The following is a 56,469-nucleotide window of genomic DNA, read 5'->3' on the forward strand; positions in this document are numbered from 1 at the left end:
CTGCTGCTGGGCTTCGCCGCCGCGGGCAGCGCCGCGGCGGCGAAGCCCAGCAGCAGCGCGGCCGCAAGCGGCGCTGCCGCAAGCCGCTTCCGGCCGGCGGACCTCGGCCGGGGCGCGGCATCCATGCCTCCCTCCTCGCTCTCCCGTAGATGAAGAGCGAACCACAGCAGCAGCAGCAGCCATGCATAGCCGTACGACCAATCGAAGTCGATGGCGGAGTGGGCCAGCAGCAGGGCGGCCGGGGCCCAGGCGACCGAAGCCCTGCTTCGCATCTTGAAGACCAGCCAAAACAGCATGCCGACAAGCAGAAGGAATCCGAGCAGGCCGGTGTCGATCAGTATCTCCAGGTAGCCGCTATGGACCTCGTTGCCGATGTAAGGAACGCTTTTGTATTGGGAGGCGAGCATCCGCCAGCTCTCGCCGCCCGCTCCGATCCATGGCCGGTCGTGGAACATGCGGAGCGCGTCCGCGTAATAGAGCCATCTCGCCGAGGCGGTCTCGTAATGGCCATCCAGCCTCGCTCCCCCCGCCTCTCCTCTCGCCAGCAGTAGGTAAGCGGCCGCGCAGCCGATCAGAAGGAGGATCGCCCCCCATAACGGCGAAGCCAGAGAGAAACGCTTGCCCGGCAGAACGAGCCTGACCCTTCCGCTGGAGTCGAAGGATTGCCCATACCGATCCGCTTCGCGCCTTAGGCCAAGCAGGAGCGCGGCGCCGACGATCGCAGCCGCGGCCAGCAACCAGGCTCCGTTCCCCGGATCGCCTGCCCGCATCGTATCGAAAGCCCATCTCGCCGCGAGTGAAGCGAACGCCAGCGACACCCCGGCCGTCCCCAAGCGATGTCCGAGATTTCTTCGTCCCCCGAGGACCAGAGATAATAACGCGGCGCCAAGGAGCGCCAACAGGGCGCCTCTGGATTCGGTCAGCAACAGCGAGGCGAGCGCCGGAACGAGCAGCAGCGACGCAAAGCCTGAAGCCCAACGGCTTCTCGACGAGAGAAGCTGCCATTCAATCGCAACCATAAAAGCCGCGATAGCCCCGAACGTATTCGGATACTGCAGCAAGCCGGCCAAGCGCGCTCCCGTCGCCGCCAGCTCCGCTTGGTCGGAGCGGAAGACGAGGCCCTCCGTCTCGATCCAGCCGAACCAGCCGAACCAGGATCCTAGAAGGAGCAAGGTCCCTGCCGCTTGCAGGGCGGCCCACCCCGCCTTCCTATTCCGGGCATTGGACAAATAAAGCGACAGCAAGACAAACCAAGCCCCGTAAGCCGTCCACCGAAGGAAGGAATCCATCGTGCCCTTGACGCTGACGGGGTCCAGCAGCAGGTGAATCCCGTAAACTCCCGCGATCGCGAACGGCATCAATGCCCATCCCGGAATCACGGCCCTTCCGCGGCGCCAGCCGACGATTCCTCCCGCCAGGCCTGAGATCGCCCCCAAAGCGATCAGAACGATCTCCGCTCCGTAAAAATCCTCATCGAAAAACAAGCCCTCGCGAATCGCCCCGTAACCCAGAAGCGCGGCGACGGCAGCCGCGCCTCCCCAGGCAATCGCCGTATTCCGATTTATCCTCTTTATTGACGCCACTCTCTTCCCACGCCCCTTGCCGACTTGCCCTCTATTCCTAACAGACGATTCATTTCCGCATTTGGGTGAGCAGTTTCGCCATCATCAAGAAATAAATCGAGACGAGCAGAGAGACGCCTCCCCATAATAAATATCGGAATAAGATCCAGAATACGTTTTCCGAGCGCAAACAGACTGCGGCGAAGATAAGCGGCAAAATCCCTGCCAGATAGGCAAACAGGAGAGACAGCGCGATCCTATTCAATATTTTCGATAGCTCTATCCTTTTCACGGCATCACCCGAAGAGTCGTTGTAGCAGCAGTATCGGACGCTAATGCGGCTTCTAAACTCCGGCGAAAGGACGCCGACCCTCTTATCAAAATAGGCCTCCTCGCCCGAAGAACGAGAAGACCCTGCTTTTGGCCGTAGGCTCACTTCGAATGAAAGCTGCGCTTGCGCGACTCTTCCGATCGGGATTGGATGTTCTGCTCGACCTGATGGCGAAGCACGAAGGCGCGCAGCGGCCGGAGCATCTCCGTATCGAGCACCTTCATTCGGAAGCCGTAATGGATTTCGTCCAGCCGGCGTTCCCGGTGCACGACCTCCAGGTCGCAAGCGAACGTGAAGCCGAGATGAATGACCGCGCCGATTCGGGCAACCTTGGACATCTCCTCGTAGGGAGGCATGACAATGCCCACCCCGCCTATGCTGATATCGCGCAGCCGGGCTTCCAGAGGCGTGCTTAGGAGCTTGACCTCTCCGTCGTTCCGCACGAGCCGAAGGACTTGAACCGCTCCCTTCGCTTCAACGCGATAAAACTCTCTTTTCTCCTGGAATCTCTGACTGATAATGGGGGGTTGAATGACCGCGATGGCTCCGTCGTACTTGGCGAAGACGATCGATTGGAAGGATTGAATTCCCGCAGGCGAGTATACGGTTAGCTTGACGTTCTCGCCGAGCTCGAACAGCTCGAACTCGCTCAATTCGATCTCGAACAACTCTCCTTCCGCCCGAGTCATGATGCCCGTCGATACGAAGTTCGCCTTCTCGACGACCGTTCGGCATTGCAGCAGCATTTTCAGAGAGATCATGTCCTTGTCCGGCCCTACGTACGCGCTGCGATATGACGCGTCTTCTTGACTCATCCCGACTTCCACCTTTCTTCAGTCACCCTGCCTTCTCTTGACCGAGAAAAGCCAAAAAAAAGGCAGCATCCTCTCGGAAGCAGCCACGGAAACCGTCCTTATAGCCTCTAAAAGGGATAGAAGCGAATCTTCGGCGGCCAGGCTGTCATTGTTCTTGCGAACGTTAGACCCTTTAGCTTTGCGTCCTTGCCTTTCGACAAGTTTGCCTTTAACGTTATCCTATCCGGCGACTTTGCATGGGTGCAACGGCGTCCTCCGACGCCAAAACCGAAATAGCCAAGTTCCTTTAAATATAGCATCTTTGATGAATATTAGGTAGAAGGTTGGCGAAAAATGCTCCTTTGAGCTTATGCGTTCATTCGGATCGGCGGGAGAGCTTCATCTCGCTTGCTTCGATTCTTATCCTCGTACATCTTCCAGTCGGCGTTATCGACCAGCTGCTTCAACGTCACGCCGTCATCCGGGAATACGGAGGAGCCGATGGATACCGTCACTCTCTTATTCTCGGACTGGGACAAGCTCTCGAGCTTGGCCTCGATCTGCTCGTACAGGCTGCTCGCAGCCCCTCTCTCTACGTAAGGGCTGAGCAGAAGGAATTCGTCCCCGCCCCACCTTCCGACGATCTCTCCCCGGTCGGCCCGTTCCTTCAGCGCCTCGACGATTCGGGTCAGCACATGATCGCCCGTCAGATGGCCGTATGTATCGTTAATGAGCTTGAAATCGTTGACATCGATTAGCGTGACCGTCATCTTCTTGCTTCTGCGAAGAGCCTGCTCGGACAATCGCAGGAAGCACTCTTCGATAAAGCGCCGGTTATAGGCGCAAGTCAGGCTGTCCCGAACCGAGCGCTCCTTCATCCGGTCGTACTTCCGTCCCAGATGCCATCCTAGCGGCACTAGCGTCAGAAGGAATCCGATCCCCGAGGAGGCGACGAAGAGCTCGCGTCCGGTCCAGCCCGTTCCGGCGGCAGCCAGCAAGGCGACCGAGACGCTGACGAGAACCCCAAGGCCTATTCCTGCGAATCGTCCCGAACGTTCCATTCTCTCGCCCCTCCTGCATGCAATCGTTTACCGAAAGAATTATAGCAATATCGAATTCAAGAAGCTACCACGACACGATTTCGCCCTTGGTTCTTGGCTTGGTAGAGTGCCGCGTCGACTTGAGCGAACATCGACCGCAAATACTCCTTCACGTCATCGACCGGCTTCTGAAAAGCTTCTTCCGTAATCGTCCCCATGCTGATCGTGATTCCGACCGTCTCCTTGCCGACGGCGATCTCGCTGGCCGCCACCGCCTGAATGATCCGATCGGCCAGCAGCTCCGCCTGCTCCCGGTTCGTGTGAGGCAGATAAATCGTGAATTCCTCGCCGCCGTACCGGGCAAGAATGTCCGTTCTTCTAAGACTGTTCCGGACGGTCTCCGCCGTCTTGCAGATCACTTCGTCCCCGACGACATGCCCGTAACGATCGTTGAACGTCTTGAAATGATCGATGTCGAAAAGAAAGATCGAGAAGGGAGTCCCGTATCGATAGTTGAGCATTACCTCGTGCTCGAGCTGCTGCATCAGGAACCGGCGGTTATAGCATCCGGTCAGCCCGTCCGTAATGGCCATCTGTTCGAGCTTCTGGTTGACGCGGAACAGCTCCTCCTGAATCAGGATCAGCTCCAGGTTCCTCTCGTGGAGAGCCTCGTTCTTGCGGTTCATCTCTTCCACGTGCTTGCGCTGCTCGGTCACGTCCTGGAAGGTGATCACCTTCGCCAATACGGATTTCGTCTCGTCGAGTACGGGCGAAATCTGAATGGACACGTACCGCCCGTCCCTCCAGGAAATCTCCGTCTGCTGCCGGGACCCCGGATAGTTCCGGTACCGGTACAGGAACTCCCGAACCTCCTCCCGATGCTCGATGGAAGACAGGAACTTGTCCATCTCGAAGTCGTCTCCCTTGGCTACCAAGGCGAACGGCTCGGCGCCGCGATTCACCTCGATCACCTTGTTGCTGTCGTCGACGACGATGATCCCCATGCTCATGTGATCGATGATATCCTTCTGGGCGGTGCTCAGAACGTCGAACATGCCGTACCGGGAGATCGCGACGACGAAGCAGAAATCGGAGAGCAGAATTCCGATGGACATCAGGCCCGGCACGATCGGAAGATAATCCCTCAGCATGACGTTGACCAGTACGTCCAGCACGGCGAAGCCGGTCAGGACGAACATGCCGAGCAGCGTCGTCGTCATCTGCTTCCGGCGTTTGGACGAGCTGTCGTTCTTCATGGTGTAATACATGCTGATTAAGGTAACGAATAAATACCCGAATTGAGTAAAAGCCAGTAGCCAGAACATCGGGCCGTATTGGCGATCGCCCAGATGATCCCCCTCCGAGGTGAAGAACAGCCCGTTCGGGTTCCAGAGTACGGCTGCGACGCTGATGATGGAAGGCAAGAGGACGGCCGCCAGCCGGGAAGACTTAAGCCATGAGGTACGTTGGGTCAGGAACAGGACAAAAAACAGCCAGCCCGGTCCGATCAGCCCGATAGACACGAAGGAGAGCTTCAGAAATATCAGTTGAATGTCAGGCCTTACGGCGATGGAGACCGCGTACTGCCCGAGCGGCCACACCATCATGATAGAATGAAAAGCCAAATACACTTTATGAGTTCGAGTGATTTGGCTTATGGCAACGACGATGATGAGCAAGAAGAGAAGGCAAAGAAAAATGAACAAGTCTGGCCGAATCAGTCCCAAGGCATTCACCTTTTCTCCAATTCTATTCCCGGAAATTTATGGGACTTAATTCCTCTATTCTATCATAGAATGGATTTTTTCGACAATAAACTTTTACAAAATAATCATCCCGGACTTATCCTGCGTTCATATTGCCGGCAGAGTCCGCGAAGGCGTTGTCCGCGCGGGTTCGCCGCGCCAGCACGGTTTCTCCGAGCCGATAGAAAACGATTGCAACGAGGCCGACGAACGCCATCGCGACGAACATGACCGTGCCGTTGTACCTACTCAGCAGTAGGCCTCCGAGCCAGGGACCGATGAAGTGACCGATGCTGCTGAACGATTGGGCTCCGTAATAGGCGCCTCTCATTCGCTCCGGGGCTATCTTGTCCGTGAGAAGCGCGCTGGCCGGGAAGGTCAGAATCTCCCCGAAGGTAAAGACGATCATCGAGACGATAAAGCCGAGCCAGCTCTCCGACAAGCCGAAGCCGACATTGCCGAGCGAGTACATGACCGTGCCGACCGCGATGGCGGTCATGGCGGGGCGCTTCTCGGCCCAACGGCTGAACGGCACCTGCAGCACGACGACGACGATCGCGTTCACGCTCATCATGACGGCGAAGAGGGAAACCCCGTCCGCGAACTTGTCGCCCACGTATTGGGACAAGGAAGCGGTCATCTGGGAGTAGCTGATCGCGGTGACGATCGCGCCGAGCAAATAATACCGCAGCACGGTGTCTCCTTTGACCGCCTGCCAAACGGACAGGAAGGTCATCTCCGTTTTCTTCTCCCCTTCGATGCGGCGGATGCCGAACTTGTTGAGCAGCATATAGAGCGAGAACGCGTAGATGAAGTAAACGATTCCCGTGATGTAGAAGGGAAGCGAGCTGTCGCTCGTCGCGAAGAGCGCGCCAAGCAGCGGACCGACCGCAACGCCGACATTGATCGCCAGGTAGCGGAGGGAGAACACCCGCATCCTCTTCTCCTTTTCGGTCAAATCCGCCATCAAAGCCTGCGATACCGGTTCGTAGAAGGAACGGCACAGTCCGTTGAGCAGGCTAAGCAGCAAGAAGAGCACCACTTGCTGAGCCGCGGCGAACCCGACGAATACGACCCCCCAGCCGATCAAAGCGCCCAGCATGATTTTGCGGCGGCCGAACAGGTCGGACAGCGTTCCGCCGACGAAGCCGCCGAACGTTCCGGCCAGCGAGCCCGCTCCTACGATAAAGCCGATCATGACGGCGTCCAGATCGGTATTCTTGGCCAAGTGGATAGCAAGGAAGGGCAGGCTCATCGAAGAAGCAAGCCTGGCCAGGATGGTTCCGAGCAACAGCGAATGGACGATCGGATGGTACGAGCTGCGGAAATGAAGAAACTGTTTGTACAAGTTGTTTAGCTTCATGGACCTTCCTCATTTGCAATCATAATTCGTTCCATCATACGGAACTCTGTTTCATTTTAGGTATACCTACACTCCTAATAATAGCGAATATTTGTTCGGCTGGCTATAACAAAAATCCCTCTTCCGCGTTCGGAAGAGAGATTTTAGAAATCCTTTATATTAGGAACGGGACAGGACCTTCGCCAGATCGCCCTGCGCGTTCTTCTCCATGTACGGAGAGATGGCCAGGAACGCCCGGAGCTCCTCGTATTCCTTAATCGTCTCGGGCCGCGCGGGCTGTCCGGTCCTGAAGGCTCGGATCAGCAGGTTTTTGGGCGTGTTCTCAAGATCGATGAACTCCAGCATCTGAACTTTATAGCCGGCCAGCTCGAGAAGCTGCGCCCGGACCGCGTCGGTGACAAGCGCCGAGAATCTCTCCTTCAGGATTCCGTGCTTAAGCAGAGGCTTCAGGAGAGGCTGCTTGATCTGCCCGAACAGCTCGTGCTGGCAGCAAGGAACGGACAGGATGACCTCCGACTCCCACTCTATCGCCTGAAGCAATGCCGCATCGGTAGCCGTGTCGCACGCATGCAGCGTAACGACCATGTCGACCTTGTCCGAATCCTTGTATTCGGAGATATCCCCGACCGCGAACGTCAGCCGATCCCATCCGAGCTTACCGGCGAGCCTTGCGCACGTCTCGATCACGTCCGCTTTCAGATCGAGGCCGAAGATGCGAACGTCGCGCTTCTCTTTATTCGCAAGCAGGTGATAGAGCGCGAACGTCAAATAGGATTTGCCGCAGCCGAAGTCGACGATCCGCAGCTCCCGGCCTTTCGGCAGCTGGTCAAGAGTATCCGATACCATCTCCAGGAAGCGGTTGATCTGCCGGTACTTATCGTACTTCCCCTTGACGACGCGGCCGTCGGGCGTCATGACGCCGAGCTCGACCAGGAAGGGCACCGGCTCTCCTTCCGGCAGGGCGTAGGACTTGATCTTGTTATGGGAAGGAGCCGCCGCAGCCGCATTCTTGGAAGTCGGCGCGCCGCGAATCAGGGCGGGCTTGCCCTTCTTGCTGATAAGCACCTGGACGTCCGCCTCGGCCGTCTTGAACAGCGCCTGCCGGAACTCGCTCTCCAGCAGCCGCGACATCTCCCGCGCGGCTTCCTCCGGCGCGAGATTGCTGTGAAGGGCCTTGTTGCCGACCAGCCGTTCGAACTGGTAGCGGAGCCCGTCCTTAAGCTTTACGGGTCGCACCGCGATTTTGCGGGCGGCCTCCTCGTTCTTGTGACGAGGCTGGCTGAACGTGGCCTGCAGGAGCCGCTCTTCCGCCATCGTCTCTTGGATGAAGGATTCCAGCTCCGCTTGCCTGCCCCGCTCTTGTTTATCCTGCAAATCTTGATTCATGATACCGACTCTCCCGCCAGCAATCTCCATTGCGCCATGCCTTCCCGAAGCTCCTCTCTCGAGAGTCCCCCAGCCTCCAGCTCGCTATCGTCCAGCAGATCCAGCCGCTCGTAGAAAGCGATGCCTTCTTCGAAGCTAGCGCCTCCCGTGTCATGCAGCTCATAGAGCAGGTCCTCGGCATCCGCCAGCTTCTTCCCGCTCTCGTACCACTGCCATAAAGAGCGCTTCGTTTCGGCCGTCCGCTCATAAGGCTCCGTTCGGTCGATCAGCTTGGCCGCTCTATTTTCCAACTCGAAACCCGTTATCGGCCCGTTCATCTTGAGCACGTAGAGAATCAGCCGAAGCGCCTTCTCGTACCTTGGAAGGGTGTCGTGAAGCCGCCCCTGCTCCTCGAGAATTTCGCCTTCCTCCTGCAGGAAAATAGCGATCATCGCGACGGACTCCATGTTCGGCTGGCCCCCCACGCTCAGCATCTGCAGCAGATCCTCGTCGGAGAGGCCCAGAGCAAGCTTCGTTCTCATTCGCAGCTCCTTGTTCAGGAACTCGTCGATCAGCGCGAGGGCCTCGTCGTTCTTCTTCTGCTCCTTGAGCCCCATGAGCTGGCCCATCATCTGAGTCATCTGGGAGATCATTCTCATCAAGTAGTCGCGGCTATACATCCCGGCTCTTATCCTTCGCTTCCATGGAACGGTCGACGAACTCGACGATGGTTTGGGCAAAAGCGAGCGGCTTCTCCAGCATGCCCATATGCCCGGCTTGCGCGAGCGTCAGCGGGGTGATGTGCGGGCCGTTCGCCGGGAATCGCTTCTCCGGCGCGATGACGGCGTCCGCTTCTCCGGCGAGCAGCAGCACCGGAACCTGCGCTTCCTTCAGCACATGCAGCCGATCCGGACGGTCCTTCATGCCGAGCGCGCCGCCGATGGCGCCCTGCGGCGAAGTGCGATAGCCGATCTCGCGGGCGAAGGCTAGCTTCTCCGGCATCGTCGTCCGATGGTCGGGCGCGAACAGCTTCGGAATCAGGTCGTCGATATGGCCCTTGATCCCTTCCTCCGCTACCCGCTTCGCTACCTTCTCCCGTCCGGCCTTGCCCGCCTCGTCGTCCGGATACGTCGTGGAGTGCAGCAGCCCGAAGCCGAGAAGGCGCTCCGGATGCTTCTCCGCGAACGCCAGCGCCGCATAGCCGCCCATCGAATGCCCGAACACGAAGGCGCGTTCGATCTTCAGCTCGTCCAGCAGGTCGACGACATCCTGGGCGAGACGCTCCATCGGGTAGGCGCCTTCCGTCGCTCCCGACTCCCCGTGGCCCCGGCAATCCGGAGCGATGACGCGGAAGCGCCAGCTCAGCATGGGAACCGCTTCGTCGAAATAATGCCGGTCTCCGCAATATCCGTGAAGCAGCACGACGGGAATTCCTTGTCCCTCGTCGCTGTAGGCAATCTTGAGTCGATCCGCGCTCATAATGGATGGCATAAAGTCACGTCCCTTCCGATTGGTTACTTCCCAATTCGTTATTTCTATTGTACCGAATCGTCTTCCACGAATTCAAATAAACTTCCTTGCCCCAGGCGCGCGCCGCCGCGTTGGCGATTTCTTCCGCCATGACCAGCACCCGATGAAGGGAGGTCGTCTGCAGCGTCCAATACGGCTTCGGGCCGATGGCGCCCACGACCGCCGCGATGCTATAAGACCCGACGGGAGGAAAATTTCGCCCGACCGACTTGGCCGGCTGAAGCGGTCCTTCGGTCAGCAGGTAGCGTCCGATGCTCTCCGGCCTGCCGAGGCAGGCGTCGACGGCAATGATCGGTTCTCCCGGCGCAAGGGAGTCGATCGCGCGCGGAAGCCGGTCGGCATCGCACGGGTCCTCGAGCGTGCCGGTCACCCGGCCGAAGCCTCTCTCCCGGAGCATCGTGCCGACCCAAGGCCCCAGGCTGTCGCCCGTCGACCGGTCGGTGCCGATGCAGAGGAAACGGATCTCGTCCGCGCGGTGGAGGGACGCCGCTCCGGCTAGAAAGCTCTCGAGAGTCGCGAGCTCCTCGGTCTTCCGGGGCTCCGAGTAATAGGAATTGGGCATGAAGCTATTGGCTCCTTCAACAATTGTGCTGGCAGTGAAACGCAGTAACGATGGATGATCCAAAAAAGGCGATTCGACGATCTAAGTAAGCCCCGTTCGCGTGGACATGCGGCTCATAGGATATAATCGGGAGAATGCGACGAGCCCCTCCTTTGAAGGAACAGGAGGAATGGATCCATGGGTTGCCGCATCGGCAAAATTTTTATCCTCAACAACGAAGGTACCGTCATTATCGGCAACGTTCAAACGGTGAGCGGCGGCGGCTCCGGCGGAACGAACGCGGGCAACGGCCAAAATGGCGGCAACGGCGCAAACGGCGGCAATGGCGCGAATGGCGGTACCATTGCGAACGGCGGCAATAACGCAAAAGGCGGCAGCGGTGCCGGCGGCAATGGCGCGAATAGCGGCGGCGGCGCAAAAAGCAGCAAACGTGCGAATGGCGGCAGCGGCGCGAATGGCGGTACCGGGACGGCGGGCGGCAACGGCCCGGCCGGCGGAAGCGTCGGCGCCGTGCCGACGCGTTCGTCTTCCAAGGGACGCTCGATCTCGGGTACCGGACGCCGAACCGACCGGAATCGATAGGCCGTCCCCCGTTCTCTTCGTCGCGGCGTTTTCCTTAAAGATAGCAAAAGAAGCCGCCGTCCGCCAACCCGAGTCTCGCTCTGCGTGACCTCAAGACGGCGTTCGCCCGGCGACCGAGGCGGTCCCGCGTGTTCATCGGGCGGCGGTTATGATACAATGGGCATCAACAAGCGCTATAGCGAGAGGAAGATGACCCATGGATTTATCCCAACCGACCCAAGCGAACGTCGAGTTCATGATAGAAGCGATTAAGCTGAAGCTTCGCATGGCTTCCGGAGCCGCGATGCAAGCCTCGCACTTCCAAGTCGACAAGTACGAGGATATCAAAGACATTTACGACATGGTGAACTCCAAGGACAAGTTCAGCATCAGCGAAGTGGAAGCTCTCGTCTCCGAGCTGGGCAAGCTCCGGGGATAACGTTTGGCCGGCATACGCTGAAATCGAACGTGATTTTTCATGTTCATTTTCCTTGATTCGGCGAAAGTAACGTATTGAACGTGATTTTTCATGTTTAATGGGCTTCGATTCTGCGGAAATGACGAAACGAACATGATTTTTCATGTTTATCTCCTCATTTCCGCGCTTCCGGCGAAATTAAACGTGATTTTTCATGTTTATTGACCTCACGTTTTTACCGCCGCCCCGCCCCCGACACAAAAGGCAGCTGCCCCGCGTTTTCCCGCGCGGGAGCAACTGCCTTTTTTTTGCGATCGGCTTGCCGTTCGATTTCGCTTAGCCGCCGAAGCCGACGGCCTGCAGGAAGCGGCCGAAAGCGGCTTGGCCCGCCTCGCTGTCCTTGTACACGCCCGCGTCCGCGAGAACGGCGCGGAACTTGTCGCCGACCGCCGAGCGGAGAACCTCCTGCGCGGCGCTCTCTTCAAGAGCGGTGCCGTGCGCGGCGGCCAGCTCGGCGATCCACGGAGCGTGCTTCGCCAGCGGATGGTCCGCCTTCGCCAGCTCGCCGGCGTCGTAAGGCGCCGCTCCGGTCAGGATCGCGGCGATCTGCGCGAGCTCGTCCTGCAGGCGGCCCGGCAGAACGGCGAGGCCCATCACCTCGATCAAGCCGATGTTCTCTTTCTTGATGTGATGCAGCTCCTTATGCGGATGGAAGATGCCGTCCGGATGCTCCTCGCTCGTGCGGTTGTTGCGCAGCACGAGGTCCATCTCGTACTCGCCCGCGTCCGTCATGCGGGCGATCGGCGTGATCGTGTTGTGAGGCGTCTCGCCCGTGAAGGCGTTCACCTCCGCCGACGGATCGCTGTACCCGCGCCAGGCGTCCAGAATGGAGCCGCTGACGCGAAGCAGCGCGGCGCGATCGTTCGAGCGCAGGCGCACGACCGACATCGGCCAGCGAACGACCGCCGCTTTGACGGCTCCCTCGACGTTATGCGTCCGCCAGCGATCGATGCCAGCCTTCTCCATCGGGAAAACATGGCGGCCGCCTTGGAAGTGGTCGTGGTTCAGGATCGATCCGCCGACGATCGGCAGGTCCGCGTTCGAGCCGATGAAATAATGCGGGAAGCTCTCCACGAAGTCGAGCAGGCGCGCGAACGTCGCCGCCGAGATCTTCATCGGAACGTGCTCGCCGCACAGAATGATGCTGTGCTCGTTGTAGTAAACGTAAGGGGAGTACTGGAAGAACCATTGCGCCCCTTGCAGCTCGACCGGAAGAATGCGGATGTTCTGACGGGCCGGATGGTCCACGCGTCCCGCGTAGCCGACATTCTCCCTGCAGAGCAGGCACTTCGGATAATTCGCCTGGGGAAGCGTCTTGAGCAGCGCGATCTCCTTCGGATCCTTCTCCGGCTTGGACAGGTTGATCGTAATCTCCAGCTCTCCGTACTCGGTCGCATGAAGCCAGTAGCCGTTCTTGCGGATGCGGTCCATGCGGATGTAGTTGGAGTCGATGTTCAGCTTATAGAACCAATCCGTCGCCGCCTTGACGCCTTTCTCTCCCGCGATCCGCCGGAATTCCGCGTTCGTCTCCGACGGACGCGGCATCAGCATTCCCATGATGCGGGCGTCGAACAGGTCGCGGTACGTCGTCGTATTGTCCGGAATCAGGCCAAGCCCGAAAGCGGCGTCGAGCAGCGGCTCCAGGATCGGCATCGGGCCGTCCGGCAGCCCGGAGGAAGCCTCCGAGGCGCCGAGGTCCGCCGGCTCCGCCAGCTTAAACAGATCGAGCAGCGAGTTGACCGCGTACTCCTCGTCGAGCGGCTCGATCATGCCCTTCGCCAGAGCGAAGTCGACCAGTCGCCGAATTCCCGCATAGATGTTCTCCGGAGACGAAGCCGCCCCCGCCGATGTTGCTGCGTTCATGATGCAATGCCTCCGTCCTATTTCTCGTAGCCGTTCGGATGGCTGCTATGCCAAGACCAAGCGCTTGCGATGATGTCCTTCAACTGAGCCCTGCGAGGATTCCAGTCCAGCTCTTTGCGGGCGCGTTCCGGCGAAGCGACGAGCACGGCGGGGTCGCCGGCGCGGCGCGGCTCGACGCGAACCGGGATCGGATGGCCCGTTACTTCGCGGGACAGGTCGATCACTTGCTTGACCGAGAAGCCGGATCCGCTTCCGAGGTTATAGATCGCGCTGTCGCCGCCCTTGCGCAGGCGTTCCAGGGCAAGCACGTGGGCGTCCGCCAGGTCGCTGACGTGGATGTAGTCGCGCAGGCAAGTGCCGTCCTCGGTCGGGTAATCGTCGCCGAACACCGAGATGAACTCGCGCTGGCCGAGAGCCACTTGCAGCACCAGAGGGATGAGATGCGTCTCCGGGCTGTGGTCCTCGCCGATCTTGCCGCTCTCGTGGGCGCCCGCCGCGTTGAAGTAGCGAAGCGACGTATACTTCACCCCGTGCGCGTGATCGAACCAACGGATCATTTTCTCCATCGCGAGCTTCGTTTCCCCGTAGGCGTTCGTCGGAAGAGTGCGGTCGTACTCGTCGATCGGCACCTTCTCCGGTTCGCCGTAAGTCGCCGCGGTGGAGGAGAAAATTATGCGCTTCACGTTCGCCTTCTTCATAGCTTCCAACAGGCAGAGCGTTCCGTATACGTTATTGTGGTAGTATTTGCCCGGGTTCTGCATGCTCTCGCCGACGAGCGAATTCGCCGCGAAATGGATGACCCCGTCGATCTCGTTCTCCGCGAACACCTTATCCAGGAACGCTTCGTCCCGCAGATCCCCTTCGTAGAACTTGCCGCCGAGCAGCGCGTCCTTGTGCCCCTGGTACAAATTGTCGATGACGACGACCTCTTCGCCCTTCTCCAGAAGGGCCGCTACCGCGTGGGATCCGACATAGCCGGCTCCTCCCGTTACCAATACCGCCATGTTACGCTTCCTCCTTCCATTCTTTGACGCCGTCTCCGATGTCGCATACGTAGAAGTCCGCCGTAAGGCCCGTTGCGCCCTTGTACTTCTCGCCGACCTCGGAGACGAAGCGTTCCACCGAATCCCGGTGCACCAGCGACACCGTGCAGCCGCCGAAGCCCGCGCCCGTCATGCGGGAACCGAGCACGCCCGGAACCGCGCGAGCCGCGTCCACCATCGCGTCCAGCTCCGCGCCCGTTACCTCGTACAGGTCGCGCAGCGAATCGTGCGAGCCGTTCATGAGCTGCCCGAAGGCCGCCAGATCGTTAGCCGTCAGAGCCGTGATCGAGCGCTTGACGCGGTCGATCTCTTCCACCACGTGCCGGGCGCGACGGCGTACCGTCTCGTCCTTGACGAGGCCCGCGTTCGCTTCGAATTGCTCGAGGGTAAGCTGGCCGAGCAGCGTCAGGTCCGGGAAAGCCGCCTTGAGATCCCGAACCGCTTCCTCGCACTGGGCGCGGCGCTCGTTGTACTTCGAATCGACCAGCCCGCGGCGCTTGTTCGTGTTGCCGATGACAAGCTTGTAGTCGCCGGATCGGAAAGGAACGAGCTCGTACTCGAGCGTGTCGCAATCCAGGTGGATCGCATGGTCCTTCTTGCCGTTCGCGACCGCGAATTGATCCATGATGCCGCTCTTGACGCCGACGAACTCGTTCTCCACGTGCTGCGACCAGCGCGCGATCTCGACCGTGTCGATCTTCCGGCCTTCCAGCGTCAGCAGGGCGAACATCGTCACGACTTCGATCGAAGCCGAGGACGAAAGGCCGGCTCCGTTCGGAATTTCTCCGTGGAACAGAAGATCGTAGCCACCGGAGAGCTTGATTCCCCGCTGCTCCAGCTCCCAAACGACACCCTTCGGGTAGTTCGTCCAGTCGTCTTCCTCCTTGTAGCTCAGGCCGTCGACCGGAACGGTCCTCGTCAGATCGAAGTTCGTGGAAGCGAAGCCGAGCTGGCGATCGTTTCTCGGACGGATCAGCAGCGTCGTCCCGAAGGTCAAGGCCGCCGGGAACACCGCTCCTCCGTTATAGTCGGTATGCTCGCCGATCAGGTTGACGCGTCCCGGCGCCTGGAAGACGCGCAGGCCTTCCTCCCCGCCGCCGAAGCGGGCCAAAAATTGCTGGGTCAATTGCGGAATATGCGGCATGGTATCGGATACTCTCCTTATGGAAGCTTGATTTGGTAACTCTAGTATAGCGGATAGAGAGATTTTCGGAAAATGGCTTGATGTGTTGTTCATATGGACAAAAGTGACTTTCTGTAACCGAAGACCCCATGCGTCATGGTACAATGGAATCATCCTGTTCGACCTTATCCCGTTCGCAAAGGAGTCCGTACCCCATGAGCCCATCCCATACCTATCAAGTCGTCTCCCATCCGTTCGCGGCCGGCCCGGATCGGCAAGGCGAGCCGCTGTCCGTCCTGTTCGCCGGCGAGAGCCAGACCAAGCCGGAGCATAAAGTCGGGCCCAAAGTCGTGGATTATTTTTTGCTGCACCACGTCCTGTCCGGACGGGGCACGTTCGTCAGCGGCGATCTCCGGGCCGAGCTGAGGGCGGGGCAGAGCTTCCTTATCCATCCGGGCCATCTGGTCAGCTACGAATCGGACCCCGCGGATCCCTGGCGATACCTGTGGATCGCGTTCGCCGGGCCGCTCGCCGACGAGCTCGCGAGGAATGCCGGCCTGTCCGTCGAATCGCCGATCGCGGATACGGGAAGCAATCCTCTGCCCGCCGCGTGCTTCGAGGCGATCTTCGAGACGTTCCGGCTGAAAGCGCGGTCCGCTTCGCTCAAAGCGGCCGGCCAGCTGCACCTGCTGCTCGCCGAGCTTAGGGAGGCCGCGACGGAAGAGCAGCCGGCGCCGCTTCGGCCGGAATCCCATAGCGAAGAGCTCGTCCGGCAGGTCGCGAGCTACCTCGCCACCCAATACGCCGAGCCGGTGACCATCGAATCGATGTCCGAGTCCCTCGGCTACAACCGCGCCTATTTGTCCCGCATTTTCAAGCAGCATACCGGCCTTACGCCGATCTCTTTTCTGACCCGGACCCGCATCGACCACGGCCGCAGGCTCCTTCGCGAGCGTCCGGAGCTGACCGTCGAGCAGATCGCCTCCTCCGTCGGCTATCCGGATGCCCTCTACTTCTCGAAGCAGTTCCGCAAGCGCTGCGGCCAAACTCCTTCCGAGTACCGCGCTTCCGTTATCAAGCCGTAATTCCGATTTCGGGTCGCAACTGGCATGAAGCTCCCTCTTCGCTTAATAAACTAATTCAGATAAGCCTTTTTTTTGCGAAGAAGGAGAGGTCATGCGAAGTGGGACTTGCCCAGTGGAAAATCGAATCCGTGACGATCGAGAGGAAGGCCGACGAGGTATACGAATATGCGTCCAACCCGGCGAACTTCGCCGAATGGGCCGCCTCGTTCTGCCGGTCGGTCAAGAGAATCGGAGAGGAATGGCGCATCGAGACGCCGGAGGGCGAAATGACGCTTCGGTTCGCGGAGCCGAACCCTTACGGCATCATGGATCACTACGTGCGGAGCGAAGGCGGACCGGAGCGGCCGAATCACGCCAGGGTCGTCGCTTCCGGCTCGGGCAGCCGGGTGATCTTCACGGTGTTCCAGGCCAAGGATCCCTTGGATCGCGAATACGCGGTGAACGGCCGCAACGTGAAGGAGGATCTGCAGAGGCTGAAGAGGGTGCTGGAGGGGGAGTAGGGCATCCCCGCTCCGGCGTTTTTTCGCCGGGGTCCGATCCTGTGGTAGAATACGAAATACGATGTAAAACATGGGCTGCCGCACAGCGCGGAGCCGCATAAGGACGACAACGATGAATTGGACTTTAATGCACGATGCGCTCGCTCCTCTCGAATTGCGCAGCTGCCTGATCAGCCGTCGGGGCGAGCTTGTCTTCGAGAGCTATCGGAATGCGGATTCGGCCTCGGCCATAGCCGATATCCACTCCGTCACCAAAAGCTTCCTGTCCGCGCTCGTCTGCATCGCGATGGATCGCGGCTTGCTGCCGGCGCCCGGGACGCTTGCTTCGGAATTTTTTCCGAGGCTGGCCGCGGACGAGGATCCCCGCAAGCGGGAGATCACGCTGGAGCACTTGCTGACGATGTCGGCCGGCTTCGAATGGACCGAGTTCGGAGGCCGCAACTCGTTCCCCCGCATGACGAGATCGCCCCATTGGGCGAATTTCGTGCTGGAGCTTCCTTTAATGGACAAGCCGGGGGCGCGCATGACCTACAACTCCGGCATCTCGCAGCTGCTGTCCTCGCTGCTTGCCGAAGCGTCCGGGACGACGACGGCCCGCTTCGCGGAGGATCGCTTGTTCGGCCCTCTCGGAATCGAGTCGTACCGATGGGAGACCGATCCCCAAGGCGTTCACACGGGCGGCTTCGGGCTTCATCTTCGGCCTGCGGACCTGCTTAAGCTCGGGCAGCTTTACTTGCGGCACGGACGCTGGGCAGACCGGCAATTGGTTTCGCGCGGGCTTGCCGAGCGGTCCGTGCGCCCCGCCCTTCGCTCGAGGGATCACCGGCAGGGCTGGTACGGCTGGCATTGGTGGAGCGATCGGTATGCGGAAGGAGATTCGGGGACGGCCGTCGCGGGCGGCTCCGGTTCCGGTTCCGGTTCCGGCTCCGGTTCCGGCTCCGGCTCCGCTTTTACCTCCGCCCCCGCCATGGATTACTTCTTCGCCCGCGGCTACGGCGGCCAGTTCATCTACGTCGTTCCGAACCGGGACGTTGTCGTCGTGCTGACGAACGACAATCGGAAGAAAGAGCGGATGGCCATCGACGTGTTTCGGGAGCATATCGCCCCTTGGCTGCTGGTTCTGCCGGAATAAGGCGGGCCGGGAATGCGCTTGTTCCGGTCCCTACCCCTTCCTCTCCAAGATCCGGAAACTCCCCGTCCCGAAGGCTAGCAGCTCTCCCGCTTCGTCGTGGACGCGGGCGATCGTGTGAACGGTCTTCCTCGTTCGGGTCACGATCTCCGCCGTCGCGATAACCCGCCCTTCGCGGGCGGGAGCGATGTAATGCAGGTTCAGGTTGGTCGTGACCGAGTTTTCATAAGGATTTTCGCGCATGACGGCAAGCCCCATCGCGCAATCGATCAGCGTGGCGTGCACTCCTCCGTGAACGATGCCGAGCATATTCAAGTGTTTGGGCTCGATCGTTAGCGAGATGACGGCCGCCTTCTCCTCCAGCCTCTCGAACTCGCACCCCAGCAGCCCCCAGAACGTCGATTTTCCGAGCTCCTCCCATTCCTTTAGTTTCTCGGCCAGTTCCTCCCGATCGTCCTTCTCCATCTCGCACCTCCTCTATACGCGCAAGGCTCATATGCAAAACGCTTAAAAAAAACCACTATCCCCATCAGTCAGAATTCGGGGGTCTCCGGCAGTTCTGAGGAGAGGGGATAATGGGTTTCGGGAGCAAAAAAGAGAGAGTACCTTCTTCACGCCCGCCAAAATTCGACATAAACATACATTTATCGACAATCGCTCATTTTCTTCCGCACCAATCTCGCTAAGCGCTGCCGCTTCCTCCTTTTGCCCGTTCGTTCTCCTCCTCCACCAGAACGCGCCGAAGCACCTTGCCGGCCATCGTTTTCGGAAGCGCTTCCCTAAATTCGAACAGCTTCGGGATTTTATAGGCGGCCAGCTTATCCTTGCACCAGAACCTGAGCTCCTCGGGACTCAGCTTCGCTCCCTCTCGCAGAACGATATACGCCTTGACCGTCTCCCCGCGATAAGGGTCCACCACCCCGGCGACCGCCGCCTCCGCGATCAGAGGATGCTCGTAGAGGACGTCCTCGACCTCTCGGGGATAGATGTTGTAGCCGCCGGCGATGATCAGGTCCTTGCGCCTGTCGAGAATGTAGCAGAACCCGTCGTCGTCCATCGTGCCCAAGTCCCCCGTCAGCAGCCAGCCGTCCCTCAGCACCTTCTCCGTCTCGCCCGGTTTCTGCCAATACCCCTGCATGACCTGCGGCCCCCGGACCGCCAGCTCCCCGATATCGCCCGGCCTCACGTCCTCCAGCGTGTCGGGACGAACGATGCGGGCCTCCGTGTCCGGAATCGGGATTCCGATCGAGCCGTTCTTGCGCCGTTCCCAGATGTTGTTCACGTGGGTGACCGGCGACGCTTCCGTCAAGCCATAGCCTTCGATCAGCTTGCCCCCGGTCAAAGCTTCGAACTTCTCCTGCACCTGGAGAGGCAGAGGAGCGGCTCCGCTGATGCAGATCCGGATGGAGGAGAGCCAGTGTTGCTTGCCCTCCGCATGGTTGATAATCGCGATATACATCGTAGGCGCTCCCGGGAAGATGCTCGGCTTCTTCTTCCGGATCGTGCTCAGCACCTGCTTGATCTCGAAGCGCGGAACCAGGATGAGCGTCCCCGCCGTATAGATCCCCAGATGCAGCAAGGTGGTCAGCCCGAACACGTGAAAAAAAGGAAGGGCGCACATGTACCGCTCCATGCCCTCCTGAGCCTTGTAAAACCAGAGTCGGCTCTGGATCGTGTTGGCGACGAGATTGCGATGGGTCAGCATGACACCCTTGGCGAGCCCCGTCGTGCCGCCCGTGTATTGGAGCAGGGCGAGATCCGCCGCGGGATCGATCCGGGGTTCGATGGGCGCCTCCAAAGCCCCGTCGAGAAGCCTGCGGAAGCTTAGGATCCGATCGTCGTAGGCAATCCGAAGGGAAGTCCCCTCCTTCTTCTGTTTGATGCGGAACAGAACGTTGAGCGGAAAAGGAAGATAATCGCGGATGGAGGTGACGATGATTCGGTTAAGCGGCACGTCTTCGGAGACCTGCTCCACTCTCTTCAGCAGCTGGTCGAGAGTGACGATGACGGCGGCGCCCGAATCTCTCAGCTGGTGCTCAAGCTCGCGCTTCGAGTACATCGGGTTCGTCATGACGACGATCGCTCCGGTCATGAGCGTTCCGTAGTAGGCGATAACCATCTGCGGGCAATTCGGCAGCATGAGCGCGACCCGGTCGCGTTTGGCCACGCCGAGCCCGAGGAGCGCGTTGGCGAAGCGCCGGGCGGCGGCGAGCACCGCCCGGTAGGTCATGCGCTTGCCCATGAAGTCGAGCGCGATCGTCTTCGGATAGCGCTCGGCGGCATCGATCAGGAACCGGGTGATCGGAATATTCGGGTAATCGAAGCTGGACGGAACCTCTGCAGGATATTGGGACAACCAAGCCTTGTTCGACATTGCCTACACCTCTCTTGCGTGAAGTGGTGATGGCGAATCGCTTGCGGACCCTGCTTTTTCTAAACGATATATTTCTCTCCGGCGATAATCGGGGCGGCGATTCCCCGTTTCAGCTTCGTCAGGTTGACCGGCGCGACGCGAGTCAGCTTCTTCAGGACGGACAGCTGCGTGCGCAGGACATCCCCTTCCGCCAGGCTGGCCAGCGCCTCCTTCGCCCAGCCTTCGACGAGGGCGAACTGCTCGTGGACGAACGCGGTCGTCATCGCGACCGCCCGGCTCGCCTTCTCTTCGCCGGCGGAGGAGAGCAGCTTGCGGGCGCGGAGCAGGGCGCTCTCCATCGCGTAGACGGAGATCATCATGTCCGCGAGCCCCGCCAGCAGCTCCTGCTCCTGCTCGAGCTTCGTCTGGTAGCGCTGCACGGCTCCCGCGCCGACCATCAGGAAGATCTTCTTCGCCATGGACAGCAGATGCTCCTCCTGTTCCAGCGTGTCTTCGAACGAACGCGCCGGCATCGGCTCCATCAGCTCCGCCTGCAGCGCCGTCGCTTTCTCCAGGAGCGGCAGCTCGCCCTTCAACCCGCGCTTGATGAGCGTGCCCGGGATGAGCAGCCGGTTGATCTCGTTCGTCCCTTCGAAAATCCGGTTGATCCGGGAATCCCGATAAATCCGTTCGACGGCGTATTCCTGGATATAGCCGTAGCCGCCATGGATCTGGACCCCCTCGTCGGCGACGAAGTCGAGCGCCTCCGAGCCGAACACCTTGTTGATGGAGCATTCGATCTGATACTCGGCGATCGCCTTGGCCGAGGCCAGCCCGCTGCCCTCCCCGCCCGGATTCAGCCCGGCGAGCCCTTCGTCGAACAAGCCGGCCGTGCGGTAAACCATGCTCTCCAGCGCATAGGTCCGGATGGCCATGTCGGCCAGCTTCTTGCCGATCAGCGGGAACGAGGAGATCGGACGGCCGAACTGCTGGCGCTCGTTCGCGTACCTCGCGGACAGCGCGATCGTCTCCTTGCACGCGCCGAGCGTGCCGGCCGCCAGCTTGAAGCGTCCGATGTTCAGGATGTTGAAGGCGATCAGGTGGCCCCGGCCGACCTCCCACAGCAGGTTCTCCGCCGGCACCTTGACGTCTTCAAGGATGAGAGGGCACGTCGAGGACCCCTTGATGCCCATCTTCTTCTCTTCGGGGCCGACGCTGACTCCGGGCATGCCGCGCTCGACGATGAAGGTGCTGAACTGCTCCCCGTTCACCTTCGCGTAGACGATGAAGACGTCCGCGAAGCCCGCGTTCGTGATGAACTGCTTCGAGCCGTTCAGCACGTAATGACGGCCGTCCCCGGACGGCATCGCCGTCGTCTTCGCCCCCTGCGCGTCCGAGCCGGACGAAGGCTCCGTCAAGCAATACGCCGCCAGCTTCCGGCCGTTCGCGAGATCCGGCAAATACTTCCGCTTCTGCTCCGGCGTGCCGAAGTAGACGATCGGCAGCGTGCCGATGCCGACGTGGGCGCCGACCGACAGCGCGAAGGAGGACGCCTTCGCCAGCCGTTCGTTGATCAAGGTCGAGCTCACCTTGTCGAGCCCGAGCCCGCCGTATACCTCGGGCACGTCCGCGCCGAGAAGCCCGAGCTCCCCGGCCGCGCGCAGCTTCCGGACCGTCAGCTCGTAGCTCAGCTTCTCGATCGCCTCGTCATGGGGCGCGATCTCCTTCTCGACGAAGTCCTCCGTCGTCTCCGCTATCATCCTCTGCTCTTCGGTGAAATCCTCCGGGGTGACGATCCGGGAGAAGTCCGGACCGCCTGCCCCTTCCAGGATAAAGCTTCCCCCGGGAACCTTGCCTTGCGTCGCTTGACTCATCGCCGCTCTCTCCTTATCAATATATTCGGATGAGGCCGTCTTTTTCCGATGTTAATGCCTTGGCTTCCGTCAATCCGCGTGAACCTCGAATACCCCCGCGGCTCCCATTCCGCCGCCGATGCACATCGATACGACGCCGATGCCGCCGCCTCTCCTTCTCAGCTCGTGGATCAGGGTGGCCGAGATTTTGGTCCCGCTGCATCCGAGCGGATGCCCGAGCGCGATCGCTCCTCCGTTGACGTTGACCTTCTCCTCGTCCAGCCCCAGCTCGCGGATGATCGCGATGCATTGGGAGGCGAACGCTTCGTTGAGCTCGATCAGCTTCACGTCTTCGAGGCCGATGCCAGCCATGCGGAGCGCTTTCGGGATGGCCTTGATCGGGCCTATGCCCATGATCTCCGGCTCCACGCCGGCCAGCGCGAACGAACGGAACGTCGCGAGCGGCTTCAGGCCGAGCGCCTCCGCCCGCTCGCGGCTCATGACGACCGCGGCGGCCGCCCCGTCGCTCATCTGCGAGGAATTGCCCGCCGTGACGGAGCCGCCCGCCTTGAACGAAGGCTTCAGCTTCGCCAGCGCCTCCAGCGACGTGTCGGCCCTAACGCCTTCGTCGCGGTCGAAGACGAATCTCCGCGTCACGAACCCGCCTTGGCCGTTCTCTTCCGTCCACCGCGCCTCGACGGGGATGATCTCCTCGCGGAAGCGGCCTTCCGCGACCGCCCGGGCCGCCTTCTCGTGCGAGCGCAGCGCGAAGCGGTCCTGTTCCTCGCGCGAAACGCCGTATCGCGACGCCACGTTCTCCGCCGTATGCCCCATGCCGATGTACACCTCCGGCATCGTCTCCACGATGGCCGGGTTCGGCGACATCTTGAAGCCGGCCATCGGCACGTGGCTCATGCTTTCGACGCCTCCGGCGACGATCGCGTCCGCGTGTCCGAGCATGACGCGCTCCGCGGCGAAAGCGATGGACTGCAGGCCGGACGCGCAGAAGCGATTGATCGTCAATGCCGGAACGGTGTTCGGGAATCCGGCATACAGCGACATGATCCGGGCGAAATTCAGCCCTTGCTCTCCCTCCGGCATAGCGCAGCCGATGATGACGTCGTCCACGTCCTCCTTGCGCAGGCCGGGCATCCTCTCCATGACGCCCTCCAGCGCCGCCTTGCCCAAGTCGTCCGCCCGGGTCTGGGCCAGGCTGCCCTTCTTCGCCTTGCCGACCGGCGTGCGGCCGATCGCAACGATTACGGCTTCTCTCATGTTCCGGTTCCTCCTCTCCCGCAAAATTAGTTGCGAAGCGCCTTGCCCTTCGTCAGCATGTGCTGCATGCGCTGCTGCGTCAGCGGCTCCCCGCACAGGCTCAGGAAAGCCTCCCGCTCCAGATCGAGCATGTATTGCTCGCTCACGAGCGTTCCCGCCGGCAGATCTCCTCCCGCGAGCACGTGCGCCAGCTTCTTCGCGATCTTCAGATCGTGATCGCTGATATAGCCGCTCTCGCGCATCCCGATCGCCCCGAGCGTCAGCACCGCCTTGCCCTCCGCCCCGGCGACCGCCAGCTTCCGCTCCGGCACGGGCTCGTAGCCGCCCTGGACCATCCTCAGCACCGCCTGCTTGGCCTCGTAGATCCGATGATCCGGATTCGCGGCCACGCGGTCCGTCTCCCTCAAATAGCCTAGCTTCTTGGCATCGTGACCGCTCGTCGACACCTTCGCCATCCCGATCGTCTCGAACGAGCGGATGACGTAAGGTTGAACGTCCGAGCCCGGCAGCGAAGCGGCGGACTCGCTGGCGCGCAGCGCGAACTCCTTGCAGCCGCCTCCCGCCGGGATCAAGCCGACCCCGACCTCGACGAGGCCGTAATACGTCTCCGGCGAGGCGACGACCAGGTCGGCGGGCAGGCATGCCTCCACTCCTCCGCCGAGCGTCATCCGATGCGGGGCGGCGACGACCGGCTTCTCCAGCCGCTTCAGCTTCAGCATCGCGTTCTGGAATTGCCGGATGATGCCGTCGATCTCCTCCCATTCCTGCTCCTGCGCTTCCATCAGCAGCAGCATCAGGTTCGCCCCGACGCAGAAGTTTCTCCCCTCGTTCGCGATGACGAGCCCTTCGTAGTTCCGCCTCACCTCATCCACGCTCTGCGAGATCATGGTCAGAATATCCGCCCCGATCGCGTTGTTCGGCGAGTGGAACTCGAGGCAGGCGACGCCGTCTCCCAGATCGATCAGGCTCGCTCCTCCGTTGCCCTTGATCGTCCGCCCCTGCTCCTTTAAGCCCTTCAGCGAGACGATCTCGGCTCGCTGCTCTTCCTTGCGCCAGCGTCCCTCGTGCGCGTAGCTGCGAACGCCTTGCTCCTGCGAGTAGAAGGACGTATGCCCTTCCGCGATCCAAGCGGCGACCCATTCGGGAAGCGACTCCCCTTCGGCGGCCATCCTCTTCGCGGACGGAACGAGACCGATCGCGTCCCACGTCTCGAACGGGCCGAGCTCCCAGTTGAACCCCCACCTCATCGCCTTGTCGATCTCCTCGATCGAATCGGCGATCTCGTAGGCCTTCGACGCGGAATACAGCAGCGTCCGCTTCAGCACGTTCCACGCCAGCTCGGAGTAGCGATCGCCTCCGCCGAGCAGCGCCTGTATCTTCGCTCTCGTCCCCTTGGCCTGCTTCGACGCCTCGAGCGAGCCGGCGGACGGCTTGCGCTGCGGCCGATACTCCATCGTCGCCGGGTCCAGGGCCAGGATCTCGTTCTTGCCATCCGCTCCTTTCCTCTTACAATAGAAGCCCGCCCCCGACTTCTCCCCGAGCCTTCCGCCCTTCACCAGCTCGCGGACGGCCTCGGGCGTCTCGAACAGCGCCTGCTCCGCCGGGTCCGCGACGTTGTTCCTTACGTTGTCCACGACATGCTCGAACGTGTCGAGGCCGACCAGGTCGAGCGTGCGCATCGAGGCGCTCTTCGGCCGTCCCATCGCCGGGCCCGTCGCCGCGTCGATCTCCTCGACCGTATACCCTTTCTCCGCCATCTCCCGCAGAACGGCAAGCATGCCGTACGTGCCTATCCGGTTCGCGATGAAGTTCGGGGTGTCCTTCGCCAGCACGACCCCTTTGCCCAGCTTCGTCTCGCAGAACGCCTTCATACGCTTAACAAGCTCGGGATCCGTGTCGTGTCCCGGAATGATCTCGATCAGCTTCATGTAGCGGGGAGGGTTAAAAAAGTGCGTGCCCATGAAGTGGCCGCGGAACCCTTCGCTTCTCTCCTTCGCCATCTCGTTGATCGAAATGCCCGACGTGTTCGAGCTGACGACGATGCCCGGCCGCCAGTATGGCTCGATACGGCCGAACAGCTGCCGCTTCGCCTCGAGCTTCTCGACGATCACCTCGATCACCCAGTCCGCCTCGGCGATTCTCGGTAGATCGTCCTCGAGGTTGCCCGGCGTAATCCGCTGGGCGAACTCTTCCGCGTAGAGCGGCGCGGGGTTCGTTTTCTTCATCTTGGCGATGGCCGCGTTCGCCAAGCGGTTCCTCACCGAGGGATGCTCCAGCGTCAGCCCGAGCTTCGCCTCCTCTTCCGTAAGCTGAGCAGGCGCGACGTCCAGCAGCAGGCATGGGATGCCCGAGTTGGCCAGATGGGCCGCGATTCCGGACCCCATAACGCCGGAGCCGATCACCGCCGCGCGTCGAATCGTTGGTTGCGTCATATGGAGCGAACCTCCTCGTCAGATGGTTGAGCTGCCCCTAGCCGGCTTCCGAAAACGGACAGCTCCAGCAATTCCGCCACATCCAGCGTCTTCACCCGATCTTGGACCTCCTTCATTCGCGTTCCGTCTTCCATCATCGCGAGACAGTACGGGCAGCCGCTGCTGATGACCGTCGGCGACGTCTCCAGCGCCTGCTCCGTCCGGGCGAGGTTAACGCGCTTGCCGCCCGTCTCCTCCATCCACATCCGTCCGCCTCCCGCCCCGCAGCACATCCCGTTCTCGCGGTTTCTCGCCATCTCCGCGAGCCTTACCCCCGGAATCGCTCCCAGCACGTTCCGGGGAGCCTCGTACTCGCCGTTATAGCGTCCTAGGTAGCAGGAGTCGTGATAGACGACCCGCTCCTTCAGAACGTGCAGAGGACGCAAACGCCCTTCCTTCAACAGCCTGTCGAGCAACTGCGTGTGATGAAGCACCTCCACTCCCTCCAGCCCGAAGTCCGGATATTCGTTCTTCAGCGCGTTGAACGTGTGCGGGCAGGCGGTCACGATCTTCTTGACGCCGTGCCGCCGGAATAGCTCGACGTTCTCCGCCGCCAGCTGCTGGAACAGCAGCTCGTTGCCCATCCTCCTCGCCGTGTCCCCGGAGCTCTTCTCCTCGTTGCCGAGGATCGCGAAGCGAACTCCGGCTTCAGCCAGCAGCCGGACGAAGGCGCGGGAGACGCGCCGGCTGCGCGGATCGTAGGACCCCATCGACCCGACGAAGAACAAGTACTCGAAGTCGGGAAGCTCCCGCACGGTCGGAACGCGCAGCCCTTCGACCTCGCCGGTCCACTCCGCGCGGTTACCGCGGCTGAGCCCCCACGGGTTGCCCTGCCGCTCTATGTTCTGGAGCGCCCGCTGCCCTTCCTGCGGCAGGCTTCCCTGCATCAGGACGAGATGGCGCCGCAGGTCGACGATCTTATCCACGTGCTCGTTGCCGACCGGGCATTGGTCCTCGCAGTTGCGGCACGTCGTGCACGCCCAGATCTCGTCTTCCGTCATGACGTCGCCGATGAGCTCCAGCTCCGCTGCGGATCGCCCGGCCTCTACGGCCCACGTCGACTTCTGCCAGGCCAGCGTCGGCCGGATGTCCGTCGCGCTCCCTTCCTCCCCGCGCCAATCGACTTCGGATGAGGAGGAAGCATTCATCGCATGAGCTCGCGCGCCCTGCCGTCCCCCCGTTCCGCCTGCCGTCCCTCCGAACGCGAATTCGGGCACCCAGGGGGATTTGCCGCTGATGACCGCCCCTTTTTCCTGAAGATGGTCCCTGAGCTTGGTAATGAGGTGCATCGGCGACAGCGCCTTGCCCGTCCCGGAGGCGGGGCAGACGTTCGTGCAGCGGCCGCATTCGACGCAGGCGTAGAAATCGAGCATCTGCTTGCGGGTGAAGTCCTCTACCTTGCCGACCCCGAACGATTCGGCGTTCTCGTCCTCCAGATCGAGCTTGCTTAACCTTCCGACCGGCTCCCGGCGGCGAAACCACAGGTTGACCGGGGCGGACAGAATGTGAAAATGCTTCGATTGGGGAACGTACACGAGAAAAGACAGAAGCACGAGAAGATGCGCCCACCAGAAGACGTAAAACCAGGCTCGGGCGGCCGTATTCGGCATTCCCGCGAAGAGAGCAGCTACAAGCGACGACAGAGGGGCCAGCCAGGATGCTTCCGCCCCCGCCCAGAGACGTTCGAAGCCCAGGGAGAACAGGACCGTCAGCATCAGCAGCAGGATGAAGAACAGCACCGCGCTCGGCTTCCAGCCCCTCTTGAGCCTCGGGAGCTTCTCTCCGTAACGCCGGTAGGCCGCGTAGCCCATCGCCGCCAGCACGAGAAAGACGGTCAATTCCTGCAGCAGGCCGAAACATTCGTAGGCGGGGAACGGAAGATGCCCCCCGTCCGTCAGCCCTTTGACGATCAAATCCAACGCGCCGAATTGAAGCAAAATAAAGCCGTAAAACACGACAATATGCATGAGGCCGCTTCTAGGGTCTTTGAGGAGCTTTTTCTGTCCGAACAGCTGCGAGAGGAACTCCTTGGTCCGCCCGGATCCGCCTCCGCGGAATTCGGTCGGGCGGCCGAGCCGCACGTAGAGGTAACGATGGTAGACCGCTCGATAGAACAAATAGAAGGCATAGCCGGTTATCGCCAGGAACAGCACGAGGTTCGCCAGTTGCCATGCCATGCGGATCCTTCCTTTCCTTTTCCGACGTGGAAGAAGCTAAACGGCGATGGGCGGAGCGATGGATGGAATGCGGGATGCGAATAAGCGGCGAGATTTGGAGGGGCGGCTGGGGCGTTTGGTTTGATAGCGGTTACAAATAAGCTGTCGCAACCAGTTTATGAACGATAACCCCCTTGACTTTCATTCGATTTTTCCCTACGATGAAGAAAAAATGAATGAGTATTCATTCAGTTTCTGATTCGAATTTTAGCACCGGGGTGCCTCGATGACAAGTAAAAAGAAAGAAAAATTCAGCCTGATTCTCGACGCCGCCCAGAAAGTCATCGCCGAGAGCGGGTTCCACGGCGCCCAAGTGTCCCGGATCGCCAAGGAAGCCGGGGTCGCGGACGGAACGATCTATCTGTACTTCAAGAACAAGGAGGACATTCTCGTCTCCCTGTTCCGTAGCCGGCTCGGCGAGCTCGTCGAGCTGTTCAACGCGAGAGCTTTGGAGGCGGCTACCTCCTCGGAGGCTCTGCGCCATATTTGCGAGATTCATTTTACGCAGCTGGAGCGGAATGCCGAGCTCGCCTACGTGACGCAGATCGAGCTGAGGCAGAGCTCGCTGGAGCTGCGCAAAGCGATCGGCCAGGCGGTGAAGCCCTATATCGAGCTGATCGAGCATATGGTTAGAAGAGGGATGGAGACGGGCGAATTCCGGGCCGATCTGGATCCGAAGCTGACCCGCCTGCTCCTGTTCGGAGCGATGGACGAAGTCGTCACCTCCTGGCTGATCTCGGGCCGCAAATATTCCTTGACCGCGCTTGTCGAGCCGACCGTGGCGTTCTTCCTGCGGGGCTTGCGGTAAGGGCGTGAACGTAAAACCCTTGTAAAGGAGCTGGCGTCATGAACATTTATGTCCTCCTGAAGCAGACGTTCGACACCGAGGAGAAAATCGTGCTGAGAGAGGGTCGGGTGTCCGAGGACGGCGTAAAGTTCGTCATCAACCCGTACGACGAATACGCCGTGGAAGAGGCGCTGCTGCTGAAGGAAGCCTTCGGCGGGACGGTGACCGTCGTCTCCGTCGGACCGGCCCGCGCCGCGGAAGCGTTAAGAACGGCCTTGGCGATGGGGGCCGACGAGGCCGTCCTCGTGGACAGCGAGGGGCGCGAATACGACGAGGCCGGCGTGGCCTTGCTGCTCGAAGCCTATCTGCGGGAACAGCCGGCCGATCTGATTCTCGCCGGCAACTTCTCGACCGATACCGGCGGCGGACAGGTCGCGCTGCGGCTCGCCGAGCGGCTGGGCATTCCCCACGCTTCCTCGATCATCAACCTGGAGGTAAGCGGCGGGAAAGCGACCGTCGTTCGCGACGCCGAAGGAGACGCCGAGACGCTGGAGCTCGCCCTTCCCGCGCTGTTCACCGCGCAGCAGGGGCTGAACGAGCCTCGGTACCCCTCGCTCCCCGGCATCATGCGCGCGAAGAAGAAGCCGCTGAAGCAGCTGGCCGCCGCCGAGCTGGGCCTGACCGAGGAGCGGCTGGCTCCTCTCTCGGTTCGCGCGAAGCTGGCGCTGCCCGCCGCTCGCCAAGCGGGCCGCAGACTCTCGGGAACGCCGTCCGAGCAGGCGGCCGCCCTCGCGCAGCTTCTCCGCGGCGAAGCTAAAGTTCTCTAGGAATCCATATCGATACAAGGAGGCCGTCCCATGGGTCAATCCGTTCTTGTCGTCGCCGAGGTACGCAACGGGAAGCCGAGACAGGTATCATTGGAAGCGCTTCACATCGCTCGCCGGGCGCGTCTGCCCGACGACCGCATCTCCGTCCTTCTCGTCGGGCATCGTTTAGAGGAAGCGGCGGAGCTGCTCCTTCCTTATGTCGATGGGGCCGTCTATCGGATCGATCATCCCCGTCTCGAGGTTTACAACCCCGAGACCTACGCCTCGGCGATCGGCAGCTTGCTGCGCGATCTGCAGCCCCGGCTGGTCGCGCTGGGCCATACGGCCTTCGGGCGCGACCTCGCCCCGGTCCTCGCCGCCAAGCTCGAGGCCGGGCAGATCTCCGACGTCGTCGCCCTCGAAGGGGAAGGCGCCGAGCTCGCTTACGTGCGGCCGCTTTACGCCGGCAAGCTGTTCGAGACGCGGCGCTTCTCCTCCGCCGGCGCTCAGGTCGTGACCGTGCGCCCGAGCAACCTGCCTCCGGCGGAGCCGCTGCCCGCACCCGGCAAGCTCGAGACCGTCGCCTACGTTCCGCCGGACGACCTTCGCACGGTCGTCAAGGACGTGATCCGCCAAGCCGCGGGCAAGGTGGACCTGACCGAGGCGCGGATCATCGTGTCCGGCGGCCGGGGCGTCCGCAACGCGGAAGGCTTCAAGCCGCTGCAGGAGCTGGCCGCCGTGCTGGGCGCGGCGGTCGGCGCCTCGCGAGCCGCCTGCGATGCCGGCTATTGCGATTATTCGCTGCAGATCGGCCAGACCGGCAAGGTCGTGACTCCCGAGCTGTACATCGCCTGCGGAATCAGCGGAGCGATCCAGCATCTGGCCGGCATGAGCCGCTCTCGCGTCATCGTCGCGATCAACAAGGATCCCGAGGCGCCGATCTTCAAGGTCGCGGACTACGGGATCGTCGGGGACCTGTTCGAGATCGTCCCTCTGCTGACGGAAGAGTTCAAGAAGCTTCTCGCCTCGCCGGCGTCCTGATCCTATCTTTTGATTGAATGGCAGATCTGCAACAGCGCCTGACCATGGTCCCCCGCGCCTCTTCCGAACCGACGGAATGCGGAGGACCGGTCCAAGGCGCTTTTTTGTTGATTCTTTACAAAATGGTGACAAATCTCATTGACAGTCCATGATGGCGTTTCCATTGATTTTCTTGATAATGGATATGCAAAACCTTGGATAACTCCTCCCTCGGCTTCGATGATAAGATGTTCCTCAATCCAGAAGACGATCGGGGGCGAAAAAAATGTTGATTCACGATTACGACGCTTATACAATATGGAAAATACGCGAGGCGAAGTTGGAGCGAAAAAACGAATTGGAGCGCATGCTCCGAACGGAGGAGGGGCTTCAGCCCAAACGTTCGGCTCGCCGAAAGTACGGAATCCAGCAATTCCTTTCGCTCCTCACCCGCAAGTTATCTTAGACGGGCGGTGATCGGCCATGGACCTTACCACTCTCAAGAGCTTTATGGAAGTCGCAAGGTGTCAAAGTTTTACAAAGGCAGCCGAAAATCTCGGCTACGTTCAATCCAGCGTGACCACTCATATTCAGAAGCTGGAGCAAGAATACGGAGTCATCCTTTTCGAACGGTACGGACGGATCATGAGGCTGACCTCGGCTGGAGAGTATCTTCACCACATTTTCGCTCAGATCCTGACGCTATACGACGATTCCAAGCTGCTCATCTCCCGGCAGGTGAACGGCAATCTCAACATCGGAACGATCGAATCGATGTTCGCTTATTTCCTCCCTCCGGTGTTCATGCAGTTTCGCCAGGCTTTCCCGCAGGTCTGCTTGAACGTTCAAGCCCTGCACGAGCAAGAGATTCTGCAGATGATCCGCTCGGGAGAGATCGATACGGGCATCATCCTGGATCGCATGGTCGTCGACGACGATATCGAATCCATCCCGATTCGCGAGGAGCCGCTTGTCTTGTTCACCGAGCCGAGCCATCCTCTATGCGGGAATGCCAAGATCACCATGAGCGACATGAACGGGCAGAGCTACGTCGCCACCGAGCAGACCTGCACGTACCGCAACGCGTTCGAGCGCCTGCTGGAGAGCAACTCCGTTTGCTACCGCATCCAGCATGAATTCGAGAGCCTGGAAGCGATCAAGCAATTCGTCGGCTACGGACTCGGCGTCGGCTTGCTCCCGCGCATCGCGATCGAGCGCGAGCTGGCCGAAGGCAGATTGGTCGCTCTCCCCTTCGAGCATCCGGAGATCGTTTTCCACACGCAGATCGTTCTCCACCGGAAGAAGTGGAAGAACCCCGCGATCCGGCACCTGATCGAACTGCTGGAGAATGCGGCAACGATAGAAAAGAGGTTGGCCCTATAAAGAAAAGGGGCACAACCTCTTTTTTTGCGCTTAGCGGCGTGGAACCGCGGCTACGGGATCGTTCCCGCGGCTTTGGTCCGCCTCCGTCCCGTTCGGATCCTTGAATTCGGACTTGTTTTCTTTCTCGAAATTAAGCTTGTCCGCCACCAAGTACAGAGGCCTGCGCTTGGCCTCCTCGTAAGTGCGGCCGATATATTCTCCGAGCACGCCGAGAAGCGAAAGCGTAATTCCGTGGAAAAGCAGGCTGATCACGACCATCGAGGTCCAGCCCTGCATCGTCGTGTCGGTGAAGAGGCGCTGGTAGAGGACGACGAGCAGATAGATAAATCCTACCGCCGACATGATAAAGCCGAGCACCCCCGCGAACTTGAGCGGCTTCGTGGAGAAGGAAGTGATCGCGTCGAGCGAGAGGCGAACCATCTTCCGAAGCGGATATTTCGTCTCCCCCGCGAAGCGCTCCTCCCGCACGTATTCCAGCGCGGTTTGGCGGAAGCCCGCCCAGCTGACCATCCCGCGGATGAACCGGCTTTGCTCCCTCATGCTGCTCAGCGCGTCGCATACCTTGCGATCCATCAGGCGGAAGTCGCCGGTGTCGACGGGAATGCTGACCGACGTCATCGACCTCAGCAGACGATAGAAGAGCGCCGCCGTCCACTTTTTGAACAACGACTCTCCCTTTCTCACGATTCGCTGCCCGTAAATGACGTCGTAGCCTTCGCGCCACTTGGCGATCATCTCCGGAATGAGCTCGGGCGGATCCTGAAGATCGGCGTCGATTAGAACGACGACCCGCCCGGAGGAATAATCCATGCCCGCGGTGACGGCGATCTGATGGCCGAAGTTGCGCGAGAAGTCGATCATCTTGACCCTCTTGTCATCATCCCCGAGCTTTCTGACGATCTTGGCCGTGTTGTCGCGGCTGCCATCGTTGACGAACACGAGCTCGTAGGTCTCGCCGATCGGCTCGAGAGCCGAAGTCAGCCTGCGGTAGGTCGTCTCGATGACCTCTTCCTCGTTGTACATTGGAACTACGACCGAAAGAAATACGGGTTCGTTCATTTTCGAGTTCGTTCCCCTTTTTATTTCACTTCCATCTTCATCTTGCTTCCGACCGAATCAGAAGCCCCAGCTGTCCAGCCACCGGATGCCGAAATTCATCCATTCGCGGCTTATGGTCAAACCCGTATAAATCGGATAGAACCAGACGAACAAGACCGCCGCTCCCGTCAGGGTCAGAGCGGACAGCGCTTTGCCGACCCGCGGCGACTCCTGCTCGGCGAATCGCAATATCCAGACGATGGACAGGATGAGCAGCGGAACCATCGGGAAGTAGTGATACAAGAAAGTAATGCTTCTTGGCGAAACCATCCATGGCACATAGAACGACAAGTACATTACCGCGGTAACCAGAACGATCCGGCTTCTGCGAATCGCCCCCAGGAACCAGGAAGCCAACAGCGCGGCGAGGCCGCCCCACCAGACGAGCGGATTGCCGATCGCGGCGATGCTCTGAGCATCCCCTTGCGCCAAGTCCTTCCCGCCATAATACCAGACCGGCCTAAGCATCAGCGGCCAGGTGTACCACTTGGAGGAGTACGGATGCTTCTCCTTGACTCCCTTGTGGTAATCATACATGTTTTTCTGGTATTGCCACAAATCCTTGATGCTGTCGTCGGCTTTGGTCGATTGCAGGAATTGTGTATAGGACGCGACATAAGTGCCGACCGGAACGGCGATATAGAGTACGAGGCATGCCATTATCGTCAGGACGACGCGCTTCAGATAACCGTTGTCCCCGTTCTCCCGCGCCTCCTTCGCTCTTCGGTACAAGTACCAGAAGAACAGGATCGCCAGCCCCGCGCCTCCGTAGAGGTAGTTCCACTTGACCGAAGCGGCGCAACCGAAGAAGAAGCCCGACAGCCCGAGATAGAGGAAGCTTTTCCCGAAGCCGCCGTTGCGCCACTTCGTCTCCCCGTAGAGATACATGAAGTAATACATCAAAATCGTAAACGTAACCCCGAAAATATCGACGTTCGCCATCCGCGAATGAACCAGATGGAAGCCTTCGAACATCAGCAGCAGAGTCGCCATGAACGCGTAACGGGTACGCTTGAACATTCCCCTGGCCGCCATGTAGAACACGGGCACCATAAGCGTGCCGCCGACCGCCGCCATGAAACGCCAGCCATACGGAGTCATCCCGAACAGCTCGACGCCCAGCGACAGAATGACTTTGCCGAGCGGCGGATGCGTATTCTCGTACGGCTCCATTTTCTCGATGAATTCATAGGCCGTCCGGCCGTGATAAATCTCGTCGAAGTACATGCTGTTGCGGTAATCCGGACGATAGGGAGCTTCGGACTGCTCGTCGAACGCGAGCGCTCCGCTTCCTTCGGTCAGCGTCCCCTTCTTCTCGTTGTCCGTGACGGACGCGATTGGGATCGGCGTCTTGCCGTCCGGCGAGAAGAACGCCGCTTCATACATCCGGAAGCCGACCCGGGTCGCCGTGTACCGCATGTAACGGGCTTCCACCAGCTTGTCCTCGGATTTCCATGTGAATGCCCGGCTTACTTTATGTTCAATCTCCGCGTAGGTCTGCCAGTTCAATCCGTCGAGGGAATATTCGACTTTGCTGTTGCCCGTCGCTCCCGGACCTTCATACAGGTTCAGTCGGCCGACCGAACGCGTTTCCCCGAAATCCACCGTGAAGCCGTCCCCGGCAACCCCCGGCTTCCAGAACGTTTGCGGCGCCGACCGATTTCCCAAATCGTGGAAAGAAGCCAAAGCGGATACAAAAGTTAATATTGCGACCAGAATCCAATCTATCCGTCTCCACCTGCGGCTGCTCCGCTCCCCGGAGTCGGTCGATCCCCACCCGATAGGCGCCGATCGATCGTCCAATCTTCCTTCCATTCCTGTCCTCGCCTTCCTAAACAGTCTGCTCCTATTGTAGACCAAACAGTACTTGCCGGAAAGTCCTAGACTGTCGATCGGTTCATCCTGCCTCCCTCGGGGTAATAAAGATCAGCCACCCATCGTCTCCTACGCGGAGAGATGAATCAAATCCCGAAGGGAGGAGATAACGATGTGGGGATTGTTACTAAGCATTGCGATGGCGATCCTGATCGGAATTATCGGCGACGCGCTCGTGCGAAGCCGAATGCCCGGAGGCGTGTTCGGTTCCATGATCGCCGGTTTCGCCGGCGCTTGGCTCGGAATTCTGCTTCTCGGCGCATGGGGCCCGGTGATCGCCGGCTTCCCGATCATCCCGTCCATCATCGGCTCGGCTCTGTTCGTTTTTCTGCTCGGAATGCTGGGCCAAGCACTTCGCAAAGCCGCTTAATCAACCCATCTAAGGAGGAGATCTCAATGTCCACAACAAAAGGCATGGTCAAAGGTGTCGTTATCGGAGGAGCCATCGGCGCCGCAGCCGCTCTTCTGCTCGCTCCCAAATCCGGTCAAGAATTGCGCAAGGACATTCGGTCCAAATACAAACAGGCTTCCGAGCGTACGATGCAATGGGCATCCGAAGCTAACGCCAAGACGAAGGAGATCGCAAGCCAGGTCGGCCAGCACGCCTCCGAGCTCGTCGACAAAACCCTCTCCGTCGTTCGTACAGCCAAATCGGAAGCGGCGGACGCGGCCAACTCCGTCAAGCAAGAAGTCACCGCCGCAGCCAACTCCGAGCGCGGCAGCTCCTAAGCCTCGCTTCCGCGTCCCGCGCGCCCCCCGACTATGCTCGGGGGGCGCGTTTTTCGCTTTTTCCTCGCTCCGGGCCTCCTCCTCTTCCGCGCATCCCTCCCTTGGCACTTTCCAACCATTCTCCCCCTTCTCACCTTTCCTCCCTTAACACCCTATCCACATTATCCGCCTTAATTACCTTAACTACCTTATCCGCCTTAACTACCTTAACCCTTAACCTACTATCCCCTCTTGTCAGAACCGCGTTCCTTCGCTTTTCTTCTCCTTGTTCATCGCCAGCCAGCAGCTTAAAAACCACTATCCCCCCTCCTCAGAAAGGGGCACTCCCACTCTGCACCTCCCCAATCCACCGACGCCAGAAAAAAACCACTATCCCCTTCTGTCAGAAGGGGATAGTGGTTTTTTTCTGCTTTTTCCATGAAGCCCCTTGAGAACCCTCTGAGGACCATTATCCCAAGCCCTTAGAACAAACCTCCCACCATTCGAATTGGATATCATTTCTTATTTTTATTGAAATGAGAACGTATGTTTGGTATAATAAAATCACAAGATTCAGGAGATGCTTACCTACCGTGTCAAAGGAGTCGTCCGCGATGGATGCATTCAATGAAAAGTTCTCAACCGATCAGCAATGCGCAGAGGCTCTTTTTCACGCGCGTTGGCCCGACGGTTTCCGTTGTCCGAACTGCCGCCATCCGGAGTATTACTTGACTCGGACTCGCCGTCACCCTCTTTTCGAATGCAAATCCTGCCGTCACCAGACGTCCCTGATCGCCGGCACGATTATGGGAGGCAGCTCGACCTCGCTCTCCAAGTGGTTCAAAGCCTTTTATCTGATGTCTCTTCCCGGCGGAATCAGCGCCGTTCGGCTGTCCGAAGCCATCGAAGTTACCTATAAAACAGCTTGGCTAATGGCTCACAAGATTCGAGAAGCCATGCGTACCGCCGAGCAATCCGTCAAACTTGAAGGCGTAGTTCAAGTGTCGACTTTCGGTTATGGATATGCTCTGTTTTTTGACGCTCATCAGCCGGTCTTGTTAGGCGGTTCTTTTAATGAACAAGGCGAACTGCAACAAATCAAGCTCCAGCAGCCCGATCCCGATCATGTCCGATTACCTGCTCGAACAGTAGATAAGGAGGGATATCTAGCATTCCTTGCCGAACATGTGAATAGTTCCGAGGTGACCTCGCTCCCTTACTATGCCAAAGTTCACCCGCAACTGGGCCCTTTTCGCCTGACGGTGAAGAATTGGTTGAATTCCACCTTTGGCGGCATCGGAGCCAAGCATTTGCATGCTTATTTGAACGAGTATAGTTTTCGAATCAATGCGGAGATGTACGACGTCGAAGGGACATCCTTTCGTTCGTTGCTCTCCTGGTGCGCCACAACCGCCAAAATCACTTACCGCCACCTAATCCGACCGCGCCGAACTCTTCCCATCGTTTGGAAGCAATTCGAGACGAAAGCCAAATGGATCGCCAGACATCGGGAAGCCTGGAGCTATTGATATCGTAATGACGAGACTTTTAAACGTGGCTGATACGCTCTCTAACTACTTTGTTCTGAGACGAGGGGATAATGGTTTTTGGGGAGGTTTCGGGATAGGAGCGTCTGTCCGGGGAAAACGAAGACCGCGAGAACGAGAGACTAAACGGCGAGAGAGAGAAAGGATAAACGGAGGAGGAGGAGGCATGATCAAAAAAAGGGAAGAGCGGAAATACCGCTGCTTCCCTTGGCGTTCTTAGATTAGTTAGTTAGGGAGAGGGAGATCGCGATTGCGAGATTCCTCCTCCAGAAGGGATCGGAACTGCTCAAGGGTTGTCCCATCGCTAAGATGTTCCGGAACGGAGATCGATGAGCACTCTTCCCTGCGGAATTCGCTGCCGTGCAAGAAGTAGCCGTACTCTCTAGCAAGGGTATACATTTGACAGAAACGATCGGCTGCATCTTTGGCTTGGGATTCCGTGTCGTAAATGGCGAGCTGGTTCCCTCGGCCCAGTGGGTTCGAACGGGCTTGAATGCTTAGCTGATAGGCGTCTTCTTCCTGACGAACCAAAACGTCACATTCGAAGCAACGGAGCTCATATCGAACACTCATCCTTGCCACCGCCTTTGCTGAATAAGAGATTGTGGTGCGTATCTCTTATTACCCGTTAGCTCCCGAATGAATCAAGCTTCTTCGCTTATCCAGCTTCTTAATTGTTCGATTGCTCTTCTTTGTATGCGGGAAATGCTCATCTGGGAAACGCCCAACTGCTCGGCTACGTTGCGCTGAGAATAGCCTTCGTTATAAAGAAGCAGGACCACCTTGCGTTCTTCCGGCTTCAACCGATTCATGGCCTCTTCCAGGTCCATTCTTCGTTCTGCGCTTATGTAGTCGTCAGCCGGGGAATGAAGCAATTCGCCCAAGGTGGACGTGCTCTCTTCCTCGTTGATGGGGGTATCCAGAGAAACATAGTGATACATCTCTCTTCCGGCCAGCACTTCCAGCGTCTCTTCGACATCCATCTCCAGCTTGGCGGCGATCTCTTCGACGCTAGGAGACCGTTCCAGTTGGACGGTAAGCTCGTCGATCGTCTGCTGAACGGTAAGACCCTTCTCTTTGATTCTTCTCGGCACCTGAATGTACCAAGACTTATCCCTTAGGTAGTTTTTCATCTGGCCGACGATGCTCTTCATGACATAAGGCTCGAACGGCATCCCAAGGGAGGGATCATACTGCTGCAACAGCCGAAAGATCGACATGCGTCCGACCTGGAACAGATCCTCTTGAAGATCGGGCCGGTTGCGGGAGATTTTGTTGGCGGCCATTCTGGCCAAAGGTTCGTAATCGCGCACGAGTTCGTCGGCAAGCTCTTTGCTGAGCGTGCGTTGGTACTCCAGCAGCTTCTGCCGGGCATCGTCGGGCTGACGCATACCCTCGCGATTGCTCATACGGTCTCGGGAGCCGTACGGCGCTTGGTCAGCGTGACGGCTGTTCCATTCTCGGTATTCAATTCCACGCGATCCATCAACGCCTGCATCAGGTATAGTCCTAATCCGCCCGACTGGATCTCCTCAATGGACTTACCGTGCAGATTTGACGTTCGGGACGCTTCGGGAGCCTGAAAGCTCTCCCCATGATCGCGAATCGTGATTTGAAGCTCCTCCTCGCCGATCCACCCGAATTCGATATCGATATGGCCTCCCGTTCCTTGATACGCGTGAAGAACGGCATTATTGCAAGCTTCCGACACGGCCACCTTCATATCCTCGATCTCCTCATAGGAAAATTTGAGCTTGGTGGCTAATCCGAATAACGTCAGACGAACGAGGTCGACGAATTCAGGCTGAGCAGGAACCGTCAGCTTGACGTTGTTATCTGTTACCATGGAGTGTTCATCCTCTACCTTTCATCATTTGAGTGTGCAGCCGAAGCCAACCGAGATTCAAGCTCTAGCCGAGTCCAGAAAAGGGGAAATTCCCGTCATGTCGAACAGCTTGCGAATATGATCCGATACTTCTTCCACGGCGAACGGCGCTTGGCGCGCGTGTCGAGCCTTGACGATACCGATTAGAATGCCTATTCCCGTGCTGTCGATATATTTTAAGTCCTTCAGATTCAACACCAATTTACGATCCGCCAGCTCCACGAGAGGCTCCATTGTCGTCCTCATCTGGGAAGCGACTTCAAGGTCCAGCTCCCCGGACAAATAAATAACGGTGAGCCCCTCCCGGTTCTCGGTTCGAAAGCTCAATTTATCAGTCTTCATGAGAAACCTCCTCCAACATAGATCAACCCTATTAAATACGTTCTTCTTTCCTTACCCTTCGAACTTTTCCTTGAAACATGTGAACGCTAAAAAAAGCGGATAGTTGCGGCGGCCGGCCCCCCCGTTCGATGATGGCAAAGTTGGGTAAATGGAGAATACTTAGGAAGGGGCGCTTGCCGATGCTTGCGGCCCGCTTTATTAGGATGGAGGAATAAATCGTGACGTTGCACTACGGATCGCTCTATTGGCCTTCAACGCGGCCGAATCCCCCTTCTTATCCGCAGCTGTTCGAACCGGTCCGTTGCCATGCCCTGGTCATCGGCGGGGGCATGTCGGGAATCGCATGCGGCTATACGTTAGTTCGAAGCGGCATCGATGCGGTCCTTATCGAACAGGGAACCATCGCATCCGGGAGCACGGCGGCCAATACCGGATTGCTTCAATATTCCAACGATATCATGCTATCCGAGCTCGCGAAGCAGATCGGCGACGAGGACGCCGTCGAATTCTATCGGGCATGCAAGAATGCGGTAGAGCAGCTTGTCCAGGTCGCGAACGGATTGCCTCGCGAAGTTGATCTTAGACGCCGCAGCAGCTTCTACTTCGCAAGCAGCGAATCCGATCTGCCTTCGCTGCGCAGGGAGCATGAAATGCTGGACCGACACGGCTTCGGCGTGGAATGGTGGGACGCCGACCGGATCGAGAGCGTCTTCCCGTTCCGCAAAAGCGGAGCCATCGTCACGCACGGGGACGCTGAACTGAACCCGTTCCTCTTCGTGACGTCTCTTGCCGAATCCGCCGCTCAGGCCGGACTGCGCATCTACGAGAAAACCTCGGCTCTCTCCGTTGAGGGAGTCAAAGGAAATTTTATCGTTCGAACCAACCATGGCGAGATTCATGCGGAGCATATCGTTTATGCCGTGGGTTATACGCCCGAGTCGGCGGGAGATGCCCGGGTCAACGCCAAGTTCACTCGCACTTATGCGATAGCAACGAAACCGATCCGTCGCTCTCTCTCGAATTGGCATCAGCGGTTTATGCTATGGGAGACCGCTCGCCCTTACCTTTATCTGCGGACGACGAATGACGACCGCATTATCGTCGGAGGACTGGACGAGAACTATCGTCAGCCTGTCTTAACGGATACCGATCTGAGGCAGCGTTCCCGGCGTCTCCTGTCGGAGCTTCGGCAGCTGTTTCCCGACTTCGAGGCCGAAGCCGAGTACGAATGGTGCGGCACTTTCGCGGAATCCGGCGACAACCTGCCGTGGATCGGGGAAGACCCCGGGACTCCGGGTCGCTATTATGCTCTCGGATATGGAGGCAACGGCACGATTTACAGCGCGATCGCCGCCCGATTGATCCGAGATGACATCATGGGAATCAAACATCCCATCGCCTCGATCGTTTCCCCGGATCGACGAACACATAAGAAGGCCGCATTCCGCTAAATCGGAATGCGGCCTGAATACGGCCTTCCTGCTATTGAAGGACATCGGAGGCGCCGCAGCTGCGCATGACGCGGGCCGTCTCCTCCAAAGAATCCGTCTCCGCAAGCAGCAGCAGCTTGCCTTCTTCCACGGACGGAGCGCAGTTCCGGGCCGTCGATTCGTCTAAGCCTAGCCGTTCCAAGCACCGAGTCGTGCTGAGGCCGTCCGAATCCGCCAAGGAATAGGCCGCGAAAGCGCCAGCCTGTCCGTTCATGCCCGCTCCCTGTACCGAACCCAGATACATGGCCGCCGGCATCGCCGCTCCTTCGTCGAGCAAGCCATCGTCCCCATCCCATCGCTCCGATGCCTCTTTGAGGCCTTCGATTCCTTCCAAACGAAGCTCGTCCTGAGACGACAAGAGAGGAGCGTTTTCCTCATTATTGACGACTGCAAGAAGAGAACGGCTGTTATTCCCTCTCGCCTGCAATTCATTCACCGCGTCCAGCACCTGCTGCTCCCGATCAAAAATCCCGATCGTCCAAGTCAAAGCGGCCACCTCCCCAAGGGAATTTCGGCTACGGCAGCGCCGTTGCCTCTCATTTTAGCTATACCCTGGGCAGCCTCATTTGAACCGAAACCGATTACTCTATTTTGCGATAGACCCGATGCTCTTCGCTTAAGGTCTCATAATGATCCGCATGACTGGTGAAAGCGAGAGACTCTTTGCCTCCCAAGACGAGAATCCCGCCGGGAGCCAGACTTTCATAGAACAAACGGTGAACCCTCTCTCGCAGGCTCGGATCGAAATAGATCATGACATTGCGGCAGAAAATCAAATGAAACTCATTGAAGGAGCGGTCGGTCGCCAGATTGTGCTCCGCGAACACGATTCTCTCCTTCAGCGAAGCCTTAAACGTAAAGAAGCCTTCCTCTTCTTCGCAATGACGCGACAGCTCCGACTGTCCTCCGGCCTCTCGGTAATTCGAGTCGTAAAGGGGGAACCGATCCTTCGGGAGCTGTCCCTCTCTTGCCCGGTTAAGAGCAGCGCGGCTAATATCGGTCGCATAGATTCGCGCTTGACCGAGCATTCCCTCTTCTTCCAGCCAGATGGCGGAAGAGTAGGCTTCTTCCCCGGTCGCGCATCCGGCATGCCAGACTCGGAGAAAAGAAACGTCCCGCAGTCCGTCCGTCAGCCGTTCCCTTAACCAGCGGAACGTGGCGGGATTGCGGAACAGTTCCGTCACGGGGATGACGAGATCGGACAGCAATCTCTCGAATGCATCTCGATCATGCAGGACGCGACCCTGCAAAGACGAAATATCCTCTTGTTTCTCCAGAAGCGCGCGGCGGCGGATCCTTCTGCGCAAGGAGGGATAAGCATATTGGCGAAAGTCATAACCGTACTCGAGATACACGGCTTCCAGCAGCAGCTTGATTTCCAGCTTCTCCAGCTGCTCGTCGTATCCCGGAAGCCTCCACTCTTCCATCATCGGGACAACCACACTTTCAGCAAGGAGAGCAGCTGGTCGATGGACACGGGCTTCGCAAGGTAATCCGAGGCTCCCGCCTGAAGGCATTTGTCCCGCTCTCCCTTCATGGCTTTGGCCGTCAGGGCAATAATGGGAAGGGAACTCCATTCGGTATTGCCGCGAATCCGTTCGATCGCTTCGTAGCCGTCCATCTCCGGCATCATGATGTCCATCAGCACGAGGTCGACCCGGATTCCCGATTCGAGCAGTTCCAGGGCTTCCCTTCCGTTCTCCGCCGAGTATACGTTCATCCGATGGTGATTCAGCAAGCTTGTCAACGAGAATACGTTGCGCGGGTCGTCATCGACCAATAGCACGGTTTTGCCCTCATAGGCGGACCTTGCGGTCTCCTTCTCCATAACGGGTTCCTTCAGAAGACCGTATTCCCGGTTGGCTTCGCTCTCAAGGGCAGGCAGCGTCTCCGTCTCCTCCGCCGCCGACGCCAGTAAGCCGCCATCCATCCAGGAGATCCTCGGCTTGGCATCGGCAGCGGCGTCCGGTCCCCTCACCGGCAAATAGAGCGTAAACGCGCTGCCTCGCCCGACTTCGCTTCGAAGGGTGATCCACCCTCCAAGCAGCTGTGAGAGATCCCGGCTGATGGTCAGGCCCAACCCCGTTCCCCCGAACTTCCGGCTGGTCGTGCCGTCCGCTTGGCGGAAGGCCTCGAAGATGATCTCCCGCTTTTCTTCCGCGATCCCGATGCCGGTATCCTTGACTTCGAAGGCCAGATATCGTTCCGTTCGTCCTTCGAGCTCTTCCTCGCTTCCCCGCCGCACCGTCAGGGAAACGGAGCCTTCGAGGGTAAATTTCATGGCGTTGGAGAGCAGGTTGCGAAGAATTTGCTTCAGCCGGTGGCCGTCGGTCGGAAAAGCCGCCGGCACGTCTTCGCCGACGCCGATCGAGAAGCTTAGTCCCTTGTCTTCCGCGATCGAACGATAGGCGTGCTCCAGATCGACGGTGATGTCTTCCATGGGAGTCAGCTCGATCTGAATATCCATTCGGCCGGCATCGACCTTGGCGAGATCGAGAATCTCGTCGATCATCTTGAGCAGGTCCTCGCCGGAGGAATGAATCGTCTTCACGAACTCCAGCTGCTTGTCGGTCAGATTGCCTTCCGCGTTGTCTTCGAGGAACTGCGAGAGAATGATTAGGCTGTTCAGCGGAGTCCGAAGCTCATGGGACATGTTGGCGAGAAACTCGGATTTGTATTGGGAAGCTCTCGCCAGCTCCGCCGTCTGCCGCTCCAGCTCGAGGTTCGCGGCCGCGACCTCGCGATTCCTTCGCGCCGTCTGGCGGATCTGCTCCTCCAGCTCCATCGTTTTGGCCATTAGCTCCTGATTCGCGTTCTCCAGCTCCTCCTGCTGGCGCTGCAGCCTCTCCTCCGACTTCTTAAGCCTCCCCGCGTGAACCTCGAGCCGCTCGTTGGAATCGCGCAGCTCCTCCTGCTGGGAGATGAGCTCTTCCGACTGCACCTGCAGCTCCTCGGTCATAGCTTGGGCTTCCCGGAGAAGCTCCTCCACCCGGTACCGCGACTGAAGATTCATGACGATGTAAGCGAACTTCTCCGTCAGCCGCTCGAGCAGCTCCCGCTCCAGATTGCCTATCGGGCGCAAATACGCGAGCTCCAGCACCCCTACGATCGTACCGTCCGCCTCGATCGGTGCCAGCACGAGCTGAAGCGGCTCCGCTTCGCCAAGGCCGGAACGAACCGGCACGTAGCCGGAGGGAAGCGGCTCGATGACGAGCAGCTCGTCCTTAAGCGCGCATTGGCCGACAAGGCCTTCCCCGATGGCGAAGGTAGACGCCTCTTCCGAGCCGGAAGCCTGCTCGCTGTGCGCATAGCTTCCGTACTTCGCCAAACGTTGCGTCGCATCGTCTTCGTCCGTTTCGATAAAATAAACGACGCTGTAGGCCGCTCCGAGAACGGACGTGAACTCGTTCGCGAACGTTTGGGCGACGTTCGCCAAACCGCCGCCGCCGTGGATAAGCTCCGTCGACTTGGCCATCTGCGCGTCGATCCACGCCTGCTGCTCTTTGGATTCTGCATATAGGGCTTCCCGCTCGTTCTTCTCTTGGAGATCCGCGGCGATCTGTTTAAATACCTTCGCAAGCTGCCCGATCTCGTCGCCGGATTCGATCTCCAAGCGGCTTAGGCCGCGAAGCCTGCCTTGGGAGAACTTCTTCGCCATGACGGTAAGCAGATTGAACCCCTTCGTGATGGTGGGGAGTACCCACAGCATGACCCCTAAGCCGATAAAAAGGCCGATCATGGTCAGCACCGCGAACCAGCGAACCGCATCGTTATACATGCCGCGGGAGGCGTTCGTCTCTTCCTCGATCGTCATCTGCTCGAAGGACGTAAGGGAATTCAGCGAGCTGACCGCATTGTCCTGGCGCGTTCTTCCCAGGCTCTTGTACAGCTCGAGCGCCGCTTGCTTATCCCCTCTCTCGATCAACGCGGCGAAACGATTCAAGAAATCCGAATACCGCTCCAGATCCCGGCTTACTTGGTCTACCGCTTGACGCTCTTGGGGATCCCTCGCCCTGGAGACCATCGAGGCCAATTTGGCCTCGAAGACGCTCTCCGCGAGCTTCAAATCGTCCACGCTGAGCCGATCCGATTCCAGCACGTTCAGCAGCACGTCGCTCACCGCCCGGCCGGTCTGATTCACGGTGCCGCGCAGGTCGATCACTTCCTTGACCATCTCGAACCTGGAGTCGTTGAAGCTGTTCATTCTGTCGTTCATTCGGCTCATTCTGTCGTATCCGAAAGAGGTGATGCCGACTAACAGCACCATTAGAATGATGAATCCGATAATCAGCTTGGTTTTGATCCTCATCCTCTAGGCTCCTTTCCAAGCACTTCGAGCCGGATCAGGCAGCGGTCGTCGGGATGGCGGTCGAGGGAATCTTGCTCCAAGAGCCGCTCCAGGCTGCACTCCTCCCCGCGCGAGGCCGCCAGCGCTCGCGCCAGCGCGGCCGCCTGTTCTTGCAGATCCCCGGGAAACAGATCCAACAAACCGTCCGTGTAGAGATGGATCGTATCGCCCGCTTCCAGCGAGATCGTATGGGCGGCGAGCTCCACGGTTTCGAACAGGCCGATGGGCGGCGAGCTTGAGCGCATCGAGACCGTTTCCCCCGTGCGCCTGCGAAGCAGCAGCCCGGGAGGGTGTCCCGCGTTCACGTATTCCAGAACGCCATGCTCCAGATCGATCCACACGCACATCCCGGTGCAATAGTAATGAACGAGCTCGTTCTCGTAGTCGAGCTGCAGCAGCCTGCTGTTGAGCTCCTGCATGACCCGCTTAGGGGTAATGTGCGTGCGCATCGCTTCCTTAAGAACGGAAGCCGAGAACATGCTGACGAGCGAGGATGAGATGCCGTGTCCCATCGCGTCGAGGACGGCGACAATGATGCGCTTGCTGTCGAAAGCGTGCCAGGCGTATAGATCGCCGGCCAATTGCTCCGAGGAGCGGAAGAACGCGCGGATCCGGAAGTTCTTTTCTTCGATCGCGGACGGAAGCACCGCCTGCTGCACCTGCCTGGCCAGCTCGAGCTCCTCCCTCATCCGCTGGTCGCGCTCCTTGTGCCAATCCATCTCCTTCTTGAGCCTAAGCGCCGACCGGATGCGGGCGAGGAGCTCCACCTTGTTGATCGGCTTCGTCACGTAGTCCGTCGCTCCGAGGTCCAACGCCTCCGCGAGCTTGCGCGAATCGCCGATCGCCGTCACGATGATGACCGGGATGTCGCGGAACCGTTCGTCCCGCTGCAGCATCCGGCACGCCTCCATTCCGTCGATCTCCGGCATCATCAGGTCAAGCAGAATCAAATCGATCGACGACTGGTTCGCCAGCTTCGTCGATTTATGTTCCGGGGAATCGAGCAGGGCGAACATCTCCGCCGCGGAACCGGCGGAGATGACGGAATCGTATCCCGAACGCTTAAGCATCTCCTGCACGACCATTACGTTCATCGGGTTATCGTCAACGACCAATATATTCACGATTGTCAGTCACTCCTTTTGCGAATAGCCAAAGCACGAATGGCATACGGGAGCAAGGAATGCGGCCTCCGCCGTCATTCCTTGCTCCCGTATGCCTTCCGGCTCTTCGAGCCTGCGGCGTTATTTGCGGGCAAGAACGAGCACCTTGCCTCTGTCCAGCTCTGCCTCATAGGTTACGGCCTCTCCCTTGGTCAGTCCCATCGACTCGATTTTGCCGCGGAGCTCGTCTCCCCGATTACGAAAGAAATTCGCAACCGACTGCAAAACTCCTTCTTCCGCGGGACCGATCGTGTTGACGTCGGCCGCGTCCGCCAGTCGTTCGGTTCGATCCTGCTCATGGGCCAGAACGTAAATCTCGTCTCCCGAATAGCCTTGCGACCTTAGGTTCTGAACCGTCTGAAACGCCTCAAGCCCGTTGTCTACCAGCTTCGTATAGGATCTCATGTCCATCTCCTCCTTGATCGTTCGGTAGTGGGTTACGTTTCTTATTTACCCCGCTCTCCCGGAACGAAACAGGCCGTCAGGCCTCCGATCGCGATAATCGCCCGGACGACTGCTCCCGGGAAGCCTTCAGATGGCTTCTTGCCGCGGTAACGAGCCGGACCCCGATCCGGATCCATTCCGCCCACTTGTTCTCCTTCTCCCGGCTCTGCTCCTTCACGGCCTTCGTAAACCGATCCGCCAGCTCCTTGGCCGTATGCGCCGTTTCCTGAATCGTGGCGCCCGCATCGCGCGCCGCGTCGAACAGCGCGTCCGCCGCGTGCAGCTTCTCCTTCACGTTAACCGAAATCTCGTTTACGTTCGTCGTCAGTTCCTCCACCTTGCCTCGGATCGATTCGACGGTGTCGCTGGCCCCTTCGATCGTCGTCTTGAGCGAATCCAGGGTCTGCCTCGCGCTGGTCAGCGTCCGGATCAGAAAGACGCAGAGAACAGCGAAGCTGACCGCGGCGATCAAGGCGCTTGCTCCGTAGAGCGCTTGTGCTGTCATCGGATATTCCTCCTTTGCGTGCATCTTCCGTAACGATTACCCGCTACTCTATCGCCCGAAACCGCGGACCGCGGCAAAGACGCCATCCCTTTCGAGCCCGTTCGGCTCGCGGAATGGCGTCTTGCGGTCCTTATCGTTTAACGGGCGAGCTTCCGGAGCTCGTTCTCTTCCATCGATGCCGTGCCGATACCGGCGAACGGATCGATCTCCTTCGCGAGCTCCCGGAGCCTCGCCTCTTCGAAACGATGCACCTTGCAGAAAAGAACGGGGCGGGCGCCGAACCCCGCCTCCTCCGACTCCCTCAACAGAACGGTCTCCCGGCTTAAGCTTCGCCCGATCGCTTCTTGGAGCTCATCGGCGCGATAGCTGGAGATCCACAGCATCCTCCAGGAGGGATGGCCCCGCAGCGACAGCTTCATCGCCTCCGTCGCCGCCAGCAGCGCCAGCAAGGAGTAGAAAGCCCTTTCCCATCCGAACGCCCACGCGACGATAAGCAGCAGCCCCCCGTTGAAGGCGAGCAACGCGGCCAATCGCGCCGCCGAATGCTGCCCCCGATCCAGAAAAAAGATCAGGTCGACGAGGCTTCCCCGCCGGTAAGCGATCCCCGCTCCCGCCCCGAGGAGCGCCCCTCCCATCACGGCCGCCAGGAGGGGATTCGCCGTCCATGCCTCGAACGGATGGAAAAGGAGCAGAGCGGCGCATAGCACGACGAAACCGAGAATCGTCGCTTTATCTAGTCTTTTGGTTAACGGCTTATAGAAAACGATCAAAAGGAGAAGTTGAAGCGAAAGCATGATCCATCCGAGCTTAGCTCCCGACAAGAACGCGATAAACGTCGAGATTCCCATCGTACCGCCCGCGACCAAGCCGTGGGGAATGAGGAACATCTCGAGCCCGATCGCGGCAAGCATTCCGCCCGATGCCGCTCCCGCCCATTGGCGGGAGCGGGACGGGGAAGACGAAGTCAGCTTCATCATCATGATACCGTTCCCCCGTTTCTTCTCGTTTTACTGCTCCGGCACGCTCCTTTTCGGCACATCCCACTTGAAAATTTTGTTCAACGCTTTATAAACGAGCTTGGTCTCCTTCGTGAGCAGCGGCCCCAGAATCGCCAGAATGAGCACGTAGAGGGCGGCGAACGGCTGCAGGACGGCGAGCAAGCCTCCGGCTTTGCCCAAATTCGCCACGATGATCGAGAACTCTCCGCGGGAGACGATAGTGAGACCGATGTTCGTGGAGGACTTCGGCGTCAGCCCCGCGCTTCGGCCCGCGAGCATGCCTGCCACGAAGTTCCCGAGCAGCGTGACGACGACGGCTCCGAGAGACAGCCAGATCGTCTCCTTCGTGAACAAGGTCGTCGGATCGATCGTAAGGCCGAAGCCGAAGAAGAAGATGGCCCCGAAGAAATCGCGGAACGGAATGATCAGGTTCTCGATTCTTTTCCGGTGCTGCGTCTCGGCGAGGACCAGGCCGACCAGCAGCGCCCCGATCGCCTCGGCGACATGAAGCTTCTCCGAGAAGCCGGCGATGATGAATAACGCGGCGAAGATCACCAGCAGGAAAACTTCGTTGGACTTGATATTCAAGTACTTGTTCAGCAGCGGCACCGCCTTGCGGCCGACGAACAGAACGACAAGCATAAAGCCTAACGAGATCAGCGCGGACAGTGCCACGCCGCCCACCGAGGTCGAGCCGCTCAAGATCAAACCGGACAGAATCGACAGGTAAACGGCCAGGAACACGTCCTCGAACATGATGATCCCGAGAATCATCTCGGTTTCCGGGTTCGCGGTCCGCTTCAGATCGACCAGCACCTTGGCGACTATCGCGCTCGAGGAGATCGTGGTAATCCCCGCGATGACAAGAATCTCTTCCAGCGGAAAGCCCGATACCCATCCGAACAAGATCCCTAAAGTAAAATTGATGGCGATATAGATCGTGCCCCCGACCGCGATGCTTTTGCCCGACTTGAGCAGGCGTCCGACCGAGAACTCCAATCCGAGGTAGAACAGAAGAAAGAGAACCCCGATCCTTCCCATGACGTCGATGAGCTCCGCGCTGTGAATGAATCGCAGATCGAATGCCCCCCAGTGGAAAGCGTGCGGCCCGACGGCCATTCCGATCAGAATATAGAACGGGATGACGGAGAACCGAAGCCTGGAGGATACCAATCCCCCCAAGGCAATGAGTCCGATCGCCAAACCGATCTCGAAGACGATGTGTTCCATCGGTCAATCACATCCATTTCTAATAATCTGCTTGAACTCGATAATTTGTTTTCTCTCCCCCATGACGACGATTGTCGAATCCTCGCCCAGCACGTAATCCGGTCCCGGGTTGATCTGCTTCGCGTTTCCTTTGCCGACGACGGCGATGACCGTGGCGCCGGACTTGCGGCGGATATCCAGCTCCCCGATCGTATGGCCCGCGCATTTGCTTCCCGCCTCGAGCTTATACCATTCGATGACCAAGTCGCCGAGCGCCATGTCGATATTTTCCAGCATTTTGGGTTTATAAAGCAGCCCGCCGACGATAAACGCTATCTGACGCGCCTCTTCGTCCGTGAGCGTCACCATCGAGATCGATTCGTCCGGGCTGGAATGATCGAAATGATAGATTTCCCGCCTTCCGTCGTCATGGACGACGATAACGATTTTCTCCCCTTGCTCGTTGGTCATTTGAAATTTTCTTCCAATGCTCGGAAGCTCGGATTCACGGATCTCCATCTTTGAATACCTCCAATAATTAAGTCCTCATTCCATCTATTGTTGGAAAATAGTGTGCGCAAACAAAGGCCTGAATAATCAAGGCCATGGCCGGCACAGCTAGCGTATATTCGAGGGTTTCTGAATCTTTTCTTGCAAAAAATAGTTTAAATTCGGCCGTAAGGGGTAAATTTTAGATGTTAAAACAAGCAGGTGCCCTAGGGTGCACTGCAGCGGAATGGAGCTTTCATTAAAAACGCGGGTGGCTTACGAAACGTAGTTGGATTGGTATTGAAGAGGTTTAAGGAACAAGCGTTTCAAACGAAGGGGTATCGCCGAGCGGCGATATTCGTGCGGAATGGATGCGGATCTGACGAAATATCCGGCCGCGGCAAAGACAAGCAGCAAGGATAGCAGTCTGCCGAGCCAATGAAGCTTGTGGACTTGATTCGAATTCGAATGGCCGAGCCCCGTGGAGTTCGACGACAGGAGAAGCTGACCGACCGTGACTCGCCCGCTTTCCGAGGTGCTTACCTCCGATTCCGGGATCGGGACGAACGTCAGGGACGTGAAGAACGAAATCATCAGCAGCGCCCAGCGCAGGGGAGATCGATTGGTTTTCAAGGGTATCACCTCCATTTCCGCTATTACTACTAGGGTACCATAGGGCAAGCCCTCGCATCAAACCGTCGGTCAACATTTTCACCCAAACGTCTCATTTTCTCTTGTCCAAGCTCCCGGGTTGTCTCGTCTTCGATTCATAATCCACGTCCTCCATCCGTATCCATGGGGTAGGAGTATCCGGAGCCAAGATTGTGAACACTTCTATTTATATGCAGCTACGCCGATGATAACAAGTCGGCGGGCAGAGGCTCTGGCACCCTTGGCGCACGAATCCCCCTATCGGAGTTCTTGTTCGTATATCAAGCGGTTATCAGCCGTATTATGGAGGTGCAGCGCCATTGAATTCACCATCTTTGCAAGTTGCTTACGTTAGCACGTACGTTCCGAAAAAATGCGGATTGGCGACGTACACCCATCATTTGAGGCAAGCGGTCATGGAGGCCAGAGAGGCGAACGCTCCCGATCCCGTCATCGCCATGTGCAATCCGGACGAAGTCGCGAGCTACGGGGAGAATTGGCACATCCCTCTGCTTAAGTCCGAGAAGGACGATTACCGCAAGATCGCCGAGACGCTGAATCGGAGTCCCGTCGACGTCGTCTCCCTGCAGCACGAATTCGGAATTTTCGGCGGAGAGGCGGGAAGCCACGTCCTCGAGCTGCTGCAGCATCTGACGAAGCCCGTGGTCACGACCTTCCACACCGTCTTCGAGAAGCCCGCCGAGCCCTATGCTTCGGTGCAAGCGGCCATCGCGGCCAGATCCGATCACGTCCACGTGATGAATCGCAAGGCGATCGGCTATTTGCACGAGCATTTCTCCATTCCGCCGAGCAAAATTTCGTTTATTCCCCACGGAGCTCCGGTTCCGGTTAAAAGGGAACGCCAGCAGACTCGCAAGCAATACGGGTGGGAGAACCGCAAGGTCGTATTCCAATTCGGCCTGCTCAGCCGCGGCAAAGGAATCGAGTCGCTTCTTCGCGCGCTCGCGACGGCCGTTCGCGCGGTTCCCGACCTTCTCTATATTATCGCCGGACAGACCCATCCCGAGGTGCGCAAGCACGAAGGCGAAGCCTATCGGGAGGAGCTGACGGAACTGATCAAGACGCTCGGACTGGAGAATCACGTAAGGATGATCAACCGCTACGTTCCCGAAGAAGAGCTCGTTTCTCTTATCTCGGCTTGCGATCTTTACGTCACGCCGTATCCGGGCATGCAGCAGATCACAAGCGGCACGCTTGCTTACGCGGCAGGGCTTGGGCGGCCTATTCTGAGCACGCCGTACAGCTACGCGAAGGATCTTATGCAGGGCAACGAAGACTACCTGCTGCCGTTCGGGGATACGGAGCTGTGGAGCGCCAAAATCATCGAGCTGTTCAGCTTCCCGGAGCTGCTGGCGCGAAGCGAGAGGAAAATAGCGGAGATCGGCAAGAGCATGCAATGGCCCCAAGTAGGAGCGCAGTATTTGGGGCTGCTTGAGCGGGTAACGTCGGGCAAGGGATGGAGCATCGCGGATGTCGTCTGATCGCAATGTCTTGCCCCGAAGCACCCCGTCCTTCATCCATCTGCGCAGGCTGACGGACGATACCGGTCTGATCGAACACGCGCTCGGCCGAATTCCAAGGCGAAGGGAAGGCTATACGACCGACGATAACGCCCGGGCACTCTGGACGGTGACCGAATGGCTGAGCCCCGAGCGTTCCTCCATCCTCGCGGAGCGGGATCGGATTCTGCTTAAGGAGCTCGCGGACATCTATCTCGCCTTTCTTCTCTGGACCCAGAAGGAGAACGGCTGGTTCCATAACAACGTCGCTTACGACCGCACGCTGGAGCCGGAGGACGTCTCGCACGATTGCCAAGGCCGCGCCGTCTGGAGCTGCGCCGACGCTTGGATTCGTCTGGAGGGGGCTCGCCGGGATACCGCGTTTATCCTGCTGCAGCATTCGCTCCAGACGATAGGCTCGATCCGCTCCCACCGGGGACAAGCGTTCGCGCTGGCGACGTGCTCCGATTTGCTGTCGGCGCACGACAGCGGAGTTCTCTCTCTGCCCGAAGGGTGGAAGGAGGAGCTGACGAACCATCTCTATCGCCTGGAAGGCGTGCTCCTGCGGGCGTTCAGCCACTCCTCGGCGGACGGTTGGAAGTGGTTCGAGCCGTCCATGACCTACGGCAACGGCGTTCTGCCCTGGGCCCTCCTCCGCGCCTTCCGGCGAACGGAGAATCCCGAGGCGCTGGAGGTCGGCCTCGACTCTCTCTCCTCGCTCCGGGCGGCGATGAGCTCCGGCAAGGGAGGGTTCCGGCCGATCGGCAACGAGAAGTGGCGGACGAAAGACACTTCGAGCCGTTGGGATCAGCAGCCGCTGGAGATGTTCAAGCTCGCCCTTGCCTTCGAGGAAGCGGCCAAAGCGATCGCCCTCGTGCAGGACGAGGAAGTGTCCCGCCTGATCTCCGTATCGTCCTCCTTGCGGCCCGAGCCGCACGGCGCTTCGGCGCTCGGCGCGAAATTGACGGACAGAACCGGCCATCCCCCCACTCCCCCTCCGCCGCTGGACGAGCCGCTGAGTCTTGCGGAGGAGCTGCGCTTGGCGCGCGATCGCTGCCTGGATTGGTTCTACGGCGACAACGATCTTCTGGTCCTCATGGTCGACCCTGAAGAAGGAGCCTGCTCCGACGGCCTTCAGCAGAACGGTCCGAACATGAATTGCGGAGCCGAAGCGACGATCTCCTTCTTGATGACTCAAGCGTTGTGCTGCCCGGGCACCGGCGGCAACGCCGTCTGAACGGCAAAGGCTGTCTCCCTAAGTCCGATGGCGACTTGGAAGACAGCCTCTGTCGTTTATTGCCTATATTGCCGGAGAAGCTCTTGAATCGTCTCCAAGCTTCGTCCCGCCCAGCGCTGCAGGCGGTCCAGCCGCTCGGCCTCCGTCTCGGCTGCGGCTAGCAGAGAGGCTTTATATTCGGGGACCTCTCCCGAATAAAGCTGGACGCTGCCGGCCGGGACCCATACTTTCTCCCGATAGGCCGATGCCGGCCGTTCGTGGAACATCGCGACATCCGGGTCGTTCGGATGATGCAGGTCCCCCTGCTTCGGATGGGACAGCACCGCGAGCACTTGGACGAGCGTCCTTCTTCCGTCCGATTCCATGACCTCTCCGATATATTCTCCCGTTTTATAAGCGGCCTTGACGATCTGTCCCGGCGCGTATTCCCGATCGCTCATTTTCGTCATCCCTCCGTATCCTTGATCTTCCTTATCTTCGTATAAGCAATTGTAACCCAAGGCTTCTCCTTTTGCCTATCCGCCGTCACGCTCTACCTCAAGACCTCCTAAATTCGTCGGCTCGCACTTGTCCCCGAAGGGGTAAGGAAGTAATATGGTAGGTAGGTAAAGTGGAGGATTGCATGCTATGCGCAAAAAAAGAGTGTTACTCCTATCGGAAGGATTCGGCACCGGCCATACCCAGGCCGCCTATGCCTTATCCGTCGGACTGCGACAATTATCTCCCCATCTTCAGGCGAGAGTGATCGAGCTCGGGACGTTCCTTAACCCGGTCATCGGTCCATTGATCCTATCCGCTTATCGCAAGACAGTCAGCAAGCAGCCGAAGCTGGTAGGACGGCTCTACCGCAGCTATTACGATAAAGGCCTTAACCGGATGACCCGATTTGCCCTGCATCGCCTCTTCTACAACCACGTGTCGGACGTGGTTCATCAGCTCAAGCCGGACGTTATCGTCTGTACCCATCCGTTCCCCAACGCGGTCGTCAGCCGGCTGAAGCGGCTCGGGCTGAACGTTCCGCTCGTGACGGTCATAACGGACTACGACGCGCATGCGACCTGGACGAATCCGGAGGTCGACAAGTACCTCGTCAGCACGCCGGCGGTGCGGAATAAGCTCCTGGCTCGCGGAATCACCTCGGACCGCGTCGACGTCACCGGCATTCCGGTCCATCCGAACTTCTGGTCGCCCCACAACCGGGCGGAGATTCTGGAGCAGTTCGAGCTGTCGGACATGCCTACCGTGCTGATCATGGGCGGCGGATGGGGCATTCTCTCCTCCGACCAGATGCTCGAATACATGACCCAATACGCGGACAACGTTCAGCTTATCTTTTGCCTGGGGAGCAACGACAAATCCCGGGAGAAGCTGCTCGCCGACCCGCGGTTCCAGCATCCGAACATCAAGGTGATGGGCTTCACGAAGGAGGTCAGCAAGCTGATGGACGTGTCCGAGCTGCTCGTCACGAAGCCCGGCGGAATGACCTGCACGGAAGGCATGGCCAAAGGCATTCCGATGCTGTTCTACGAGCCGATTCCCGGACAGGAGGAAGAGAACCTCGACTACTTCGTCACGCACGGGTTCGGCGAGCTGATGACGTCGACCGAGACGATCGACCGCTGGTTCCGCCTGATCCAGGAGCCGTACAAGGCGAACCAGCATCGCGACAGCCTGCTCGCCTTGCGGAACGCGGAGTATGCGCCGGCCAAGTGCGCGGAAGCGGTCCTGAGCCTCCTCGAGCGCAACTAGGAGAAGCTGGGAGCAAGACGGCGGTAAGTCTGTTAAAAGCCGATAAAATAACTGCAAAAAGGCCTTCGGGAAGCGAATCCTTCGCCTCTTGAAGGCTTCTTTTGATCGGGCGGCCGGGAGCCGTGCCGGAGCGCGAATGGACAGCGCTGCCGTCTTGCTTGTATCATGGAACCGAACGGCTTCCGAGCGGAAGCCTCCCGCGAGCAAAGACAACTCGTTCGCTTGGTCCGGATAGAGGAGGGAACCCGGAATGCAGATCATCGCGATGCTCACGATGCTGATCGATCACGTGGGATTCGTGTTTTTCCCCGAATCGGCCGCATGGCGAATCATCGGGCGCATAGCGTTCCCCTTGTACGCCTACGGCATCGTTCAAGGCTTTCTTCGCACCAGAAGCCGGCCGAACTATCTGAACCGCCTGCTGATGCTCGCGCTGATCTCGCAGGTGCCTTACATGCTCGGCCTGCAGGTGCTCCGCGTCAACGTCATCGGCACGTTCGTCGTCTGTCTGGCCGCCCTTATATGGATAGACCGCTGCAAATCGAAATGGGCCGGCGTCTGCATCGCGGCCGTCGCCGCCGCCCTGCTGGAGTTCATCCCGTTCGACTATGGAGCGTACGGGCTGCTGCTAATTCTGATGTACCGTTATCTGCCGCAAGCCTATTGGATCGCGGTTCATTTCGTCCTGAACGTCGGCTACTTCTATCTGAACGGATGGGAAATCCAGTTCTTCAGCTTGATCCCGACGGTCTTCCTGGCCTATTCCAAGCAGCTCGCGGATTGGAAGCGCGGCTTCGGCTACCGGGTTCCGAACTGGCTCTGGAGAAGCTTCTACCCGGCCCATTTGTTCGTTCTGGCGGTCATCGTAGCCGTTCGGGAATATGGCTGATCGGTTTCTGTGTCCGACGAGGCGTTCCGCCCGGGCGTATCGTAAGTCGTTCAGCCACGCGGCTCTTTATGCCAACCTTATCCT

53 protein-coding genes and 1 riboswitch are annotated in these 56,469 nt (G+C 59.2%); of the genes, 17 read left to right on the forward strand and 36 right to left on the reverse strand.

The window, feature by feature from the left end; genetic code table 11:
* From H7B67_RS31370 to yyaC, 9 genes are all read right to left on the reverse strand, one after another.
* Positions 1–1,583 (reverse strand): O-antigen ligase family protein (locus H7B67_RS31370; protein WP_185123050.1); only part of this gene is annotated, 1,583 nt, incomplete at its 3' end.
* Positions 1,584–1,994: 411 nt separating this feature from the next.
* The gene (locus tag H7B67_RS27245; protein ID WP_185123051.1) at positions 1,995–2,708 is read right to left on the reverse strand and encodes a PilZ domain-containing protein; all 714 of its coding nucleotides are present in this window, start codon (positions 2,706–2,708) and stop codon (positions 1,995–1,997) included.
* A 129-nt stretch (positions 2,709–2,837) separates the two neighbouring features.
* A riboswitch (cyclic di-GMP riboswitch) is annotated at positions 2,838–2,925 on the reverse strand.
* Between the two features lie 130 nt (positions 2,926–3,055).
* Positions 3,056–3,748 carry a GGDEF domain-containing protein gene (locus H7B67_RS27250; protein WP_185123052.1) on the reverse strand — a complete coding sequence of 231 codons (693 nt, stop codon included), beginning with the start codon at positions 3,746–3,748 and terminating at the stop codon, positions 3,056–3,058.
* 56 nt (positions 3,749–3,804) lie between these two features.
* Entirely contained in the window at positions 3,805–5,463 is a 1,659-nt protein-coding gene (locus tag H7B67_RS27255) for a diguanylate cyclase (protein WP_185123053.1), read from the reverse strand.
* A gap of 106 nt (positions 5,464–5,569) precedes the next feature.
* The gene (locus H7B67_RS27260; protein ID WP_185123054.1) at positions 5,570–6,835 is read right to left on the reverse strand and encodes an MDR family MFS transporter; all 1,266 of its coding nucleotides are present in this window, start codon (positions 6,833–6,835) and stop codon (positions 5,570–5,572) included.
* A 159-nt stretch (positions 6,836–6,994) separates the two neighbouring features.
* Positions 6,995–8,221, reverse strand: coding sequence for a class I SAM-dependent methyltransferase (locus tag H7B67_RS27265; RefSeq protein WP_185123055.1), 1,227 nt, complete (start codon positions 8,219–8,221; stop codon positions 6,995–6,997).
* Positions 8,218–8,880, reverse strand: a complete 663-nt coding sequence (locus H7B67_RS27270) for a DUF6483 family protein (RefSeq protein ID WP_185123056.1) — start codon at positions 8,878–8,880, stop codon at positions 8,218–8,220. Before H7B67_RS27270 ends, H7B67_RS27265 begins: the two co-directional genes overlap by 4 nt.
* Positions 8,873–9,691, reverse strand: coding sequence for an alpha/beta fold hydrolase (locus H7B67_RS27275; RefSeq protein WP_185123057.1), 819 nt, complete (start codon positions 9,689–9,691; stop codon positions 8,873–8,875). The genes H7B67_RS27270 and H7B67_RS27275 overlap by 8 nt, the downstream gene beginning before the upstream one ends.
* 4 nt (positions 9,692–9,695) lie before the next feature.
* Positions 9,696–10,292, reverse strand: a complete 597-nt coding sequence (gene yyaC / locus H7B67_RS27280) for a spore protease YyaC (RefSeq protein ID WP_185123058.1) — start codon at positions 10,290–10,292, stop codon at positions 9,696–9,698.
* A 177-nt stretch (positions 10,293–10,469) separates the two neighbouring features.
* Here yyaC and H7B67_RS27285 point away from each other — a divergent pair, with 177 nt between their 5' ends.
* Positions 10,470–10,874: a hypothetical protein gene (locus H7B67_RS27285; RefSeq protein ID WP_185123059.1), complete on the forward strand. Its 405-nt coding sequence runs from the start codon at positions 10,470–10,472 to the stop codon at positions 10,872–10,874.
* Positions 10,875–11,070: 196 nt separating this feature from the next.
* Complete coding sequence (locus H7B67_RS27290) at positions 11,071–11,292, forward strand: DUF1128 domain-containing protein (RefSeq protein WP_185123060.1); 222 nt, start codon at positions 11,071–11,073, stop codon at positions 11,290–11,292.
* 315 nt (positions 11,293–11,607) lie between these two features.
* Here the strand turns inward: H7B67_RS27290 and H7B67_RS27295 are convergent, their stop codons facing one another.
* The 3 genes from H7B67_RS27295 to H7B67_RS27305 are packed head-to-tail and all read right to left on the reverse strand — an operon-like array spanning position 11,608 to position 15,381.
* Positions 11,608–13,194, reverse strand: a complete 1,587-nt coding sequence (locus H7B67_RS27295; protein ID WP_185123061.1) for a UDP-glucose--hexose-1-phosphate uridylyltransferase — start codon at positions 13,192–13,194, stop codon at positions 11,608–11,610.
* A 17-nt stretch (positions 13,195–13,211) separates the two neighbouring features.
* Positions 13,212–14,198: a UDP-glucose 4-epimerase GalE gene (gene galE / locus H7B67_RS27300; protein ID WP_185123062.1), complete on the reverse strand. Its 987-nt coding sequence runs from the start codon at positions 14,196–14,198 to the stop codon at positions 13,212–13,214.
* 1 nt (position 14,199) lies between these two features.
* Entirely contained in the window at positions 14,200–15,381 is a 1,182-nt protein-coding gene (locus H7B67_RS27305; protein ID WP_185123063.1) for a galactokinase, read from the reverse strand.
* A 194-nt stretch (positions 15,382–15,575) separates the two neighbouring features.
* Between H7B67_RS27305 and H7B67_RS27310 the strand changes: the two genes are divergently transcribed.
* The 3 genes from H7B67_RS27310 (at position 15,576) to H7B67_RS27320 (ending at position 18,077) form a co-directional block, all read left to right on the forward strand.
* Entirely contained in the window at positions 15,576–16,445 is an 870-nt protein-coding gene (locus H7B67_RS27310) for an AraC family transcriptional regulator (protein ID WP_185123064.1), read from the forward strand.
* A gap of 98 nt (positions 16,446–16,543) precedes the next feature.
* The gene (locus H7B67_RS27315; RefSeq protein WP_185123065.1) at positions 16,544–16,945 is read left to right on the forward strand and encodes an SRPBCC family protein; all 402 of its coding nucleotides are present in this window, start codon (positions 16,544–16,546) and stop codon (positions 16,943–16,945) included.
* Positions 16,946–17,057: 112 nt separating this feature from the next.
* Positions 17,058–18,077, forward strand: a complete 1,020-nt coding sequence (locus H7B67_RS27320) for a serine hydrolase domain-containing protein (protein WP_185123066.1) — start codon at positions 17,058–17,060, stop codon at positions 18,075–18,077.
* Positions 18,078–18,107: 30 nt separating this feature from the next.
* Here the strand turns inward: H7B67_RS27320 and H7B67_RS27325 are convergent, their stop codons facing one another.
* The 6 genes from H7B67_RS27325 to H7B67_RS27350 form a co-directional block, all read right to left on the reverse strand.
* Positions 18,108–18,539: a PaaI family thioesterase gene (locus tag H7B67_RS27325; RefSeq protein ID WP_185123067.1), complete on the reverse strand. Its 432-nt coding sequence runs from the start codon at positions 18,537–18,539 to the stop codon at positions 18,108–18,110.
* A 217-nt stretch (positions 18,540–18,756) separates the two neighbouring features.
* Complete coding sequence (locus H7B67_RS27330; protein ID WP_185123068.1) at positions 18,757–20,448, reverse strand: long-chain-fatty-acid--CoA ligase; 1,692 nt, start codon at positions 20,446–20,448, stop codon at positions 18,757–18,759.
* A 59-nt stretch (positions 20,449–20,507) separates the two neighbouring features.
* The gene (locus H7B67_RS27335; protein WP_185123069.1) at positions 20,508–22,301 is read right to left on the reverse strand and encodes an acyl-CoA dehydrogenase family protein; all 1,794 of its coding nucleotides are present in this window, start codon (positions 22,299–22,301) and stop codon (positions 20,508–20,510) included.
* 69 nt (positions 22,302–22,370) lie between these two features.
* Positions 22,371–23,555 carry an acetyl-CoA C-acyltransferase gene (locus H7B67_RS27340; protein WP_185123070.1) on the reverse strand — a complete coding sequence of 395 codons (1,185 nt, stop codon included), beginning with the start codon at positions 23,553–23,555 and terminating at the stop codon, positions 22,371–22,373.
* A gap of 26 nt (positions 23,556–23,581) precedes the next feature.
* The gene (locus H7B67_RS27345; protein WP_185123071.1) at positions 23,582–25,987 is read right to left on the reverse strand and encodes a 3-hydroxyacyl-CoA dehydrogenase/enoyl-CoA hydratase family protein; all 2,406 of its coding nucleotides are present in this window, start codon (positions 25,985–25,987) and stop codon (positions 23,582–23,584) included.
* Positions 25,984–28,203 carry a heterodisulfide reductase-related iron-sulfur binding cluster gene (locus H7B67_RS27350; protein ID WP_185123072.1) on the reverse strand — a complete coding sequence of 740 codons (2,220 nt, stop codon included), beginning with the start codon at positions 28,201–28,203 and terminating at the stop codon, positions 25,984–25,986. Before H7B67_RS27350 ends, H7B67_RS27345 begins: the two co-directional genes overlap by 4 nt.
* A 265-nt stretch (positions 28,204–28,468) precedes the next feature.
* Between H7B67_RS27350 and fadR the strand changes: the two genes are divergently transcribed.
* The 4 genes from fadR to H7B67_RS27370 all read left to right on the forward strand — a co-directional run bounded on the left by fadR (position 28,469) and on the right by H7B67_RS27370 (position 32,238).
* On the forward strand, positions 28,469–29,050 hold the full coding sequence (fadR, locus tag H7B67_RS27355) for a fatty acid metabolism transcriptional regulator FadR (protein ID WP_185123073.1): 582 nt from the start codon (positions 28,469–28,471) through the stop codon (positions 29,048–29,050).
* Positions 29,051–29,088: 38 nt separating this feature from the next.
* Positions 29,089–29,856: an electron transfer flavoprotein subunit beta/FixA family protein gene (locus tag H7B67_RS27360; protein ID WP_185123074.1), complete on the forward strand. Its 768-nt coding sequence runs from the start codon at positions 29,089–29,091 to the stop codon at positions 29,854–29,856.
* A gap of 30 nt (positions 29,857–29,886) precedes the next feature.
* A complete protein-coding gene (locus tag H7B67_RS27365; protein ID WP_185123075.1) occupies positions 29,887–30,876 on the forward strand; it encodes an electron transfer flavoprotein subunit alpha/FixB family protein in 990 nt (329 codons plus the stop codon).
* 462 nt (positions 30,877–31,338) lie between these two features.
* Complete coding sequence (locus H7B67_RS27370; protein ID WP_185123076.1) at positions 31,339–32,238, forward strand: LysR family transcriptional regulator; 900 nt, start codon at positions 31,339–31,341, stop codon at positions 32,236–32,238.
* 30 nt (positions 32,239–32,268) lie between these two features.
* Here H7B67_RS27370 and H7B67_RS27375 read toward each other — a convergent pair whose 3' ends face one another.
* Positions 32,269–33,297: a glycosyltransferase family 2 protein gene (locus H7B67_RS27375; protein WP_185123077.1), complete on the reverse strand. Its 1,029-nt coding sequence runs from the start codon at positions 33,295–33,297 to the stop codon at positions 32,269–32,271.
* 57 nt (positions 33,298–33,354) lie between these two features.
* Positions 33,355–35,151, reverse strand: a complete 1,797-nt coding sequence (locus tag H7B67_RS27380) for a phospholipid carrier-dependent glycosyltransferase (protein ID WP_185123078.1) — start codon at positions 35,149–35,151, stop codon at positions 33,355–33,357.
* A 172-nt stretch (positions 35,152–35,323) separates the two neighbouring features.
* On the opposite strand from H7B67_RS27380, the gene H7B67_RS27385 reads away from it, so the two are divergent.
* Together H7B67_RS27385 and H7B67_RS27390 are read left to right on the forward strand one after the other, a co-directional pair.
* The gene (locus H7B67_RS27385) at positions 35,324–35,581 is read left to right on the forward strand and encodes a GlsB/YeaQ/YmgE family stress response membrane protein (RefSeq protein ID WP_185123079.1); all 258 of its coding nucleotides are present in this window, start codon (positions 35,324–35,326) and stop codon (positions 35,579–35,581) included.
* Between the two features lie 26 nt (positions 35,582–35,607).
* Positions 35,608–35,940: a YtxH domain-containing protein gene (locus H7B67_RS27390; RefSeq protein WP_185123080.1), complete on the forward strand. Its 333-nt coding sequence runs from the start codon at positions 35,608–35,610 to the stop codon at positions 35,938–35,940.
* 130 nt (positions 35,941–36,070) lie between these two features.
* On the opposite strand, the gene H7B67_RS27395 is transcribed toward H7B67_RS27390, so the two are convergent.
* A complete protein-coding gene (locus H7B67_RS27395; RefSeq protein WP_185123081.1) occupies positions 36,071–36,238 on the reverse strand; it encodes a hypothetical protein in 168 nt (55 codons plus the stop codon).
* 295 nt (positions 36,239–36,533) lie between these two features.
* On the opposite strand from H7B67_RS27395, the gene H7B67_RS27400 reads away from it, so the two are divergent.
* Entirely contained in the window at positions 36,534–37,448 is a 915-nt protein-coding gene (locus tag H7B67_RS27400; protein ID WP_185123082.1) for a transposase, read from the forward strand.
* Between the two features lie 243 nt (positions 37,449–37,691).
* Here H7B67_RS27400 and H7B67_RS27405 read toward each other — a convergent pair whose 3' ends face one another.
* The 4 genes from H7B67_RS27405 to H7B67_RS27420 all read right to left on the reverse strand — a co-directional run bounded on the left by H7B67_RS27405 (position 37,692) and on the right by H7B67_RS27420 (position 39,693).
* On the reverse strand, positions 37,692–38,039 hold the full coding sequence (locus H7B67_RS27405) for a hypothetical protein (protein WP_185123083.1): 348 nt from the start codon (positions 38,037–38,039) through the stop codon (positions 37,692–37,694).
* A 71-nt stretch (positions 38,040–38,110) separates the two neighbouring features.
* Positions 38,111–38,857 (reverse strand): sigma-70 family RNA polymerase sigma factor, encoded by a 747-nt coding sequence (locus H7B67_RS27410; RefSeq protein ID WP_245364099.1) that lies wholly within the window; start codon positions 38,855–38,857, stop codon positions 38,111–38,113.
* A gap of 14 nt (positions 38,858–38,871) precedes the next feature.
* On the reverse strand, positions 38,872–39,312 hold the full coding sequence (gene rsbW, locus H7B67_RS27415; protein WP_185123085.1) for an anti-sigma B factor RsbW: 441 nt from the start codon (positions 39,310–39,312) through the stop codon (positions 38,872–38,874).
* 57 nt (positions 39,313–39,369) lie between these two features.
* A complete protein-coding gene (locus tag H7B67_RS27420; RefSeq protein WP_185123086.1) occupies positions 39,370–39,693 on the reverse strand; it encodes an STAS domain-containing protein in 324 nt (107 codons plus the stop codon).
* A gap of 218 nt (positions 39,694–39,911) precedes the next feature.
* On the opposite strand from H7B67_RS27420, the gene H7B67_RS27425 reads away from it, so the two are divergent.
* Positions 39,912–41,144: an FAD-dependent oxidoreductase gene (locus tag H7B67_RS27425; protein ID WP_185123087.1), complete on the forward strand. Its 1,233-nt coding sequence runs from the start codon at positions 39,912–39,914 to the stop codon at positions 41,142–41,144.
* Positions 41,145–41,175: 31 nt separating this feature from the next.
* Here the strand turns inward: H7B67_RS27425 and H7B67_RS27430 are convergent, their stop codons facing one another.
* The 10 genes from H7B67_RS27430 to H7B67_RS27475 form a co-directional block, all read right to left on the reverse strand.
* On the reverse strand, positions 41,176–41,670 hold the full coding sequence (locus H7B67_RS27430) for a general stress protein (RefSeq protein ID WP_185123088.1): 495 nt from the start codon (positions 41,668–41,670) through the stop codon (positions 41,176–41,178).
* Positions 41,671–41,764: 94 nt separating this feature from the next.
* The gene (locus tag H7B67_RS27435; RefSeq protein WP_185123089.1) at positions 41,765–42,613 is read right to left on the reverse strand and encodes a CheR family methyltransferase; all 849 of its coding nucleotides are present in this window, start codon (positions 42,611–42,613) and stop codon (positions 41,765–41,767) included.
* Positions 42,610–45,492, reverse strand: a complete 2,883-nt coding sequence (locus H7B67_RS27440; RefSeq protein ID WP_185123090.1) for a response regulator — start codon at positions 45,490–45,492, stop codon at positions 42,610–42,612. Before H7B67_RS27440 ends, H7B67_RS27435 begins: the two co-directional genes overlap by 4 nt.
* The gene (locus tag H7B67_RS27445; protein ID WP_185123091.1) at positions 45,489–46,655 is read right to left on the reverse strand and encodes a SpoIIE family protein phosphatase; all 1,167 of its coding nucleotides are present in this window, start codon (positions 46,653–46,655) and stop codon (positions 45,489–45,491) included. Before H7B67_RS27445 ends, H7B67_RS27440 begins: the two co-directional genes overlap by 4 nt.
* Positions 46,656–46,775: 120 nt before the next feature.
* Entirely contained in the window at positions 46,776–47,099 is a 324-nt protein-coding gene (locus H7B67_RS27450) for a YflT domain-containing protein (RefSeq protein ID WP_185123092.1), read from the reverse strand.
* Positions 47,100–47,175: 76 nt separating this feature from the next.
* Entirely contained in the window at positions 47,176–47,643 is a 468-nt protein-coding gene (locus H7B67_RS27455) for a DUF948 domain-containing protein (RefSeq protein WP_185123093.1), read from the reverse strand.
* Positions 47,644–47,780: 137 nt separating this feature from the next.
* Complete coding sequence (locus H7B67_RS27460) at positions 47,781–48,623, reverse strand: YitT family protein (RefSeq protein WP_185123094.1); 843 nt, start codon at positions 48,621–48,623, stop codon at positions 47,781–47,783.
* Between the two features lie 27 nt (positions 48,624–48,650).
* Positions 48,651–49,871: a cation:proton antiporter gene (locus tag H7B67_RS27465; protein ID WP_185123095.1), complete on the reverse strand. Its 1,221-nt coding sequence runs from the start codon at positions 49,869–49,871 to the stop codon at positions 48,651–48,653.
* Positions 49,872–49,874: 3 nt separating this feature from the next.
* Positions 49,875–50,369: a cation:proton antiporter regulatory subunit gene (locus H7B67_RS27470; RefSeq protein ID WP_185123096.1), complete on the reverse strand. Its 495-nt coding sequence runs from the start codon at positions 50,367–50,369 to the stop codon at positions 49,875–49,877.
* A gap of 246 nt (positions 50,370–50,615) precedes the next feature.
* Positions 50,616–50,972, reverse strand: a complete 357-nt coding sequence (locus tag H7B67_RS27475) for a hypothetical protein (RefSeq protein WP_185123097.1) — start codon at positions 50,970–50,972, stop codon at positions 50,616–50,618.
* Between the two features lie 338 nt (positions 50,973–51,310).
* Between H7B67_RS27475 and H7B67_RS27480 the strand changes: the two genes are divergently transcribed.
* Positions 51,311–52,492 (forward strand): glycosyltransferase family 4 protein, encoded by a 1,182-nt coding sequence (locus H7B67_RS27480; protein WP_185123098.1) that lies wholly within the window; start codon positions 51,311–51,313, stop codon positions 52,490–52,492.
* Positions 52,482–53,747 carry a hypothetical protein gene (locus H7B67_RS27485; protein ID WP_185123099.1) on the forward strand — a complete coding sequence of 422 codons (1,266 nt, stop codon included), beginning with the start codon at positions 52,482–52,484 and terminating at the stop codon, positions 53,745–53,747. Before H7B67_RS27480 ends, H7B67_RS27485 begins: the two co-directional genes overlap by 11 nt.
* A 56-nt stretch (positions 53,748–53,803) precedes the next feature.
* Here H7B67_RS27485 and kapB read toward each other — a convergent pair whose 3' ends face one another.
* Positions 53,804–54,196: a kinase-associated lipoprotein KapB gene (gene kapB, locus H7B67_RS27490; protein WP_342592635.1), complete on the reverse strand. Its 393-nt coding sequence runs from the start codon at positions 54,194–54,196 to the stop codon at positions 53,804–53,806.
* A gap of 178 nt (positions 54,197–54,374) precedes the next feature.
* On the opposite strand from kapB, the gene H7B67_RS27495 reads away from it, so the two are divergent.
* Both H7B67_RS27495 and H7B67_RS27500 read left to right on the forward strand, forming a co-directional pair.
* On the forward strand, positions 54,375–55,496 hold the full coding sequence (locus H7B67_RS27495; RefSeq protein ID WP_185123100.1) for an MGDG synthase family glycosyltransferase: 1,122 nt from the start codon (positions 54,375–54,377) through the stop codon (positions 55,494–55,496).
* A gap of 250 nt (positions 55,497–55,746) precedes the next feature.
* Entirely contained in the window at positions 55,747–56,385 is a 639-nt protein-coding gene (locus tag H7B67_RS27500; RefSeq protein WP_185123101.1) for a TraX family protein, read from the forward strand.
* The last annotated feature ends 84 nt before the right edge of the window (positions 56,386–56,469 follow it).

The organism is Cohnella thailandensis (genome assembly GCF_014212135.1).
Lineage (GTDB): Bacteria > Bacillota > Bacilli > Paenibacillales > Paenibacillaceae > Cohnella > Cohnella thailandensis.

Bases quoted from the DNA above. Each gene is read 5' to 3' on its own strand.
- kapB (WP_342592635.1), bottom strand. From the start codon at position 54,196: ATGACGAAAATGAGCGATCGGGAATACGCGCCGGGACAGATCGTCAAG.
- H7B67_RS27405 (WP_185123083.1), bottom strand. From the start codon at position 38,039: ATGAGTGTTCGATATGAGCTCCGTTGCTTCGAATGTGACGTTTTGGTT.
- H7B67_RS27375 (WP_185123077.1), bottom strand. From the start codon at position 33,297: ATGAACGAACCCGTATTTCTTTCGGTCGTAGTTCCAATGTACAACGAG.
- H7B67_RS27390 (WP_185123080.1), top strand. From the start codon at position 35,608: ATGTCCACAACAAAAGGCATGGTCAAAGGTGTCGTTATCGGAGGAGCC.
- H7B67_RS27295 (WP_185123061.1), bottom strand. From the start codon at position 13,194: ATGAACGCAGCAACATCGGCGGGGGCGGCTTCGTCTCCGGAGAACATC.
- H7B67_RS27360 (WP_185123074.1), top strand. From the start codon at position 29,089: ATGAACATTTATGTCCTCCTGAAGCAGACGTTCGACACCGAGGAGAAA.
- H7B67_RS27495 (WP_185123100.1), top strand. From the start codon at position 54,375: ATGCGCAAAAAAAGAGTGTTACTCCTATCGGAAGGATTCGGCACCGGC.
- H7B67_RS27250 (WP_185123052.1), bottom strand. From the start codon at position 3,748: ATGGAACGTTCGGGACGATTCGCAGGAATAGGCCTTGGGGTTCTCGTC.
- rsbW (WP_185123085.1), bottom strand. From the start codon at position 39,312: ATGGTAACAGATAACAACGTCAAGCTGACGGTTCCTGCTCAGCCTGAA.
- H7B67_RS27465 (WP_185123095.1), bottom strand. From the start codon at position 49,871: ATGGAACACATCGTCTTCGAGATCGGTTTGGCGATCGGACTCATTGCC.
- H7B67_RS27400 (WP_185123082.1), top strand. From the start codon at position 36,534: ATGGATGCATTCAATGAAAAGTTCTCAACCGATCAGCAATGCGCAGAG.
- H7B67_RS27420 (WP_185123086.1), bottom strand. From the start codon at position 39,693: ATGAAGACTGATAAATTGAGCTTTCGAACCGAGAACCGGGAGGGGCTC.
- H7B67_RS27285 (WP_185123059.1), top strand. From the start codon at position 10,470: ATGGGTTGCCGCATCGGCAAAATTTTTATCCTCAACAACGAAGGTACC.
- H7B67_RS27330 (WP_185123068.1), bottom strand. From the start codon at position 20,448: ATGTCGAACAAGGCTTGGTTGTCCCAATATCCTGCAGAGGTTCCGTCC.
- H7B67_RS27460 (WP_185123094.1), bottom strand. From the start codon at position 48,623: ATGATGATGAAGCTGACTTCGTCTTCCCCGTCCCGCTCCCGCCAATGG.
- H7B67_RS27310 (WP_185123064.1), top strand. From the start codon at position 15,576: ATGAGCCCATCCCATACCTATCAAGTCGTCTCCCATCCGTTCGCGGCC.
- H7B67_RS27305 (WP_185123063.1), bottom strand. From the start codon at position 15,381: ATGCCGCATATTCCGCAATTGACCCAGCAATTTTTGGCCCGCTTCGGC.
- H7B67_RS27340 (WP_185123070.1), bottom strand. From the start codon at position 23,555: ATGAGAGAAGCCGTAATCGTTGCGATCGGCCGCACGCCGGTCGGCAAG.
- H7B67_RS27275 (WP_185123057.1), bottom strand. From the start codon at position 9,691: ATGCCATCCATTATGAGCGCGGATCGACTCAAGATTGCCTACAGCGAC.
- fadR (WP_185123073.1), top strand. From the start codon at position 28,469: ATGACAAGTAAAAAGAAAGAAAAATTCAGCCTGATTCTCGACGCCGCC.
- H7B67_RS27470 (WP_185123096.1), bottom strand. From the start codon at position 50,369: ATGGAGATCCGTGAATCCGAGCTTCCGAGCATTGGAAGAAAATTTCAA.
- H7B67_RS27345 (WP_185123071.1), bottom strand. From the start codon at position 25,987: ATGACGCAACCAACGATTCGACGCGCGGCGGTGATCGGCTCCGGCGTT.
- H7B67_RS27350 (WP_185123072.1), bottom strand. From the start codon at position 28,203: ATGGCATGGCAACTGGCGAACCTCGTGCTGTTCCTGGCGATAACCGGC.
- H7B67_RS27450 (WP_185123092.1), bottom strand. From the start codon at position 47,099: ATGAGATCCTATACGAAGCTGGTAGACAACGGGCTTGAGGCGTTTCAG.
- H7B67_RS27335 (WP_185123069.1), bottom strand. From the start codon at position 22,301: ATGAGTCAAGCGACGCAAGGCAAGGTTCCCGGGGGAAGCTTTATCCTG.
- H7B67_RS27290 (WP_185123060.1), top strand. From the start codon at position 11,071: ATGGATTTATCCCAACCGACCCAAGCGAACGTCGAGTTCATGATAGAA.
- H7B67_RS27500 (WP_185123101.1), top strand. From the start codon at position 55,747: ATGCAGATCATCGCGATGCTCACGATGCTGATCGATCACGTGGGATTC.
- H7B67_RS27485 (WP_185123099.1), top strand. From the start codon at position 52,482: ATGTCGTCTGATCGCAATGTCTTGCCCCGAAGCACCCCGTCCTTCATC.
- H7B67_RS27245 (WP_185123051.1), bottom strand. From the start codon at position 2,708: ATGAGTCAAGAAGACGCGTCATATCGCAGCGCGTACGTAGGGCCGGAC.
- H7B67_RS27435 (WP_185123089.1), bottom strand. From the start codon at position 42,613: ATGATGGAAGAGTGGAGGCTTCCGGGATACGACGAGCAGCTGGAGAAG.
- H7B67_RS27385 (WP_185123079.1), top strand. From the start codon at position 35,324: ATGTGGGGATTGTTACTAAGCATTGCGATGGCGATCCTGATCGGAATT.
- H7B67_RS27455 (WP_185123093.1), bottom strand. From the start codon at position 47,643: ATGACAGCACAAGCGCTCTACGGAGCAAGCGCCTTGATCGCCGCGGTC.
- H7B67_RS27370 (WP_185123076.1), top strand. From the start codon at position 31,339: ATGGACCTTACCACTCTCAAGAGCTTTATGGAAGTCGCAAGGTGTCAA.
- H7B67_RS27270 (WP_185123056.1), bottom strand. From the start codon at position 8,880: ATGTATAGCCGCGACTACTTGATGAGAATGATCTCCCAGATGACTCAG.
- H7B67_RS27265 (WP_185123055.1), bottom strand. From the start codon at position 8,221: ATGAATCAAGATTTGCAGGATAAACAAGAGCGGGGCAGGCAAGCGGAG.
- H7B67_RS27380 (WP_185123078.1), bottom strand. From the start codon at position 35,151: ATGGAAGGAAGATTGGACGATCGATCGGCGCCTATCGGGTGGGGATCG.
- H7B67_RS27325 (WP_185123067.1), bottom strand. From the start codon at position 18,539: ATGGAGAAGGACGATCGGGAGGAACTGGCCGAGAAACTAAAGGAATGG.
- H7B67_RS27320 (WP_185123066.1), top strand. From the start codon at position 17,058: ATGAATTGGACTTTAATGCACGATGCGCTCGCTCCTCTCGAATTGCGC.
- H7B67_RS27440 (WP_185123090.1), bottom strand. From the start codon at position 45,492: ATGAGGATCAAAACCAAGCTGATTATCGGATTCATCATTCTAATGGTG.
- yyaC (WP_185123058.1), bottom strand. From the start codon at position 10,292: ATGCCCAATTCCTATTACTCGGAGCCCCGGAAGACCGAGGAGCTCGCG.
- H7B67_RS27410 (WP_245364099.1), bottom strand. From the start codon at position 38,857: ATGCGTCAGCCCGACGATGCCCGGCAGAAGCTGCTGGAGTACCAACGC.
- H7B67_RS27365 (WP_185123075.1), top strand. From the start codon at position 29,887: ATGGGTCAATCCGTTCTTGTCGTCGCCGAGGTACGCAACGGGAAGCCG.
- galE (WP_185123062.1), bottom strand. From the start codon at position 14,198: ATGGCGGTATTGGTAACGGGAGGAGCCGGCTATGTCGGATCCCACGCG.
- H7B67_RS27260 (WP_185123054.1), bottom strand. From the start codon at position 6,835: ATGAAGCTAAACAACTTGTACAAACAGTTTCTTCATTTCCGCAGCTCG.